At 74.4% G+C, this 55,873-nt stretch carries 54 protein-coding genes and 1 riboswitch (1 of these 55 cut by a window edge); of the genes, 19 read left to right on the top strand and 35 right to left on the bottom strand.

The window, feature by feature from the left end; all coding sequences use genetic code 11:
• Positions 1 to 659 carry the 5' portion of an aryl-sulfate sulfotransferase gene (locus tag OO47_RS24665; protein WP_030222052.1) on the bottom strand. 466 nt of this gene lie to the left of the window's left edge, so 659 of the gene's 1,125 nt are visible here — the first part of the coding sequence; it begins with the start codon at positions 657 to 659; its stop codon lies beyond the left edge, outside the window.
• A 319-nt stretch (positions 660 to 978) separates the two neighbouring features.
• Here OO47_RS24665 and OO47_RS24660 point away from each other — a divergent pair, with 319 nt between their 5' ends.
• On the top strand, positions 979 to 1,575 hold the full coding sequence (locus OO47_RS24660; protein ID WP_051716360.1) for a helix-turn-helix domain-containing protein: 597 nt from the start codon (positions 979 to 981) through the stop codon (positions 1,573 to 1,575).
• A 20-nt stretch (positions 1,576 to 1,595) separates the two neighbouring features.
• Here the strand turns inward: OO47_RS24660 and OO47_RS24655 are convergent, their stop codons facing one another.
• Together OO47_RS24655 and OO47_RS24650 are read right to left on the bottom strand one after the other, a co-directional pair.
• Entirely contained in the window at positions 1,596 to 3,692 is a 2,097-nt protein-coding gene (locus OO47_RS24655; protein WP_063831931.1) for a hypothetical protein, read from the bottom strand.
• Between the two features lie 260 nt (positions 3,693 to 3,952).
• Complete coding sequence (locus OO47_RS24650) at positions 3,953 to 4,609, bottom strand: fasciclin domain-containing protein (protein WP_030222043.1); 657 nt, start codon at positions 4,607 to 4,609, stop codon at positions 3,953 to 3,955.
• Positions 4,610 to 4,835: 226 nt separating this feature from the next.
• Here OO47_RS24650 and OO47_RS24645 point away from each other — a divergent pair, with 226 nt between their 5' ends.
• Together OO47_RS24645 and OO47_RS24640 are read left to right on the top strand one after the other, a co-directional pair.
• Positions 4,836 to 5,549 (top strand): adenosylcobinamide amidohydrolase, encoded by a 714-nt coding sequence (locus OO47_RS24645; protein ID WP_033210174.1) that lies wholly within the window; start codon positions 4,836 to 4,838, stop codon positions 5,547 to 5,549.
• A 38-nt stretch (positions 5,550 to 5,587) separates the two neighbouring features.
• The gene (locus OO47_RS24640) at positions 5,588 to 6,643 is read left to right on the top strand and encodes a MerR family transcriptional regulator (protein WP_051716359.1); all 1,056 of its coding nucleotides are present in this window, start codon (positions 5,588 to 5,590) and stop codon (positions 6,641 to 6,643) included.
• A 135-nt stretch (positions 6,644 to 6,778) separates the two neighbouring features.
• Here the strand turns inward: OO47_RS24640 and OO47_RS24635 are convergent, their stop codons facing one another.
• The 4 genes from OO47_RS24635 to OO47_RS24620 all read right to left on the bottom strand — a co-directional run bounded on the left by OO47_RS24635 (position 6,779) and on the right by OO47_RS24620 (position 12,108).
• Complete coding sequence (locus OO47_RS24635; protein ID WP_033210172.1) at positions 6,779 to 7,435, bottom strand: alpha/beta fold hydrolase; 657 nt, start codon at positions 7,433 to 7,435, stop codon at positions 6,779 to 6,781.
• A 364-nt stretch (positions 7,436 to 7,799) separates the two neighbouring features.
• Positions 7,800 to 8,510, bottom strand: coding sequence for a sigma-70 family RNA polymerase sigma factor (locus tag OO47_RS24630; protein ID WP_078489882.1), 711 nt, complete (start codon positions 8,508 to 8,510; stop codon positions 7,800 to 7,802).
• A gap of 139 nt (positions 8,511 to 8,649) precedes the next feature.
• The gene (locus OO47_RS24625; protein ID WP_030222031.1) at positions 8,650 to 10,023 is read right to left on the bottom strand and encodes a cryptochrome/photolyase family protein; all 1,374 of its coding nucleotides are present in this window, start codon (positions 10,021 to 10,023) and stop codon (positions 8,650 to 8,652) included.
• Between the two features lie 315 nt (positions 10,024 to 10,338).
• Positions 10,339 to 12,108 (bottom strand): SDR family oxidoreductase, encoded by a 1,770-nt coding sequence (locus OO47_RS24620; RefSeq protein WP_234323286.1) that lies wholly within the window; start codon positions 12,106 to 12,108, stop codon positions 10,339 to 10,341.
• A gap of 127 nt (positions 12,109 to 12,235) precedes the next feature.
• On the opposite strand from OO47_RS24620, the gene OO47_RS24615 reads away from it, so the two are divergent.
• The 4 genes from OO47_RS24615 (at position 12,236) to OO47_RS24600 (ending at position 16,506) form a co-directional block, all read left to right on the top strand.
• A complete protein-coding gene (locus tag OO47_RS24615; RefSeq protein ID WP_030222025.1) occupies positions 12,236 to 12,727 on the top strand; it encodes a MarR family winged helix-turn-helix transcriptional regulator in 492 nt (163 codons plus the stop codon).
• 214 nt (positions 12,728 to 12,941) lie between these two features.
• Positions 12,942 to 15,080 carry an MMPL family transporter gene (locus OO47_RS24610; protein WP_030222022.1) on the top strand — a complete coding sequence of 713 codons (2,139 nt, stop codon included), beginning with the start codon at positions 12,942 to 12,944 and terminating at the stop codon, positions 15,078 to 15,080.
• A gap of 77 nt (positions 15,081 to 15,157) precedes the next feature.
• Positions 15,158 to 15,748, top strand: a complete 591-nt coding sequence (locus tag OO47_RS24605; RefSeq protein WP_030222020.1) for a sigma-70 family RNA polymerase sigma factor — start codon at positions 15,158 to 15,160, stop codon at positions 15,746 to 15,748.
• Positions 15,748 to 16,506 (top strand): anti-sigma factor, encoded by a 759-nt coding sequence (locus tag OO47_RS24600; protein WP_030222017.1) that lies wholly within the window; start codon positions 15,748 to 15,750, stop codon positions 16,504 to 16,506. The genes OO47_RS24605 and OO47_RS24600 overlap by 1 nt, the downstream gene beginning before the upstream one ends.
• Positions 16,507 to 16,557: 51 nt before the next feature.
• Here the strand turns inward: OO47_RS24600 and OO47_RS24595 are convergent, their stop codons facing one another.
• The 6 genes from OO47_RS24595 to OO47_RS24570 all read right to left on the bottom strand — a co-directional run bounded on the left by OO47_RS24595 (position 16,558) and on the right by OO47_RS24570 (position 20,556).
• Positions 16,558 to 17,307, bottom strand: a complete 750-nt coding sequence (locus tag OO47_RS24595) for a DUF6230 family protein (protein WP_234323285.1) — start codon at positions 17,305 to 17,307, stop codon at positions 16,558 to 16,560.
• The gene (locus tag OO47_RS24590) at positions 17,304 to 17,885 is read right to left on the bottom strand and encodes a hypothetical protein (RefSeq protein WP_030222010.1); all 582 of its coding nucleotides are present in this window, start codon (positions 17,883 to 17,885) and stop codon (positions 17,304 to 17,306) included. Before OO47_RS24590 ends, OO47_RS24595 begins: the two co-directional genes overlap by 4 nt.
• A 56-nt stretch (positions 17,886 to 17,941) precedes the next feature.
• On the bottom strand, positions 17,942 to 18,328 hold the full coding sequence (locus OO47_RS24585) for a DUF6114 domain-containing protein (RefSeq protein WP_030222005.1): 387 nt from the start codon (positions 18,326 to 18,328) through the stop codon (positions 17,942 to 17,944).
• On the bottom strand, positions 18,322 to 19,107 hold the full coding sequence (locus OO47_RS24580) for a DUF6230 family protein (protein ID WP_030222004.1): 786 nt from the start codon (positions 19,105 to 19,107) through the stop codon (positions 18,322 to 18,324). Before OO47_RS24580 ends, OO47_RS24585 begins: the two co-directional genes overlap by 7 nt.
• Positions 19,104 to 19,730 (bottom strand): DUF6114 domain-containing protein, encoded by a 627-nt coding sequence (locus OO47_RS24575; RefSeq protein WP_063831930.1) that lies wholly within the window; start codon positions 19,728 to 19,730, stop codon positions 19,104 to 19,106. Before OO47_RS24575 ends, OO47_RS24580 begins: the two co-directional genes overlap by 4 nt.
• Before the next feature lie 145 nt (positions 19,731 to 19,875).
• Entirely contained in the window at positions 19,876 to 20,556 is a 681-nt protein-coding gene (locus OO47_RS24570) for a DUF6230 family protein (protein WP_030222003.1), read from the bottom strand.
• A 188-nt stretch (positions 20,557 to 20,744) separates the two neighbouring features.
• On the opposite strand from OO47_RS24570, the gene OO47_RS24565 reads away from it, so the two are divergent.
• Positions 20,745 to 21,359: a TetR/AcrR family transcriptional regulator gene (locus OO47_RS24565; protein ID WP_030222002.1), complete on the top strand. Its 615-nt coding sequence runs from the start codon at positions 20,745 to 20,747 to the stop codon at positions 21,357 to 21,359.
• A 5-nt stretch (positions 21,360 to 21,364) separates the two neighbouring features.
• On the opposite strand, the gene lepB is transcribed toward OO47_RS24565, so the two are convergent.
• From lepB to OO47_RS24550, 3 genes are all read right to left on the bottom strand, one after another.
• Positions 21,365 to 21,973: a signal peptidase I gene (gene lepB / locus OO47_RS24560; RefSeq protein WP_030222001.1), complete on the bottom strand. Its 609-nt coding sequence runs from the start codon at positions 21,971 to 21,973 to the stop codon at positions 21,365 to 21,367.
• Positions 21,974 to 22,274: 301 nt separating this feature from the next.
• Positions 22,275 to 23,318 (bottom strand): AraC family transcriptional regulator, encoded by a 1,044-nt coding sequence (locus tag OO47_RS24555; protein WP_030221998.1) that lies wholly within the window; start codon positions 23,316 to 23,318, stop codon positions 22,275 to 22,277.
• 213 nt (positions 23,319 to 23,531) lie between these two features.
• Complete coding sequence (locus tag OO47_RS24550) at positions 23,532 to 24,434, bottom strand: LysR family transcriptional regulator (protein ID WP_030221996.1); 903 nt, start codon at positions 24,432 to 24,434, stop codon at positions 23,532 to 23,534.
• Between the two features lie 75 nt (positions 24,435 to 24,509).
• Between OO47_RS24550 and OO47_RS24545 the strand changes: the two genes are divergently transcribed.
• Positions 24,510 to 25,574 carry a DMT family transporter gene (locus tag OO47_RS24545; RefSeq protein ID WP_030221993.1) on the top strand — a complete coding sequence of 355 codons (1,065 nt, stop codon included), beginning with the start codon at positions 24,510 to 24,512 and terminating at the stop codon, positions 25,572 to 25,574.
• A 161-nt stretch (positions 25,575 to 25,735) separates the two neighbouring features.
• Here the strand turns inward: OO47_RS24545 and OO47_RS24540 are convergent, their stop codons facing one another.
• Entirely contained in the window at positions 25,736 to 27,070 is a 1,335-nt protein-coding gene (locus OO47_RS24540) for an aminotransferase class I/II-fold pyridoxal phosphate-dependent enzyme (protein WP_078489880.1), read from the bottom strand.
• Between the two features lie 35 nt (positions 27,071 to 27,105).
• Here OO47_RS24540 and OO47_RS24535 point away from each other — a divergent pair, with 35 nt between their 5' ends.
• Positions 27,106 to 27,801, top strand: a complete 696-nt coding sequence (locus tag OO47_RS24535) for a pyridoxamine 5'-phosphate oxidase family protein (RefSeq protein ID WP_030221989.1) — start codon at positions 27,106 to 27,108, stop codon at positions 27,799 to 27,801.
• A gap of 15 nt (positions 27,802 to 27,816) precedes the next feature.
• A complete protein-coding gene (locus OO47_RS36970; protein ID WP_158708692.1) occupies positions 27,817 to 27,963 on the top strand; it encodes a hypothetical protein in 147 nt (48 codons plus the stop codon).
• 23 nt (positions 27,964 to 27,986) lie between these two features.
• Here OO47_RS36970 and OO47_RS24530 read toward each other — a convergent pair whose 3' ends face one another.
• From OO47_RS24530 to OO47_RS24520, 3 genes are all read right to left on the bottom strand, one after another.
• The gene (locus OO47_RS24530; protein WP_030221986.1) at positions 27,987 to 28,949 is read right to left on the bottom strand and encodes a DMT family transporter; all 963 of its coding nucleotides are present in this window, start codon (positions 28,947 to 28,949) and stop codon (positions 27,987 to 27,989) included.
• Positions 28,950 to 29,122: 173 nt separating this feature from the next.
• Entirely contained in the window at positions 29,123 to 30,220 is a 1,098-nt protein-coding gene (locus tag OO47_RS24525) for an EamA family transporter (protein WP_030221984.1), read from the bottom strand.
• Positions 30,221 to 30,261: 41 nt separating this feature from the next.
• Positions 30,262 to 30,903: a Clp protease N-terminal domain-containing protein gene (locus tag OO47_RS24520; protein ID WP_078489878.1), complete on the bottom strand. Its 642-nt coding sequence runs from the start codon at positions 30,901 to 30,903 to the stop codon at positions 30,262 to 30,264.
• A gap of 196 nt (positions 30,904 to 31,099) precedes the next feature.
• Between OO47_RS24520 and OO47_RS24515 the strand changes: the two genes are divergently transcribed.
• Positions 31,100 to 31,324 carry a hypothetical protein gene (locus tag OO47_RS24515; protein ID WP_033210167.1) on the top strand — a complete coding sequence of 75 codons (225 nt, stop codon included), beginning with the start codon at positions 31,100 to 31,102 and terminating at the stop codon, positions 31,322 to 31,324.
• Between the two features lie 63 nt (positions 31,325 to 31,387).
• On the opposite strand, the gene OO47_RS24510 is transcribed toward OO47_RS24515, so the two are convergent.
• Both OO47_RS24510 and OO47_RS24500 read right to left on the bottom strand, forming a co-directional pair.
• Positions 31,388 to 32,011: a PadR family transcriptional regulator gene (locus tag OO47_RS24510; protein ID WP_078489877.1), complete on the bottom strand. Its 624-nt coding sequence runs from the start codon at positions 32,009 to 32,011 to the stop codon at positions 31,388 to 31,390.
• Positions 32,012 to 32,875: 864 nt separating this feature from the next.
• Positions 32,876 to 33,310 (bottom strand): VOC family protein, encoded by a 435-nt coding sequence (locus OO47_RS24500; RefSeq protein WP_030221966.1) that lies wholly within the window; start codon positions 33,308 to 33,310, stop codon positions 32,876 to 32,878.
• Positions 33,311 to 33,404: 94 nt separating this feature from the next.
• On the opposite strand from OO47_RS24500, the gene OO47_RS24495 reads away from it, so the two are divergent.
• The 4 genes from OO47_RS24495 to OO47_RS24480 all read left to right on the top strand — a co-directional run bounded on the left by OO47_RS24495 (position 33,405) and on the right by OO47_RS24480 (position 37,095).
• Positions 33,405 to 34,073 (top strand): HEAT repeat domain-containing protein, encoded by a 669-nt coding sequence (locus OO47_RS24495; protein WP_030221954.1) that lies wholly within the window; start codon positions 33,405 to 33,407, stop codon positions 34,071 to 34,073.
• 5 nt (positions 34,074 to 34,078) lie between these two features.
• Positions 34,079 to 35,125, top strand: a complete 1,047-nt coding sequence (locus OO47_RS24490; RefSeq protein WP_030221952.1) for a HEAT repeat domain-containing protein — start codon at positions 34,079 to 34,081, stop codon at positions 35,123 to 35,125.
• Between the two features lie 26 nt (positions 35,126 to 35,151).
• On the top strand, positions 35,152 to 35,769 hold the full coding sequence (locus tag OO47_RS34100; RefSeq protein ID WP_051716356.1) for a hypothetical protein: 618 nt from the start codon (positions 35,152 to 35,154) through the stop codon (positions 35,767 to 35,769).
• A gap of 516 nt (positions 35,770 to 36,285) precedes the next feature.
• Complete coding sequence (locus OO47_RS24480; protein ID WP_030221946.1) at positions 36,286 to 37,095, top strand: PhzF family phenazine biosynthesis protein; 810 nt, start codon at positions 36,286 to 36,288, stop codon at positions 37,093 to 37,095.
• Positions 37,096 to 37,172: 77 nt separating this feature from the next.
• Here OO47_RS24480 and OO47_RS24475 read toward each other — a convergent pair whose 3' ends face one another.
• Positions 37,173 to 37,955, bottom strand: a complete 783-nt coding sequence (locus OO47_RS24475; protein ID WP_030221943.1) for a CPBP family intramembrane glutamic endopeptidase — start codon at positions 37,953 to 37,955, stop codon at positions 37,173 to 37,175.
• A 108-nt stretch (positions 37,956 to 38,063) separates the two neighbouring features.
• A complete protein-coding gene (locus tag OO47_RS24470) occupies positions 38,064 to 39,563 on the bottom strand; it encodes a glutamate--cysteine ligase (RefSeq protein WP_030221930.1) in 1,500 nt (499 codons plus the stop codon).
• Positions 39,564 to 40,043: 480 nt separating this feature from the next.
• On the opposite strand from OO47_RS24470, the gene OO47_RS24465 reads away from it, so the two are divergent.
• Together OO47_RS24465 and OO47_RS24460 are read left to right on the top strand one after the other, a co-directional pair.
• On the top strand, positions 40,044 to 40,658 hold the full coding sequence (locus OO47_RS24465) for a hypothetical protein (protein ID WP_030221927.1): 615 nt from the start codon (positions 40,044 to 40,046) through the stop codon (positions 40,656 to 40,658).
• Positions 40,659 to 40,990: 332 nt separating this feature from the next.
• Positions 40,991 to 41,197: a DUF5999 family protein gene (locus OO47_RS24460; protein WP_030221925.1), complete on the top strand. Its 207-nt coding sequence runs from the start codon at positions 40,991 to 40,993 to the stop codon at positions 41,195 to 41,197.
• A 97-nt stretch (positions 41,198 to 41,294) separates the two neighbouring features.
• Here the strand turns inward: OO47_RS24460 and gcvP are convergent, their stop codons facing one another.
• Entirely contained in the window at positions 41,295 to 44,180 is a 2,886-nt protein-coding gene (gene gcvP, locus OO47_RS24455) for an aminomethyl-transferring glycine dehydrogenase (protein ID WP_030221922.1), read from the bottom strand.
• 178 nt (positions 44,181 to 44,358) lie between these two features.
• A riboswitch (glycine riboswitch) is annotated at positions 44,359 to 44,458 on the bottom strand.
• Between the two features lie 112 nt (positions 44,459 to 44,570).
• Here gcvP and OO47_RS24450 point away from each other — a divergent pair.
• Positions 44,571 to 44,945, top strand: coding sequence for a PRC-barrel domain-containing protein (locus tag OO47_RS24450; protein WP_030221919.1), 375 nt, complete (start codon positions 44,571 to 44,573; stop codon positions 44,943 to 44,945).
• A gap of 207 nt (positions 44,946 to 45,152) precedes the next feature.
• Here OO47_RS24450 and OO47_RS24445 read toward each other — a convergent pair whose 3' ends face one another.
• The 10 genes from OO47_RS24445 to OO47_RS24400 form a co-directional block, all read right to left on the bottom strand.
• Positions 45,153 to 46,631 (bottom strand): DNA polymerase IV, encoded by a 1,479-nt coding sequence (locus OO47_RS24445; RefSeq protein WP_078489873.1) that lies wholly within the window; start codon positions 46,629 to 46,631, stop codon positions 45,153 to 45,155.
• Between the two features lie 133 nt (positions 46,632 to 46,764).
• On the bottom strand, positions 46,765 to 47,382 hold the full coding sequence (locus OO47_RS24440; protein ID WP_030221915.1) for a MerR family transcriptional regulator: 618 nt from the start codon (positions 47,380 to 47,382) through the stop codon (positions 46,765 to 46,767).
• Positions 47,383 to 47,574: 192 nt separating this feature from the next.
• Complete coding sequence (locus tag OO47_RS24435; RefSeq protein WP_017238433.1) at positions 47,575 to 48,048, bottom strand: bifunctional nuclease family protein; 474 nt, start codon at positions 48,046 to 48,048, stop codon at positions 47,575 to 47,577.
• A 53-nt stretch (positions 48,049 to 48,101) separates the two neighbouring features.
• Positions 48,102 to 48,845, bottom strand: a complete 744-nt coding sequence (ftsR, locus tag OO47_RS24430; protein WP_030221910.1) for a transcriptional regulator FtsR — start codon at positions 48,843 to 48,845, stop codon at positions 48,102 to 48,104.
• A gap of 31 nt (positions 48,846 to 48,876) precedes the next feature.
• The gene (locus tag OO47_RS35390) at positions 48,877 to 49,818 is read right to left on the bottom strand and encodes an FHA domain-containing protein (RefSeq protein WP_078489888.1); all 942 of its coding nucleotides are present in this window, start codon (positions 49,816 to 49,818) and stop codon (positions 48,877 to 48,879) included.
• Positions 49,819 to 49,900: 82 nt separating this feature from the next.
• Positions 49,901 to 50,842 carry a DUF881 domain-containing protein gene (locus tag OO47_RS24420; protein WP_324606528.1) on the bottom strand — a complete coding sequence of 314 codons (942 nt, stop codon included), beginning with the start codon at positions 50,840 to 50,842 and terminating at the stop codon, positions 49,901 to 49,903.
• A gap of 263 nt (positions 50,843 to 51,105) precedes the next feature.
• Complete coding sequence (locus tag OO47_RS24415; RefSeq protein WP_015032176.1) at positions 51,106 to 51,438, bottom strand: small basic family protein; 333 nt, start codon at positions 51,436 to 51,438, stop codon at positions 51,106 to 51,108.
• A complete protein-coding gene (locus OO47_RS24410; RefSeq protein WP_030221901.1) occupies positions 51,435 to 52,361 on the bottom strand; it encodes a DUF881 domain-containing protein in 927 nt (308 codons plus the stop codon). Before OO47_RS24410 ends, OO47_RS24415 begins: the two co-directional genes overlap by 4 nt.
• Positions 52,362 to 52,462: 101 nt before the next feature.
• Positions 52,463 to 54,958, bottom strand: coding sequence for a mannose-1-phosphate guanyltransferase (locus tag OO47_RS24405; RefSeq protein ID WP_030221891.1), 2,496 nt, complete (start codon positions 54,956 to 54,958; stop codon positions 52,463 to 52,465).
• 116 nt (positions 54,959 to 55,074) lie between these two features.
• Positions 55,075 to 55,683, bottom strand: a complete 609-nt coding sequence (locus OO47_RS24400) for a CDP-alcohol phosphatidyltransferase family protein (protein ID WP_030221889.1) — start codon at positions 55,681 to 55,683, stop codon at positions 55,075 to 55,077.
• Between the last annotated feature and the right edge of the window lie 190 nt (positions 55,684 to 55,873).

Below are 55,873 nucleotides of genomic sequence, written 5' to 3'. Positions count from 1 at the left end.
ACGACGGCGGAGACGCTGCGGAGGCTGGCGAGGACGTTGCCGTCGCGGAGCGGGACGACGCTGTTGATCAGGGGCCAGTGCTCGCGGGCGTACGCCTCGTGCAGCGGGTACGCGTCGCGGTCGAGGTGCTCGGAGGCGCGCCAGGACCAGAGGAGTTCGCCGTCGGGTCCGACCTCGCGGATGGTGTCGGCCCAGACCGTGCCGCCGTCGGCCTCGGAGCCGGGCACTCCGCCGCGTACGGCCTCGGCGTCGGCTCCGCGGAGGGGTTCGAGGGCGGTGTAGAGGATCCGGCCGTCGTCCAGGTGGTGGGCGTCGTGGTGCTGGAGGGGGTCGCGGTGCTCGCGCAGCACGGTGCCGTCGGGGGCGGCGTGGAGCATGACGCCGCCGCGGTACTTGTGCCACATCGGGAACAGGGCGTCCTCGCCGGGCAGGACGCCGTTGTAGGCGAGGGTGCCGTCGGTGAGGAGGCGGGCGTGGCGGCCGGGGCGGTACGGCAGGTTCCACTGGTGGACGGTCTCGCCGCGCAGGTCGACGAGGTACACCTCGCCGGTGCCGGTGAGCGGGGCGTAGAGGGTGTGGCCGGGGTGGGCGGCGGTCTCGTCCAGGGCGAGGAGGCCGGTCGGTCGTCGGCGGCGGGAGTTCTGGTCGATCGCGGGCATGGCGGGGCTCCTGCGTTCCGGGTCGGTTGCGGGGCTCCTTCGTCAAACTTTCTTTGACTGGAGCAACTGGCTTTGAACCTAGAGGCGTCGTGTGACGGGCGTGTGTCAGGAGTGCGAAACCGTGCCCGGATCCCGTCACGGCCGCCGCGTAGGGTGCCGGGAACAGCGAAGATCGCGGCGGGCACGGCCGGGCGGGCGGAGAGGGACGGGGACGACGATGGAGGCGAGGGCGTCGCGCGGAAGCGGAAAAGGAGGACGGAGCGGTGACGAGGGGGGTGTGCCGCGCGGAGGGGAGAAGCGGAGCGGTCGCGAGGGGGGCGTGCCGCGCGGAGGGGAGAAGCGGGACGGCGGCGAGGGGGGTGCGCCCCGGGTGGGGGCGGCCGTGCGGCGCCGGCGGCGGTCCCTCGACCTCACCCTGGCCGACGTGGCGGAGCGCAGCGGGCTCTCCTCGCCCTTCCTCAGCCAGATCGAGAACGACCGGGCCCGCCCCAGCATGCGGTCGCTCCAGCGGATCGCCGACGCGCTCGACACGACCGCCGTCCAGCTGCTCGCCGCGTCGGACGAGACCCGCACGGTGGACGTGGTCCGCGCCGGTGACGACGGCGGCCTGCGGGACGGCGGTCCGCGGGAGGGCGCGCGGGTGCGGCCGGTGGTGCGGGGCCGTCACCAGGTGCACGCCCTGGAGTTCACCGGCGAACACGACGCGGACCGCGAGTTCCTGCACCGCAACGACGAGTTGCTGTACGTCGCGGACGGGGCGGTGGAGGTGGAGGCGGAGGGCCGGATCCACCGCCTCGGGCGCGGGGACGCGCTGCTGATGTCCGGCGGGGTGCGCCACCGCTGGCGCACCGTCGGCCCCGGCGCCCGCGTCCTGGTGGTGGCGGTCGCCGATCACGTGGAGGTCCTGGAACCCTGACGCGACCGGCGACCGGGGCCTCAGGGGAGGGCGGTGGCCCCGGTGGCCCCGGTGGGGGCGGTGGGGGCGGGAAAAGTGGTGAGGCCCGGGAGGGCGGAGGCGTCGGCGAGGCGGCCCGTGAGGCGTACCGGACCCGCCGCGGTGGTCCGGGCCGTCAGGAGCGGGCCGCGTGCGGCGGCGGTGACGGCGCCCTCCGCGGTGACGCCGGTCAGCCGGCGGCTGCCCGCCGCGAGCAGGTACCGCGCGCCCGACGGGGCCGTCCAGTACGTCCCCGCGAGGACGTGCTGCCCGAAGCGCCCGCACGCCGCCGTGTCCCGGAGTTCCGCCACGGGCCGGGGCGCGGGGTCACCCGGCGCCTCGAAGGAGACGGCCGCCCGGCCGCTCCCCTCCCAGGTCTCGACGCGGGAGCAGACCCACAGGGCCCGGCCCGCCCGCTCCGGCAGGGGCTGTTCGGCGTACTCCCAGCGGTTGACCGACCGGACCCCGGTGCCGTGCAGCGGCGCCAGGGAACAGGCCGAACGCGCCCAGGCCGCGAGCCCGCGTGCGCCGGTCGCCTCGCGGGGCGCGCGGGCCGGGGCGTCCGTGCCCGGCGGGGGCGTCCACGTGAGGTGCGCCGGGGTGAGTTCCCCGAGGTCCGCGAGGAGGAAGGCGTGGTCCTCCACGATCCGGGTCGAGGAGCGGAGCTGGAGCGCGGTCGCGCCCGCGCACGCGCCGGGCGCACGCCCCGGGGTGTACGGGATGGGGGCGGTCACGCCGTCCGGGGTGACGTCCAGCGGGCGGGCGGCGGTGCCGGGCGCCCGGAGGTCCCGTACCGCCGCGTCGGCGATCCAGGGCGCGAGGAGGTACCGGGCCCGCCCGGCGGTGCGGGTGAGGACCACGGCGGCGCCGGTGGTGACGTCGGCGTCGTCGGTCCGCGCGAGGTCGAGGGCGGCGGGCCCGCGTCCGTCGCGGGGTTCGGCGTACCGGGCGAGCCTGCGCCCGTCGTGCAGGAGCACCACGCCCGCGCCGTCGACCGGGCCGGCGAAGAGGAGCCGGGGCGGTTCGGCGGGCGGGGAGACGGACGTGCCGGGGGTGGCGGTCCGCCGGACGCCGTCCCCGGCTCCCCGGGCCCACGTCTCCAGGGCCCGCCGGAGCAGGGCCGTGTCCCGCGTCCCGGCACCGCGCGCGGGCCAGGCGGTGAGGTCGACGCGCGAGGTGTCGGCCCAGCGGTCGGCGGGCGTGCGGAGGAGCGCGGCGGGGTCCGTCGTCCGGGCCCGGACGGACGGGGAGGCGGCGGACTCCGGTTCCGTCCCGGCGCGGACCCCGGCGGTGACGGCGGCGCCCGCCGTGACGAGCAGCAGCGCACCGGCGAGGGCGGCGAGACGGGCGCGCCGGCGGCGGCGCAGGAGGTCGGTGGGGCGGGTGTGGACGGTGCACGGGTCGAACTCGGCGCTGCGCAGGAGCGCCCCGACGTCGGTTCCGGACGCCGCCTCGATCCGTTCGGCGGCGCGGAGGGCGGCGGCGGGGTCCGCCGCGCCCGCCGAGGCGAGGAGCCGGGCGGTCGCGTCGGCGGGGAGTCCTTCGAGGATCCGCAGGGCGAGCGCGGCCCGCGTTTCGGGGGCGGCCTCGGCCAGGGCCCGGTCGAGCGCGAGTTCGTCGGTTCCCCCGGCCCGGGGGAAGAGCCGCAGGCCGAGCACCAGGGGCAGTGGGGACGCGGGCGGGAAGCGGCGCGGCGGACGGAGCGCGGCGCGGACGACGGTCGCCCGCAGCCACGCGTGCGCGGGGCGCTCGCCGGAGCGCTGCCCGGGCAGGGAGGCCCCGGCGGGCGGTGCCTCGGCCCCGTGCGTCCCGGCCCCGTGCGTCCCGGCCTTGTGCGTCCCGGCCCCGTATGTCTCGGCCCCGGGTGTCCCGGCCTTGTGCGTCCCGGGTTTCGGCCGACGGGCCGCCTCCGTCAGGGAGTTCTGCACGAGGGCGTGGGCGGCGAGGACGCGGCGGTGGCGGCCGAGCGCGGGCGGCAGGACGAGGTGGGCGAGCCGTACGAGCGCGGGGTAGTGCTCGACGAGCGCGGCCTCGGCGGCCTCGCGGGCGGGGCGGTGGGCGGATATCGCGGAGCCGGGAAGGGCGTGACGGGAGGGCATGCCCGGCAAACGAGTCCGGCGGTCCCGGCGTCACTCCGCGTCCGTGGCGGGTCCACGCCTCCGGTGCGGCGCGGTACGGCGCGGCGGTGGACACGTGAGCGGGCACGGGAACGGGACCACCGGCCCCAAGTCCCGGTGGTCCCGCACGTGAGTGCCCTTCGGACGTACCGCGTGGCGCGCGCGTGGGGTCCGATCCCGTTCGGTCCCGCCCGCGGCCGCTCCCGCCGCGGGCCACGCGCGCGTGACGCCCGTGCCGGCGCCTACTTGGGCATGAGGACGGTGTCGACGATGTAGACGGTCGCGTTGGCCGTGGGGACGTTGCCGCAGACGACCTTCGAGGAGTCGTTGACCGTGTACTCCTCGCCGGAGCCCTTCGTGGTGAGCGTGCCCTTCTGGAGGGTCTCGAAGGTGCCGTTCTCCAGCTGCTTCGGGGCCAGCTTCTCCCCCACCACGTGGTACGTGAGGATCTTGGTGAGCATGTCCTTGTCGGCCAGGACCTTGTCCAGGTCGGCCTTCGGGATCTTCGCGAAGGCGTCGTTGGTGGGCGCGAACACCGTGATGTTCTGGGCGTTGTTGAGGGTGTCGACCAGGCCGGCCTGCTTGACGGCGGTCACCAGGGTGGACAGGGCCGGGTTGTTCGAGGCGGCCGTGGCGACGGGGTCCTTCGCCATGCCGTCGAACGAACCTGCGCCCTCCTTGGGCACACCGGCACAGGCCGGGCCGAACGGGCCGTCGGGCGCCATGTCCGCGTCGGCGGGGGCCGAGGAGGCGGTCTCCTGCGCGGGGGCGCTGGAGGCCGGGGCCCCGGCACCGGAGGCCTCGTCCTTTCCGGAGTCCGAGCAGGCGGCCAGGGAGAAGGGCAGCACGGCCGCGGCGGCCACGGCGACGGCGGCGCGGCGGATGCGGGAAGTGGTCATGGGAGGAACCCCTTTGGTCCGGATGCGTAGAGGACTGCGCACGTGTGAAGGAGACGGCACCGCCTCCCCGGCGGGGAGGACGGTGGCGCGCCCGGGCCGTCCGCGGCGAATCGCTCACTTCCGGCCCTGCTGTCACGGGTGATTCGGAGCCGGGCGCCGACCGGATGGGTCCGGACGGGGCTTTCACCCGTTCGAGTGAGAAAAGGGCCGCGCGTTAGGGTGTGGGGTGCTTCCCCGGACCCTCCCCGCCCACCCGTCCCTCGCCGACGCCGTCCTCCTCGGCCACACGGAGCGGGGGCGGGAGTGGCCGCTCCTCGTCTGGGCCCCGGGACCGGGCGTGCGGATGGTGTCGAGCGCGGTGCTCGGCGGGGGCATCGGCGAGCGGGAGTGGGTGGTCAACGCCCAGGTGCCGCCCGGTTACGACCGGCTCGACCCCGTCGCCCACCTCCGCGCACTCGCCTCGGACGCGGGGCTCTCCGGTCCGGGCGTGGGGCTCATGACGGCGGCCTCGGTCGCGGACCGGCGCCACGCGGTGGACGGCGGCGCGCACGCCGTGGTCACGGCCGGGATCGGGGTACGGGGCTGGGCCGCCGCCCCGGGCGCCGGCGGGGTCGCCGTCCCGCACCCCGGGACGATCAACATCATCGTGTCGCTGCCCGTGCCCCTGACGGACGCGGCCCTCGTGAACGCGGTGGCCACCGCCACCGAGGCGAAGACGCAGGCCCTGGTCGAGCTGGGGGCCGACGCCTCCGGCACCCCGACGGACGCCGTCTGCGTGGCCGTGCCCGTTTCCACCGGGTCCTCCTCCGGGCCCTCCGCCGAGCCGTTCGCCGGCCCGCGGTCGCTCTGGGGCGCCCGGCTCGCCCGCGCCGTGCACCGGGCGACCCGGGAGGCCTGCGCGGGGCAGCTGGCCGCCGAGCGCACCGGTCCTGCCGCCTGAGACACACTCGCGTCGATCGTGCGTCGTAATCTGGCCGCATGAACGATTCGACGACGTACGGCCTCACCACCGGCGCGGTGGCGCGGCGCCTCGGGGTGTCGCCCACCACCCTGCGCTCGTGGGACCGGCGGTACGGGATCGGCCCCGCCGCCCGCGAGGACGGCCGGCACCGGCGGTGGGCCCCGGAGGACGTCGCGATGCTGGAGGAGATGTGCCGGCTGACGGCCTCGGGCGCCCCTCCGGCCGAAGCGGCGCGGATCGCGCGGACGGGCAGGACGGGGGGTCCGGGCGCGGCTCTCGACACGCCTCCGAGGACGCGGGCCCGGCCCTCGCAGCCGGCCCCGGGGCCGGTGGGCGAGCGGGAGGGACCGGGCCCCGGAGGGCCGAGACCCGCCCGGCAGCCCGGATCCGGCAACGGGCTTCCGCTCGGTGACGTGCGGCTGGAGTGCCGGGGGCTCGCGCGGGCCGCCGTACGGCTCGACGGCCCCGCCCTGGACGTCCTGCTCCGGGACGCCGTCGCGGACCACGGGCTCGTCACCGCCTGGGAGGAGGTGATGGCCCCGACCCTGCACGCGGTGGGGCGCAAGTGGGAGTCGTCCGGGGACCGCTACGTCGAGGTGGAGCACCTGCTGTCCTGGCACGTGTCGACCGCGCTCCGGCAGGTCGTGCCCGCCGGGCACCGCTCGATGGCCCCGGTGCCGCCGGTGCTCCTGGCGTGCGTGCCCGGAGAGCAGCACACCCTGCCCCTGGAGGCGCTGGCGGCGGGCCTCTCCGAACGCGGCCTGCCGACCCGGATGTTCGGCGCGGCCGTCCCCGCCGAGGCGCTCGACGCCGCCGTGCGGCGCATGGGCCCGGCCGCGGTCGTGCTCTGGTCGCAGGCGCGGTCCACCGCGAACCACGCCCTCGCCCGGCACGTCGCCGGGAGCTCGTTCGGCGTGAAGGGGGCGCGGACGCGCCCGCTGATGCTCCTGGCCGGTCCCGGCTGGGCGGGCCGGACCCCGGAGCCGGGGACGCTGCGTCCGGGCGGTCTGCGGGAGGCGCTCGACGCGCTCTCCCGCCACCAGGCCGGTGGAGGGGCCGCTTCCCCGGGGTGACGGGACGCCTCCCGGCGCGGCGGGACGCGCTTCCCCCGTACGACGGGGCACGTTCCGCCCGTACGACGGGGTGCTCCGCCCGTACGACGGGGCGTTTCGCCCTCGCGACGGGCTGCGGGGCCGGGGCCGGCGGTCTCAGCCGTGCGACAGGAGCGCCGCCGTGAGTTCGGCCGCCCGGCGGTGCCAGAGGTCCGCGCCCCGGAGCATGGCGTGCCCGCCGGTCCGCATCGGGATGCCCACCGCGTCGGCCCCCGCCGCCCTGGCCCTGCGGACGAAGTCCCAGGACTCGCGGGCGGAGGTGACGCGGTCGGTCTCGTCGTGGAGCAGGTAGAGGCGCCGTCCGCCGAGGTGCTCGACGGGTTCGTCGGGCGGGCACCAGGGCGCGAGGGCGACGACCCCGCGTACGGCCGGGTCGCCGGCGGCCCGGAGCGCGGCGCGGCCGCCCATGGAGTGGCCGAGGAGCACGACGGGCACGGGCCCGATCCGTTCCCGGAGGTCGCCCAGGGCGGTCGCGGCGTCCCGGGCGGCGTCGGCGCGCGTCCCGTTCCAGCCGCGGTGGCGGTAGCGGACCTCGGCGACGAGGACGCTCCGGCCCCGGACGGCACGGGTCACGGCGGCGGCGAAGGGGCGCATGCGCAGCGCGGGGAGGTTGAGGGCGGGCGGCGGCTCGGGCCCGTCGGCGCGGCCGCCGTGGAGCAGCAGGACGGCCGCGGTGGGGGCGGCGGGCGCGGCGGGGACGCTGCGGACGAGGAGGGCGCCGGGGGCGGCGCGCCGGACACGGCAGACGTTCACCGCGGGGCCGCCCCGTCCGCGCGCCGGTGCGGCGGCCGGGGTGGGAACCCGCTCGCGCGGGCCTCGGGGGCCGCGTGTCCGGGCCGCTGTGCCATGGGGCCTCCAGGAGTCGCTTGCCGCGCCCCCGGACGAGCGGTCCGCTCGTGACGAACGCTCGCGAGGAGGGAGACGGCCGTGAGGGTCGCAGTCTGCCAGGCCCCGCGGCCCGTCGGGTACGGGCTCCACCGGACGGGAAGGCCCCGGGGCGGTCCGGGTGCCGGACGCGCGGCCGTCCGGGGCGGGGGCGGGGCGGTCCGGGAGCGCGGTCCGCGCGGAAGGCGGGCCTCGCCCGGGGCGTAGAACGTCAGGTCGCCCGGGGCCGGTCTCAGGCGGCGGCCGCCCCGCCGCCGGGCGCCCTGCCGACCGCCTCGCCCGCGGCGGCTTCGGCGACGGCCAGGCTGCGGCGCATCCGCTGGAGGCCCCGGCGCGCGTGGCTCTTGACGGTGCCGAGGGGCAGGCCCGTCCGGTCGGCGATCTGCGTCTGCGTCAGGTCCCCGAAGAACGCCAGGGCCAGGACGTCGCGCTGGACGCGCGGCAGGCGCGCGAGTTCGCGGGTGACCACGATCCGGTCGAGGACGTGCTCGGGACCCTCCCCGGTGCCGTCGGACGGGGGCAGGGCCGCTCCGGCGGCGGCGACGAGGTCGAGCCGGCGGGTACGGGCGGTGAGGGCGTCGGCGATCTTCCGCCGGGTGATGCCGACGAGCCAGGCGGGCACGGAACCGCGCTCGGGGCGGTATCCGGCGCGGCCGCGCCAGGCGGCCAGGAAGACCTGCTGGGTGACGTCCTCGGCCTCGCGCGGGTCGCCCAGGGCACGGGAAGCGAGGGTGTGCACGAGGCGGGCCCAGCGGTGGTGGGCGAGGACCAGGCAGCGCTCGTCGCCCTGGACGAGCCCCCGGCCGATCTCCGCGTCGGAGAGGGCGTCCGGCCCGCCGGAGGGGGCGCCCGGCCCCTCGGAGAGGAGGCTCGGCCCGCCGGAGAGGGCACCCGGTCCCTCGACGGGGGTGGGGCGGCGGACGGCTGTACGGGCTGCGTTCATGGCGAAGCTCCTCCTCGCCGGGGCTCCGTGCCCTCGGTTCCTCCACCCTCCGGCCGAGGAGCGAGACGAAACAACTCGCATCGTTTGTGCGTCGCCTTTCACTTTCGACGCGCCGAATCCCGTTCCGCCCGCTCCTCCCCTACTCCAGACCCCTGCCGTGCCTGAAGCGGGCGGTGCCCTCGGCGAGGGCGACGAGCGGTTCGGGGTAGTCGTACGCGGCCCGGTCCCGGTCCTTCAGCTTCCAGGGCTCGTGGACCGACGCGCCCGGCAGGGCGGCGAGTTCGGGGACCCAGCGGCGGACGTAGGCGCCGTCGGGGTCGTAACGCCTGCCCTGCGCGACGGGGTTGAGGACCTTGTTCGGGCGGCTGTCGGCCCCCGTCCCGGCCACCCACTGCCAGTTGAGCTGGTTGTTGGCGAGGTCGCCGTCCACGAGGAGGCTCAGGAAGTGCCGGGCGCCCTCCCGCCAGTCGAGGTAGAGCGTCTTGGTGAGGAAGGAGGCGGTGAGCAGCCGGCCCCTGTTGTGCATCCAGCCCTCGTGGGCGAGTTGGCGCAGGGCCGCGTCCACCACGGGATAGCCGGTACGGCCCTCCCGCCAGGCCCGCAGGTCCGCCTCGGCCGCCGCGCCGCGCCGCCAGCGGTCGTGCCGGGGCCGGTAGTCCTCGGTGGCGATCGCGGGCCGTACGGCCAGCATCTGGCGGTGGAAGTCCCGCCAGCACAGCTGCCGCACGAAGGCCTCGGCGCCCGGTCCGCCCCGGGCACGGGCCCGGTGGACGGCCTCGGTGGCCGAGAGCGCGCCGAAGTGGAGGTACGGGGAGAGGCGCGAGGTGGTGTCGCCCGCGAGGTCGTCGTGGCCCGTCCCGTAGGCGTCGGCGTGCCGGGACAGCCAGGCGCCGAGCCTGCGGCGGGCCGTGCTCTCGCCGCCCCTGGCCAGGCCCTCGGACACGTCCGCCACGGAGGCGCGCGACGGCGGTTCGTCGGAGCGCAGGCCGTCCGGCACCCGTACCGCCCGGGGGGCCGCCAGGGGCGCCCGGAGCGGTACGCCCGACCAGCGCCGGAAGTACGGGGTGAAGACCGCGAAGTGGTCGGAGCCCTGCGGGACGACGTCGCCGGGCGGCACGACGGTGGTCACGGCGTCGTGGACGTAGAGGCGGCGCCCGTCCGCCTCCAGGGCGTCCCGCAGCCGTTCCTCGCGGCCGCGGGCGAAGGACGAGTGGTCGGCGGCCATGTGGACCTCGTCGGCGTCGGACTGCCGTACCGCGCGGCACACTTCGGCCGCGGTGTCGCCCGCGCGCACGACGAGCCGCCCGCCGCGCCGCCGCAGTCCGGCGTCGAGGTCGGCCAGGCAGTCGGCGAGGAAGGCGAGCCGGTTCGGGGCGGCGAACCCGGCCCGGTCGACGGCGGGGTCCCGGACGAACAGCGGGACGACCTCGTCCGCCGCGTCCACGGCGGCCCGCAGGGGCGGGTGGTCGTGCAGCCGGAGGTCGGAGGTGAAGAGGACGACGGAGACGGTCATGGCGCCTGTTCCTGGGGTTCGGCCACCGGGCGGCGCCCTCGGGACCGGGCGCCCGGCGGGGTGCGACTGCGGGCGGTACGTCTGCGCCGCCCTTTTTCTCCCTGCGTCCGGTTCTCCCGGTGTCCGGCGTACGGATGCGGGGAGGGGAACGGGGACGACGGCCCCCGCACGGACGGGACCACGGTCCCCGCGCGAACGGGCACGACGGCTGCCGGGCGAACGGGGACGGCGGCCGCGGGCAAGCGGGACGACGCCTCCGCACGAACGAGGACGTCGGCCCCGCGCGGGCGGACGCGCACCGCCGGCGCACGGACCTCACGCGCGGGGCGGCGCGTCCCCCGCGCGGGCCGGTACGTCGCCGGAGCGGGCGACCGGCCCGTCCGCGCCCTCCGGCGACACGGGCGCACCGGCCGCCGCCGCCCGCTCCGCCGTGCGGGCGATGTTCCGCGCCATGCCGCCGAAGACGACGGCGTGGAAGGGGGCCACGCTCCACCAGTACACCTGCCCGGCGAGTCCGCGCGGGTGGAACAGGGCGCGCTGGCGGTAGCGGGTCCGGCCCCGCTCGTCGCGTTCGGAGCGCATCTCCAGCCAGGCGAGGCCGGGGAGCCGCATCTCGGCGCGCAGCCGGAGCAGGCTCCCCCGCTCGATCTCCTCGACCCGCCAGAAGTCGAGCGCGTCGCCGACCCGGAGCCGCTGGGCGTCGCGGCGGCCCCGGCGCAGGCCCACGCCGCCGACGAGCCGGTCGAGCCAGCCGCGTACCGCCCAGGCCAGCGGGAAGGAGTACCAGCCGTTCCCGCCGCCGATCCCCTCGACGACCCTCCAGAGGGTCTCCGGCGGGGCGTCGACGGTCCGTTCGCGCTCGTCGGTATAGAGGCTGCCGCCGGCCCAGTCGGGGTCGGTGGGCAGCGGGTCGCTGGGCGCTCCGGGCAGCGAGGCGGAGGACCAGCGGGTGGTGACCTTGGCCTCCTGGACCCGCTGGAGGGCGAGGCGGAGGGCGCGGCCGAAGGGGATCGGGGCGCCGGGCGGGTCGGGGACGTACTCCGTGATGTCGTGCTCGGCGCAGACCACCTCGTACCGCAGCGACTCCGCGAGCGGCCGGGCCAGGCCGGCGGGAACGGGGGTCACCAGCCCGATCCAGTGGCTGGACAGGCCGGGGGTGAGCATCGGGACGGACACGATGAGGCGCTTGGGAAGGCCGGCGACCTCCGCGTACTCGATCATCATGTCGCGGTACGTGAGGACGTCCGGGCCGCCGATGTCGAAGGTCCGGTTGACGTCCTCCGGCATGCGCGCGCTGCCGACGAGGTAGCGCAGCACGTCCCGTACGGCGATGGGCTGGACGTGGGTCCTGACCCAACTGGGCGTCAGCATCACGGGGAGGCGCTCGGTGAGGTAGCGGAGCATCTCGAAGGAGGCGGAGCCGGAGCCGATGACGACGGCGGCGCGCAGCACGGTCGTGGGGACGCCGGAGTCGAGCAGGATGCGGCCGACCTCGGCCCGTGAGCGCAGGTGCGGGGAGAGTTCCCGCTCGGGCACGCCCGCCGGGGTGAGGCCGCCCAGGTAGACGATGCGGCGGACCCCGGCGGCACGGGCCTCCTCGGCGAAGGTCCGGGCCGCGCGCCGGTCCTTCTCCTCGAAGTCACGGCCGGAACCGAGGGAGTGCACCAGGTAGTAGGCCACCTCCACGCCCTCGAACGCGGGTCGCAGGCTCTCCGTGTCGGTGACGTCGCCCCGGACGACCTCGGCCCGGCCCGCCCAGGGGTAGTCGCGGAGGTTGGCGGGGGTACGGGCCAGACAGCGCACGCGGTGGCCCGCGTCGAGCAGCTCGGGGACGAGCCGGCCGCCGATGTATCCGCCGGCCCCGGTCACGAGGCAGAGACCGGAGCCGGGGCCGGAGGCCGGGGCGGAGGCGGTGCCGGGGGCGGGGTCGAGACCGGTGCCGGAGGCGGAGGCGGAGTCGGGGCCAGGGCCGGTGCCGGGACCGGTGTCGGTGCCGGAGTCGGGGCCAGGGCCGGTGCCGGACGGCTCCTCGGAGGCCGGATCGTCCGGCGTCCGGTCGGGCGTGTCCCTGGGGTTCGTCGCCATGGCGGGGGTGCTCCGTTCCGTCCCTGGGGCGGGCTCGCGCGGGGCCCACGTGGGCGGGTCCCACGCCACTTGTTCTCCCACCATGACCCGGACGGATGCGGGAGGGCGATGTCTATAGGCTGAACGCGTGGCCCGCGAAGAAGACCGAGACGCTCCCGCCGCCCCTCCGGGCGCGGCCGGTGACCTGCACAGCTTCGCCGTCGCGCTGCGGCGGACGCAGGGCGAGATCAACCGCCTGGTGCACGGTTTCGCCCAGGCGCAGGGACTGCACCCCACGGACGTGCAGGCGCTCGCCGTCGTCCTGGACAGTCCCGAGCCGCTGACGCCGGGGCGGCTCCGGGAGCACCTCGGGCTGACCTCCGGCGCGGTGACGGCCTGTCTGGACCGGCTGGAGCGGGCCGGGCACGTCCGCAGGTCCCGGGAGAGCGCCGACCGGCGCGTGGTGCACGTGCACTACGAGGACGGGGCGCGGGCTGCGGCCCGCCGGTACTTCCTGCCGCTCGCGGAGGCGACGGCCCGGGCGCGGGACCGGTTCGACGACGACGAACTCGCGGTGGCCCTGCGCTTCCTGAACGTCCTGAACGACGAACTGGGCGCCCTGCGCGTACCGCGCCGCTGAGACGGAGGCGTCGCAGGACGGGCGCACGTCCGCCGAACGGGTGCATCCGCGCGCCCCGTCACCGCCGAAGGTCCCACGAGATCACGCCTGCGTGGTGTTCCGTGGCATCCGATCGCCCGTTCCGGGTACCCGGTCGTCCGGCCCTTCCCAGGATGGTACACACTTATCTCAATCATTGAGATTGTTAATAGCCAAGGCATAGTTCGGAGACCCGATGCCCCGCACCTCCCGCCGGACCCGCTTCCTCGTCCCCCTGGCCCTCCTCCTCGTCTGGCTCGCCGTCGGCGGCGGCCTCGGTCCCTTCGCCGGGCGGCTCGGCGAGGTCTCCACCAACGACCAGGCGGCCTTCCTGCCCCGCAGCGCCGAGTCCACCAAGGTCATCGAGGCGCAGAAGGCCTTCCGGACCTCGGAGTCCGTGCCCGCGATCGTGGTGTGGACGGCGAAGGACGGCGGGACCCTGGACCCCGGCTCGGCCGCCGGAGCCACCCGGGCCCTCGCCGCTCTCTCCGGCCGCCCCGGGGTCGCCGGGCCGCCCTCCCCCGCCCTGGCCTCCGAGGACGGAAAGGCGCTGCGGGCCGTCGTCCCGCTCCGCCCCGACCTCGGCGACGCGTTGCCGGACGCGCTCGACTCCGTACGGAAGGCGGCCGCCCCGGTGCCCGGGACGACCGTGTGGCTCGCGGGCCCCGCCGCCACCCAGGCCGACCTCTCCGGCGCCTTCTCCGGCATCGACGGACTCCTGCTCGGCGTCGCCCTGGTCACGGTGCTGCTGATCCTGCTCGTCGTCTACCGCAGCGTCCTGCTGCCCCTGATGATCATCGTGGGCGCGGTGTTCGCCCTCGGCCTGGCCTGCGCGATCGTGTACGTGCTCGCCGACGCCGACCTGGTCAGGGTGGACGGCCAGGTCCAGGGCATCCTGTCCATCCTGGTGATCGGCGCCGCGACCGACTACGCGCTGCTGCTCGCCGCCCGCTACCGGGAGGAGCTCACCGCCCCGGGCGCCGACCGGTTCGCCGCCATGCGCAAGGCCCTGCGCCGCTCCGTCGAACCGATCGTGGCCAGCGCCGCCACCGTCGCCCTCGCGCTGATCGCCCTGCTCGCCAGTGACCTGTCCAACAACCGGGCGCTCGGCCCGGTCGGCGCCATCGGCATCGTCTGCGCGGTGCTCAGCGCGCTCACCTTCCTCCCGGCGGCCCTGGTCCTCACGGGCCGCGCCGCGTACTGGCCGGCCCGCCCGAAGACCCTCCCGGAGGGCGCGGACCCCGAGGCCCCCAGGGGCGGCCGGGCCCTCTGGACGCGGATCGCCGCCGTGGTCGACCGCGCGCCCCGCAAGGTGTGGGCGATCACCCTCGCCGGTCTCCTGGCCTGCGCCGCCTTCGCGCCGATGCTGAACTCCCGGGGCGTCCCCTTCGACGAGATCTTCGTGAACGACGCGCCGTCCGTCGCCGCGCAGGAGACCCTCGGCCGCCACTTCCCGGGCGGCGCGGGCAACCCCGCCGTGATCATCGCCGACGCCGGGGCGGCGACCCGGGTGGCCGCCGCCGCGCGGGACGTCGAGGGCGTCGACTCGGCGTTCCCGGTGGACGCGACGGGCCGCCCGGCCCCCGGGAAGCCGCTCGTGGTCGACGGCCGGGTCCGGATCGACGCCACCCTCGCCGACGCCGCCGACAGCGACGCGGCACGGGAGACGATCGCCCGGCTCCGTACCGCCGTGCACGCGGTCCCCGGGGCGGACGCCCTGGTGGGCGGCTCGACGGCGCAGCAGTACGACACCCAGCGCACCGCCGCCCGGGACCGCGCGCTCATCGTTCCGGTGGTCCTGGCGATCATCCTGGTGATCCTGGTGGCGCTGCTGCGCTCCCTCGTCCTTCCGCTGCTCCTGGTCGCCACGGTGGCGCTCAACTTCGCCGCCACCCTGGGCGTCTCGGCGCTCGTCTTCGAGCACGTCCTCGGCTTCACCGGCACGGACTCCTCGGTGCCGCTGTACGGCTTCGTCTTCCTGGTGGCGCTCGGGGTCGACTACAACATCTTCCTGATGTCCCGGGTCCGCGAGGAGTCACTGCGCCACGGGGTCCGCGAGGGCGTCCGCATCGGCCTGACCGCGACCGGCGGCGTGATCACCTCGGCGGGCGTGGTGCTCGCGGCGACCTTCGCCGCGCTCGGCGTGATCCCGCTGGCGTTCCTCGTGCAGATCGCGTTCATCGTGGCCTTCGGCGTGCTGCTCGACACCCTGGTGGTCCGCTCGCTCCTCGTCCCGGCCCTGGTCCGCGACCTCGGCCCGAAGGCCTGGTGGCCGGGCGCGCTGAGCCGCCTCCCGAAGGAGGGGACGCCCGTGCCGGACACCTCGCGGACCTGACCAATCCCCCGGGGCCTCCGCTCCGAAGAACCCTTCAGGAGCAGTGCACCCGAGGCCACGCAGGAGGGCACAGGCGGATGAGAGAGCACGCACGCGTCGGAGGCGGTCCGGTCCCGGACCGGGGCGACGGGCTGCCCGAGCTGATGGACCGGGTGGCCCGCGGGGACCAGGAGGCCTTCGCCGGCGTCTTCGACCGGGTCTCGGGCCCCGTCCTGGGCGTGGTCCGCTCGGTGCTGCGCGACCCCGCGCAGTCCGAGGAGGTGGCGCAGGAGGTGATGGTCGACCTCTGGCGCTCCGCCGCCCGCTACCGGCCGGACCGGGGCTCCGTCCTGAACTGGGCGCTGACCCTCGCCCACCGCCGGGCCGTGGACCGGGTGCGCTCCGAACAGGCCGCCTCGGACCGCGCCCGGCGGGTCGCGCTGCTCGACCACAGTCCCGCGTACGACGAGGTGACCGAGGAGGTGGAGAGCCGTCTGGACCGCGAGCGGGTACGGCGCTGCCTGCGCGGCCTCACCGAACGCCAGCGCCAGTCCGTCACCCTCGCCTACTACCGCGGCCTGACCTACCGCGAGGTCGCGGAGCTGCTCTCGCTCCCGCTGGGGACCGTGAAGACCCGGATGCGCGACGGGCTCATCCGGCTCCGCGACTGCCTGGGGGTGACCGCGTGATGACCGCCGACGAACTGCACACGCTGACCGGTGCCTACGTCCTCGACGCCCTGGAGACGGACGAGGAGCGGGAGGCGGTCGAGCGGCACCTCGCCCAGTGCGACACGTGCGCGCACGAGGTTCGCGAGCTCTCCGAGACGACCGCGCGCCTCGGCCTGGCCGTCGCCGCGCCGGTCGACCCGGCCCTGCGCGCCGAAGTGCTGCGCCGGATCACGGACGTCCGCCAACTCCCGCCCGCCACCCGGCCCTTCGGCCGGACGCCGGGCGGTCCGCAGGGGCTGCGGCGGCTGCCCCGCTGGGCGCTCGCCGCCTCGGTCGCCGGTCTGGTGGCGCTCGGCGGGGTCGCGGGCTGGCAGTACGAGCGCGCGGAGGAGGCCGACCGGCGCGCGGCGGTCGCGGAGGAGCGCGCGGAGGCCGTGGCGGCCGTGCTCGCCGCGCCCGACGCCCGGGTCTCCACGGCCCGGCTCGCGGACGGCGCGGTGGGCACCCTCGTCCACTCCCCGTCCCTGGACCGGGCGGTGTTCGCCGCGGCGGGGATGCCGGCGCCGCCGCCCGGGAAGGTCTACCAGCTCTGGTACGACGACTCCGGGACGATGCGGCCCGCCGGTCTGATGACGCCGGGCGCGGCGACCTCGGCGGTCCTCCTGGAGGGGCCGGCGAACCGCTCGGCCGGCATCGGCATCACCGTGGAGCCGGAGGGCGGTTCGCCCCGCCCGACCTCGGACCCGGTGGCGACGATGGCGATGCCGGAGGCGTGAGGGCCGGGGCGCGGCGGCCGCGGACCGGGGGCGGCCGCCGCGCTTCCCGCCTCACGGCGTCCCGGGCGTCCCGGTGGGCGCCGGCGGGGCCGGGCAGGCGACCGAGCCCGGCTTCACGGACAGCTTGAGCCTGGGGGTGGTGAGGAGGCCTGGGAGCTGGAAGTCCTGGGCGGTGCCCACGATCCGGTCGAACTTGGCGTAGCGGGCCTGGATGCCGAAGCGGTGCTGCGGGCTGTTCAGCGGGTTGTCGACGTACGCCCCGGAGGAGTCCTTGACGGTCTTCACGTCGGCGCCGTTGGTGTTGAGGTCCACGATGCCGTCCATGTCGAGGACGCCGGTGGCGTTCTTCAGGTCGAGGACGGTGTTCTTGGTCCTGATCTCCCAGGAGCCGGGGTTGTCGTCGCCGAGGACCAGCATCAGGGTGTACGTGGCTCCGCCGATCTGCTGCTTCTGGCTCAGGCACAGGCCGTTGATCATGCCGTCCGCGAAGCCCATGCGGAGGACCCGCACGGTGCCGGCCGAGCCGTCGGGCCGCACGACGGCCTGGTCGACGACGGCGGCGCCGTACTGCGTCCCGTACAGGCTGCTGGTGGTGAAGTCGACGGGCCGGTCCTGGATCTGGAGGCCGACGGCGAGGGCGCCGGTCGCCATGGCGGTGCCGAGGCCGCCGGCGGCGAGGAGCGCGGGCACGGCGACGGCGAGGGACCGGCGCCAGTGCGTGCGGCCCTCCCGTGCGGAAGCGACCTCCACGGGGACGTCCTCCTCCGGGCTGCGGCTTTCGGGGCTCGTGGCGGGGCTCATGGGGAGGTCACCGTGATGGTTCCGGGAAGGTGGACGGGGTTGTCGGTGGAGTTGAGGGCCGCGTGGTCGTCGACGGTCCGGATCGCGTAGATCTCCCCGGAGAAGTCCTCGGCCCCGGCGGTCAGCGGGATGATGGAGCCGAAGAAGTCGAGGAGGCCCTGCACCCCGCAGATCTTGACGAGGACGCGGAGGCAGACGTTGGTGATGTTCCCCCACATCGTCGTCGTCTCGGGCTTCCCCGCGCTGTCGTAGCCGCCGAGCGAACCCTCGTTCGGCACGTCGATGGTGACGGTGTGTCCGTTCGCCTTCTGGACCACGTTCATGTGCGAGCGGATCTTGAGCTTGGTGAAGGTGTACCGGTTGGTCGTCCGGGTCGTGCCGTCCGAGAGCCGGATGGTGACGTTCTTGTCGACGGTCAGCGAGACGGCGACCATGCTGTCGATGGTGACGCGCAGCGGGTCCGGGGAGGGCAGGAAGGGGACGCCGAGGGGCTGGACCGCGGCGGGCGCCCCCGACGCGCTGCCCGGCTGCCCCGACCAGACGGCGGTGGCGACGGCGAGCACCAGGGCGGTGCCCACGGCGACCGGCTTCCGCCGCGCGGCGCCCCTTCCGCGTGCCCCGCGCGCCCCGGCCGTCACCCTTCCACCGCCCTGCGGCGCGGGCGCTTGACTCCCCAGCCCACCGTCATGGAGCCGCCGAGGACGCCGAGGACCATGCCGAGCAGGAAGCCGCCCAGGTTGGAGACGACCAGCGAGACGACGGCGAGGACCGCGCCGATGAGTCCGAAGGTGTACCGCTGGGCGGGCAGCGCCATCGGGATGAGGCCGCACAGGATCATCCCGCCGCCGACGAGGTAGCCGGCGATCCCCCCGAAGCCCGTGCTCACGATCAGCTGGAGCGAGCTGAGGGAGAACTTGAGGACGGTCCAGCCCCCGGCGACCAGCCACACCCCGCCCCAGAAGGGGCGGGTGCGGCGGAAGGCCCGGAACCACGCCCACGCGGCCTTCAACCGGCTCAGCACGTCGTGGCCGTTCCGGGGACGACCTTGATCTTCAGGTCGGGCAGGACGAGCGCGCCCGCCATCTCGGCGTCGTACGCGGTGGCGTTGAGGCCGTGCAGCTTGATGGAGCTGCCGCCCTCGCCGCCCGCGGAGCCGAGTCCGAACCCGCCGGGCAGCGCGCCCGTGAGGGGCTTGCCGGCGACGGTGACCTGGTCGGCGGACTGGCCGAGCACCGCGTTCTGGAGGGTGGTGGGCCCGTACGCCTGGAGTTCGGTGGCCTGGATGTAGAGGTTCGAGGCGTCGATGTCGGTGGTGAAGGTCCCGGGCGGGGTGGCCGTCACCTTCTGACCGCCGGTCAGGAGCAGCGAGTACGGGACGCCGGCGATCTTCTGGTGGACGATGCCGCACAGTCCGGCGAGCCCGGCACTGGCGAAACCGACGCGCGCCATGGCGGTGTTGGTGGTCGTGGTGCCGTCGGGGCGCCCGACGGCCGGGGTGTTGACGATGGCGCCGAAGCCGCTGCCCTGGACGCCGTTGGAGGTCAGGGTGAAGGGCTCCCCGGTGACGCTGAAGTTGGCGGCGAGCGCCCCCTGTGCGAGCGCCGTGCCGAGGGCGCCGACGGCCAGGGCGGAGGGGACGAGGGCGAGCGCGCCGCGTCCCCAGCGGGTGCCGCGGCGGGTGTCGTCGGCGGCCTCGGCCAGCATCCGGGTGTTCCAGTCGGCGGCGGCGCGGGCGCCGGCCGTGCGCATCCGGGTGAAGGACTTGCCGAGCCCGCGGGCGCCGGAGATGAGGTGGTTCATGCGGTTCCGCTCCCAACGGACACGGGGGGTACGGGGGTTTCGGCGGCCTTGCGGTCGCGGGCCGCCCGGTCGCGGCGGAGGAGGCCGCGGGACCGCTTGGCGGGCTTCTCGGGGAGCCAGGCGAAGGCCATGGAGCCGCCGAGGACCGAGAGGAACATGCCGACGAAGAGGCCGCCGAGGTTCGACAGCGGGAAGGAGGCGACGCCCGCGATCACCGCGAGGACGCCGGCGGTGTGGCGCTGGCTCGGCAGCAGGAGGATGAGCAGCGCCATCGCCATGAGGACGATCCCGCCCGCCATGCCCGCGATCCCGCCGACGCCGACCTGGAGGATCTTGCCGAGGGGGGCCATCGGCAGGAAGAAGATGACGAAGCCGCCGATCCCGGTCCAGACGGCCGCCCAGAAGGGCCGGGTGCGGCGCCAGTGGCGGAACGCCGCGCGGGCACCGCGCGGACGGACGGGCACCGCGGTCCCCTCGGAGAGGGCGGTTACCTCGGCGAAGGCGGTCCCCTCCGGAGAGGCGGAGCCCTCGGGGGAGGCGGTCCCCTCGGTCGGCCGGGTCGGCCGGGTCGGCCGGGTCGACCGGGTCGGCTCGGGCGGGTCGGTCGGCGGATCGGTGCTCATGGAGGCCTCGCAGCGGTGGGTCGGGGAGGTACGGGAGCGGGGGCGGGTTCCGGGGGCGGGGCCCCGCGCCTTCCGGGAGGCTCGTACGGCTCCGGAAGGCGTGGGGCCCGGCCGGTGGGGCGGCGGTGCGCCGGGGCCGTACGGCTCAGCAGCCCTTGTCGCCGTGGGCGATGCCGATCGCCAGGTCGGGCAGGGTGATCGCGCCGGAGATCGTGGCGGCGTTGGCGTCGGCGTTGAGGTTCTTGATGTCCGTCCGGCCGCCGGTGGCGTCCAGACCGAACTGGCCCGGAGTGCCGTCGGTGATGCCGGTGCTCTTGATCCCGTCGCTGTCGGCGGCCGCGCCGATGACGTTCGGGCTGCCGTCGGAGGCGTGCAGGGTGGCCGTCGACGCCTTGAGCGCCTGGGCGTCCAGGACCAGCTTGTTCGCCTGGAGCCCGGCACCGGCGACGAGCTGGTCGCTGGTGAGCGGGGTCGCGGCGGCCGGCGAGGAGATGTTGAGCGACCAGGTGCCGAGGCTGCCGATCACCGGGAGGTTGACCGACTGGACGGCGTGGACGCAGATGCCGTCCAGGCCCGCCTTGGCGAGGCCGACCTCGGCGGCGCCCTTCGGCCCGCCCGCGTCGACGGTGTGCATGACCGCGCCGATGCCCTGGGGCGCGGCCACCGTCTTGGAGCTGAGGGTGAAGGGGACGCTCGTCAGCGAGAGGTTCGCGGCGAGGGCGCCCTGGACCATCGCCGTGGCCATGGCGCCGATCGCCACGGTGGCCGGCAGGGCCAGGAACGCCGATCTGCGCCAGCGGGTGACCCCTCTGATCTCTTCCTGCATGTGCTCTCCAACCGTCGTCCCGCACGTGCCGCGCGGGTGGGGATGTGAACACAGCCGTGCGTCCTCGGCCGGATGGTCGGAGACGGGTGACACTTTGCGGCTGCATGTTCGAGAATTGGACACTCTCTTATGGAGTGTCAACACTTCGGACCATCCTGGGGAGAATTCCTCTGGACTAGGCTTGGCCGATGCCACGGTTCAGGGAGACGGTCCGGACACTGCTGCGCGAGCGCCTGCTCGACGCGGCGTACGAGGCGGTCGCGGACCGCGGCTTCGACAAGCTGCGCATGGCGCACCTGGCCGGCGCGGTCGGTGTCAGCCGGCAGACCCTGTACTCGGAGTTCCCCTCCAAGGAGGCGGTCGGCGAGGCCCTTTTCCAGCGCGAGCTGGAGCGCTGCCTGGTCGGCATCCAGGCGGGCCTGGACGCGCACCGGGACGACCTGCGCGCGGCCGTCGAGGCGGCCGTCGGCTTCACGCTCACGCTGGCCGGCCGGAACCCGCTGATCCGGGCCATGCTGACGAGCACCGGCGAGGACGGACTGCTCCCCTATCTGACGACCCGGTCGGCGGCGGCGTTCGCCACGGCCACGGCCATGGCCGACGCGTACGTCGCCGAGGCCTGGCCCGCCGTCGATCAGGTGGCGCGCGAGCTGGCCGTGGACGCGGCGGTGCGGCTGACCGCGAGTCACATCGTGCAGGCCACGGCCTCCCCCGAGGAGTCGGCCCGGCGCATCGCGGACACGGTGGTCAGGGTCGCCCTGAGCACGGGCCGCGAGGAGCTTCCGCCGGGCCCGGCGGAGTAGCCGCCTCAGGGGCTCGGCCCCCGGTACTCCTCCAGGACGGGCCGGTTGCCGATGTCCGGGGACGTGGAGACGGGGTAGGCGCGCACGCCGACCCTCCCCTCGATCCGGTCGATCTCGCCCCAGCCGTACGCCCGCGAGTCGTCCGACAGGTCGGGGTTGTCGCCCAGATAGAAGAACGAACCCTCGGGGACGGTCCGCAGCTCGGCCCGTGCCGAGCGGGTGCCCTCCGGGGTGCAGCAGGCGCCCGTACGGTGGGCCTGCGCGGCCCATTGGGGCGCCGCCACCCGGCGGAGGGGCCCCTTGCCGCCCTCCTGGAGCAGTACCTGGAAGGGCTCGTCCGGCGTGGAGACGATCGCGACCCGGTCGCCGGGGAGTCCGATCACCCGCTTGACCATGAGGGTGTCCTTGTTCGTGGCCCGCAGCAGCACCACGTCGAACCGGCGGGCCTCCCCGGCGGAGCCCGGGGCGGCGAGGACGCGGTCGCCCCGGTGGAGGGTGGGGGCCATGCTGGTGCCGTCGACCCGGATGCCGAGGGCGGTGACGGCCACGCCCGCGAGGAGGCAGAGCAGGACTCCGGCCCCGAGGACGGCGCCGGCCGCCCGGCGCGCGCTCATCGGCGTCGGGTGGGGTCCGGGGGCCGCACGCCGCCGGACCGGTCGGTTTCGGTCATGGCGGGACGGTAGGCCGGGCGGCGGCCGTCGGCCGTGACCGTACCGCTCAGGGTTGTTGACCGGACGGACCGAACGGACCGGAGGAACCGTACGGACCGAGCGGACCGAGCGGACCGGATCGACCCGAGGGAACCGGAGGGACCGAACGGACCCGGAGGGACCGTACGGACCGAGCGGACCGAGCGGACCGGATCGACCCGAGGGAACCGGAGGGACCGAACGGACCCGGAGGAACCGTGCGGGGCTACCCCCGCCCCCTCCCCTGGTACGCGCGGGGCGTCTCGCCCGTCCAGCGCCGGAACGCCCGGTGGAACGCGCTGGGTTCGGAGAATCCGAGCTGCCGGGAGAGCCGCTCGATGGAGACCCGGCCGCCGGCCAGCTCGGCGAGGGCGTGGTCCCGCCGCACCTGGTCGCGGAGGCGCTGGTACGTCGTCCCCTCGGCGGCGAGCCGGCGGCGCAGGGTCTGCGGGCTGACGGAGAGCCGGGCGGCGAGCTGCTCGGGCGTCGGCACGGGCCCGGCGGGCAGGGCACGCCCGATCAGGTGCCGCACCCGGCCGGTGACCGTACTGCCGTAGTCGGCGGAGACGAGCACGTCGACAGGGGCGCGGCGCAGGAAGACCTTGAGCGCGGCCCCGTCACGGAGGACGGGTTCGCCGAGGTCGGCCCGGTCGAAGACGGCGGCCGTCCGCCCGGCGCCGAAGACGCAGGGGGCGCCGAACAGGAGGTCGTACTCCCGGGCGTGCCGGGGCTCGGGGTGGACGAACTCGACCCGGCGCAGGCCGATCCTGCGCCGGATCAGCCAGCCGGCGAAGCGGTGGGCGACGAGGACGGTGGACTCGGCGCCGAAGTGGAGGGGGTCGTCGTACCCGGAGACGTCGAACTCCAGCCGGGCCTCGTCGGCCCCCTCTTCGCCGGGGGCCTCCTCGCCCGGAACGGGTTCCACGAGCCGGAAGCGCGGCCCGGCCGGGAAGAGGGAGTAGAAGGTCTGGGCGCGCCGGAGGGCCTCGCGCAGGTCCCGGCTGCCGTGGACCACGGCGTGGGCCATCATCGCGAAGGTGCCGACCTTGCTCGGCGCGCCGCCGAAGCCGATCAGCTCGTCGTCCAGGGTGGCCCACAGCGTCCTGACGAGCTGCCCGAACTGCTCGGCGGGGACCCGGGCCCGGGGTTCCTCCAGGAGCGCGGAGGGCAGCCCGGCCCGGGCGAGGAGCGGCCCGGCGGCCACTCCCCGCCGCTCGGCGCCGAGCAGTGCGGCCCGCACGTGGTGGGAACTGACCGATCGTGTCGGCACGCGCGTCGCCTCCGTTCCGGCCGCGTCACGCCCCGGGCCTCCCGAAGCTAGACACTTTCCTCGAAGGATGTCCAGGTTCGGACATTCTACTGAGAACTGTAAGGCGCTGAATCGCAGAGCTGAACCGCAAGGCGCTGAACTGCAAGGCGCCGACCGGCCTGTTGTGGGCGCTGGACCGCGAGGCGCTTCGCTTCGCCCCCGGGAGGCCGCGCCTCAGCACCCCAGCGGCTCGGCCACCGCCCGCAGCGCCCCGACGACCGCCCGCACGGAGGGGCGGCGACCCGCGTCGGCGCGCCAGGTGGCGTAGATGTGCCGCCGCATCTTCTGGCGTACGGGCACGAAGGCGACGCCCTCCGGCACCGGGCGGCCGAGCCTGGGGGTCACGCAGACGCCGAGGCCGGCCGCGACGAGCGCGAGCTGGGTGTGGTGCTCGCCCGCGAGGTGGCCGATGCGTGGCTCGATGCCCTGCGAGCGCAGGGTGAACATCAGCCAGTCGTGGCAGAACTCGCCCTCCGGCCAGGACACCCACTCCTCGTCGGCGAAGTCGACCAGGTCCACCGCCTCGCGTCCGGCCAGCGGGTGCGCGGCGGGCAGGGCCACGTCGGCGGTGTCGTCGAAGAGGTGGGCGCGCTCCAGGCCGCCGGGGACGGGCGCCCGCTTGTTGCTCCAGTCCAGGACGATCGCGAGGTCGGCGTCGCCGCGCAGCACCGCGCGCACCCCCGGCTCCGGCTCCAGCTCCGTCGTGCGGACCCGGAGTTCGGGGTGGCCGGCGCGCAGGGCGGCGAGCGCGCCGGGGAAGAGGCCCCGGGCCGCCGTGGGGAAGCCGGCGAGCCGCACCTCGCCCACGACCCGGCCCCGCTGGGCCTCGATGTCGGCCTGGGCCATCTGGACCTGGGAGAGGATCCGGGCGGCGTGCTCGGCGAGCAGCATTCCGGCGTCGGTGAGGCGCACGCCCCGCCCGTTCCTGGCGAGCAGCCGCTGCCCGACCTCGCGCTCCAGCTTGGAGAGCTGCTGGGAGACGGCGGAGGTCGTGACGTGCAGTCCGTCGGCCGCGCCGCTGACGGAGCCGTGGCGGGCGACGGCGTCGAGGGTGCGGAGGCGCTCCAGGTTCAATATGTAAGGAATGCTAAGGGAAGGGGTCGAGGAAGTCTCACTTGTCCTAAGCGGTTGGTTCCGGTCACCCTGAGTGCCATGAGCCCCGCAGCCCCGCCCCCCGTCCCTCCCGCTCCCACTCCCTCTGCCATTCCCTCTGCCATTCCCTCTGCCACGGCGTCCGCCATGACATCCGCCGGACCGCCCCGGCCCGCCTCCCGCCTGCTCGACTGGCGCGTCCGGTTCGGCGCGCTGGCCCTGATCTGGGGCTTCAGCTTCCTCCTCATCAAGGTCGGCACGGAGGGCTTCGCCCCCTTCCAGGTCACCTTCGGACGGCTCCTGTTCGGTACGGCGGTGCTCGCCGTCGCCCTGGTCGTGAAGCGGGACCGGCTGCCGCGCGGTGCCCGCGTCTGGGGCCATCTGACGGTCGCCGCCTTCCTCCTCAACGCGCTTCCGTTCTCCCTCTTCGCGTACGCGGAGCTGACGATCCCGTCGACCCTGGCGGGCATCTGCAACGCGACGACCCCGCTGTGGGGCATGCTGCTCTCCCTCGTCGCGCTCTCCGAGGACCGTCCGACCCGGGTCCGCGCGGCCGGCCTGGGCATCGGCTTCGTCGGCGTGCTGACCGTGCTCGGGGCCTGGCAGGGCTTCTCCGGCCTGGACGTGACCGGCACGGCGCTCGCCCTCCTCGCCTCCTTCAGCTACGCGGTGGGCTGGATCTACGTCCGCCGGACGCTGGCCGGCACCGGCGCGTCGAACCTCTCGCTCGCCGGTTCCCAGGTGGGCCTGGCGACGCTGCAACTGGCCGTGGTCACCCCCCTGTTCACCTCGATGCCGGAGTCGGTGGAGCTCCTGCCGCTGCTCGCCGTGGTCGCGCTCGGCGCGCTCGGCACGGGGTACGCGATGCTCCTCCAGTACGGCATCGTCGCGGAGGTCGGTCCGACGACGGCCTCCATGGTCACGTACTTCATCCCGGTCATCGCCACGGCGGCGGGCGTCACGCTCCTGGGCGAGCGGCTCGGCTGGAACACCCCGGTGGGCGCCTTCGTGGTCCTGGCGGGCGCGGCCCTCACCCAGACCCGCGCCTCCCGCCGCCGTACGGCTCCGCTCCCCGAGGCGCGGGAACCGGCCCCGGCGCCACGGGAGTCCGCGACCTGCGCCTGAACTTCCGTACCCCCGGGGTGACGACCCGGGGGTACGGACGGCCGGGCACGCGGAGGGCCGGCCCCGCACGGGCAGTGCGGACGGCCGGCCCTCCGCACGGGCACCCGCCCACACCTCCGCGAACCCCTACCCGTCACCCGTAACCCATCACCCGTGACCCATCACCCGTAACTCCGCGCCGGCGCGGGCCCCGCCGCCCCGGCGACGGCGTCGGCCAGGGGCTCGACGTCCGCGACGGCCAGGCCGGAGACGGTGAGCCGGACGGCAGGCCCGGCGTCCATCCGGAACCGGGCGCCCGGGGCCGCCGCCCAGCCCGCCGCGAGGAGCCGCGCGACCGCGCCCGTCTCGTCGGCGACCGGCACCCACACGTTCATGCCGGAGCGCCCGTACGCCTCGACTCCGCGCCGGGCGAGGGCGCGGACGAGCCCGTCGCGCCGCTCGCCGTACGAGCGCGCGACGACGGCCGGGTCCACCGCCCCCGAGGCCCAGAGGTGGGCGACGGTCCGCTGGAGCAGCCGGCTGACCCAGCCCGGGCCGAGCCGCTGCCGCCCGAGGACCCGGTCGACGGTCTCGGCGTCCCCGGTGAAGGCGGCGATCCGCAGGTCGGGGCCGTACGCCTTGGCGACCGAGCGGACGAAGACCCAGCGGTCGGTGACCCCGGCCAGGGGGTGGAGCGGCTGCCCGACGATGCCGTGCCCGTGGTCGTCCTCCACGAGCAGGACGCCGGGGTGCGCCGCGAGGACCCGCCGCAGCTCCCGGGCCCGGTCCGCCGTGACGCAGGCGCCGGTCGGGTTCTGCGCCCGGTCGGTGACGATCACCGCCCGCGCCCCGTCCCGCAGGATCGCCCGCTCGACCTCCTCGGGGAGCGGCCCCTCGTCGTCCACGGCGACCGGCACCGGCCGCAGCCCGAGCGCGGGCACCAGGTCGAGGAGGCTGCCCCAGCCCGGGTCCTCGACGGCGACGGCGTCGCCGGGTCTGAGGTGGACGGCGAGGACCCGCTCGATGGCGTCGAGGGAGCCCGAGGCCGCGCCGACGGGCCCGGCCGGCACGCCGTCCGCGTCGAAGGCGGCGCGGGCGAGCCGCCCGAACTCCTCGTCGACCGGGGCCTCCCCGTACATGCCGGGCCGCTCGGCGTAACGCCGGGCGACCTCCGCGAGGGCGGCGCCGAGGGACGGGAGCAGGGCGGGGTCGGGACTGCCGTTGCTCACGTCCCGCACTCCGGCGGGCGCCTCGACCCGGATCGAGCCGCGCGCGGTCGTGGCGGGGCGGGGCCGCACCCGGCTGCCGCGCCGCCCGTCCGTCTCGATGACCCCGCGCTCGCGCAGGGTGCGGTAGGCGGCGGCGACGGTGTTGGGGTTCACGCCCAGGGTGGCCGCCAACTCCCTCATGGGAGGCAGCGGTCGACCGGGCGCGAGGGCACCCGTGCCGACCCCCCGTTCGACGCTGGCGGCGATCTCCGATGCGCGGCGGCCTTCGATCCGATACTCTCCTAGCACAAACACAAGTATGCACTAGTGCAATGGAGGAAGCAATGGGCGCCACCACCGCCACCACCGAAGAGGTCCCGCCGGCCGCCTACACGCCGACCGCCCGTACCGTGCCCACCCGCTCCCGGGAGCGCGCCTCGTACGACAGGGAACTGGTCCACTCGATCCTCGACGAGGCCTACGTCTGCCACCTCGGCTTCGTCCGCGACGGCGTGCCGGTCGTGCTCCCCACCCTCTTCGGCCGGGTCGGCGAGCGCCTCTACGTCCACGGTTCCACCGGCTCGCGGCCGCTGCGCGCGACCGGCGACGGCACGAAGGCCCCCGGCCTGCCGGTCTGTCTGACCGTGACCCACGTCGACGGCCTCGTGCTGGCCCGCTCCGCGTTCCACCACTCCCTCAACTACCGCTCGGTCGTCGTCCACGGCACCGCCCACCGGGTCACCGACCCCGAGGAGCTGCGGACCGCCCTCGACGCCCTCGTGGACCACGTCGTCCCCGGCCGCTCCGCCGACTCGCGCCCCGCGAACGCCAAGGAGCTCGCCGCCACCGCCGTGATCCGCCTCGACCTCGACGAGGTCTCCGCGAAGGTCCGCGCCGGCGGCCCCAACGACGACCCCGAGGACGCCGCCCTCCCCCACTGGACCGGCGTGGTCCCCCTGCGGGGCGGCTACGGCACCCCGGTCCCGGCGGACGACCTCGACCCGTCCGTCCCCCTGCCCGACTACCTCGCCGCGCTCTGACGCCGGGCGATCGGAGTGACGGATGTACGGGCCACGCCCCCGTACGCGGGCGGCAAGCCCCGAAAGGCCCGCGAGCGCGCCCCCACCCCCCTCTCCGACCACGCCGGGCCCGACGCCCGGGAGGCCCGGACCCACCGGCCGCGCCGCCTCGCGACCGGCTGACGTCCAGGCCCCCGGGGACCGGCCTACGCCGTCACGGCCTCCCGCCCGCGTTCGGCCGCCGTCCGCGTCTCCGCGAAGGCGAGGCCCGCGACGGCGGCGAGGAGCAGCAGCGTGCCGAGCACGATCGCGGCGGTGAGCCGCTCGCCGAGGAGCGAGACCGCGATCAGGGCGGCGCTCACCGGCTCCAGGAGCATGATCACGGAGACGGTGGCGGCCCGGACGACCGCCGCTCCCGCGAAGTACAGGGCGTACGCGAGCGCGGTCGGCACCGCCGCCACGTACACGAGGAGGAGCAGCACGCCCACCGGCGTGCCGGTGCGCGGGACGAGACCCTCCGCGAGCGCCGCGGGCAGCAGCCCGACCGCCCCGATCGCGAAGGCCCAGGCGGTCGTCGCCAGGGCGTCCGCACCGCCGCCGTCGCGGCCGAGCCGGCGGGTGAGCAGGGTGATCGCCGCGTATCCGGCCGCCGAGACGACCGCGAGGACGACGCCGACCGGCCGCACCTCGGCGTCGCCGCCGCCCAGGACGAGGACGACGAGCCCGGCGAGCGCGCCGACGACGGCGAAGGTCCCGCCCCGGCCCAGGCGCTCCCCCATGGTGAGGCGGGCGCCGAGGGCGATGAGGACGGGCCCCGCGCCCAGGGTGACGACGGTGCCGACGGCCAGGCCCGTGGCCTCGACGGCGGCGAAGTACGCGCTCTGGAAGACGGTGAGCCCGACGCCCGTGGCGAGGATGCGGACCGCCCTGCGGCGGCGCGGTTCCCCCGTGGCGGGGACGACCGCGCGGCGGGGGCGCAGGGCGAGGGCGCCGAGCAGCAGGACCAGGCCGCCGAGACAGCGCCAGAAGGAGAGGGCGAGGGGGCCCATGTCGCTGACGCGGAAGATCAGCGAGGCGGCGGCGCCGGCCGTGCCCCAGGCGATCCCGGCGACGATCAGATAGAAGAGGCTCCGCCCGACGGACAGGGCGGATCCCGAGGAGTTCGACACGTGACTTCTCCGTGGAAGACGGGAGGGAAAGGTGGTCGCTCGACTCCGCGCGCGGGCAGCGACGAACCGCCCGGCGGCGAGGGATCGCCCGCCCGGGCCCGGTCTTCGTCGGAAAGGTCTCCGCGCGCTAGGCGGCGGGAGGCGGAAGCACGGTCGCATGCATGATCGGCACCCTACGGGGCGGTCCGTCCGGCGGACGACCCGGCCTCGCGACCGGCCGCGCCACCGCTGCCGCTCCCGTCCCCCGGCCCGGCCCCGCCACCGTCCCCGGGCCCGCCACCGGCACCGTCCCCGGTCTCGGCCCCGATCGCTCCCGCCTCCCCCGTTCCACCGGCCACGGGCCGGGCCGGCGCCGCCTTCGGCGTCGAGGACTGGGCGATGAAGGCGCCGACGAGGACCACCGCGCCGCCGGCGATCTGCGGCGCGCCCAGGTGCTCGCCGAGCAGGACCCAGGCCAGGACGGTCGCGATGACGGCCTCCAGGCAGGCCACGACGCCCGCGACCTGCGGGGAGAGCCGGCGCACCGAGACGACGCCGGTGACGTAGGCGAAGACGGTGGCGATCAGCACGATCCAGCCGAGCAGCAGCCAGGCGGGCACACCGGTGCCGTCCATGGTGGCGCGGCCGCCGAGGACCGCCCAGTCCATGCCCCAGGGCCGGGCCACGACGGTGAGGACGAGCGCGCCGATGAGCAGTCCGTACGCGATGACGCCGACCGGGTCGGGCCGCCCGGCCCCGCCGTCCCCGTCGGCGCCCCGGTCGGAGAGGACGAAGTAGCCGACCTGGCAGCAGGCGGCGGCGAGCGCCAGGAGGAGCCCGAGGAGGTCGAAGCCCAGCCCGGACCAGACCTGGACGACGCACGCGAGGCCGCCGACGGCGAGGACGACGCCGAAGGCGGCGGCGCGGGTGACGGGCCGGCGCTGGACGAAGCGGACCCAGCCGAGGACGAGGGCCGGGGCGAGGTACTCGATGAGCAGGGCGACGCCGACGGGGATGCGGGAGATCGAGGCGAAGTAGAAGGCCTGGACGCCGGCGACGGCGAGCAGGCCGAAGCCCACGAGGAGGGCGGGTTCGCGGCGCAGGAGGTCCCGGTGGCGCCAGGCCACCGGGAGCATGAGGAGCGCGGCGCCGGCGACCCGGAGCCAGACGACGTGGAGCGGGTCGAGTCCCGCTTCGATGAGCGGCTTGGCCGCCACTCCCGAACCACCGAATGCGAAGGCCGAGGCCAGGGCGAGTCCCAGGCCGGCGCTTCTCCCCTGAGACGCGTGCATGGGGTCATCATGACAGGACGCCGTCAGGGGTGTAACCCCCGTTACACCTGTTGAGACGGCCCCTCGCAGCGGGTGCTCCCGGAGACACCGCCGGGAGCGGGGTCACCGGCCGGGTCGAGGGCTTCGCAAGGGGCGGCGGCGAGGTCGGCGCGGGCGGCCAGGGCGGCCGGGTCGATCCCGGCGCGGCGCAGCACCTCGACGGCCCGGCTCCCGGGGTCGGCAGCGACGACGGCGAGCAGGTCGACGCCCCGGGCCTGCGGCTCGCCGCGCCCGGCGGCCCGCCGGAGGGCGCCCTCCAGGGCGGCGGCCGCGGCCGGCGACCAGCCGGGGGTCCGGACCTCGCGGGGCCCGGTCCCGCGCGTCGCGGGCAGCATGCGCCGGGCCGCGGACTCCTCGACGGAGCGCTGCCAGCGCAGGCCGTAGCCGATGGACCGCTGGACGAGGTAGCCGAGGACGCGGGCGAGCCGGTCGCGGTCCTCGAACACGTCGGCGGCCTCGGGGTCGGACTCGACGAGCGAGTGCAGCAGGTGCGCGGTGTCGATCTGGCGGTCCCCGTCCCGGAGGGCCCTGCGGCGCGCGCCCGAGACGGCCGCCGCGAGCGGGGGCGTCAGGAAGGGGGCGAGCTCCGCGCGCGGGGCGGCGGGCTGCCGGAGCGACGGGGGGCGCGGGACGGGACTGTGCACGCTCCCACCTCATCAGGCTCCGGCGGCCGGAACATCACCGGAGAGAAGCATGTCCGCATCCCACCGGAGTCGGGCACGGACGCGCGTTTCCTCCTCCTTGCGAATGAGATCGCGCGCGTTGCCCCCGAGAGGCGCGCGCCGCCTTGCTTCGCGCCCCTCGTGCAACCACGACCCCCTCTCCGCTCGTCTTCCGAACGTGTTCTGGATGGTGGGTCTGCTCGCGCTCGACGGGCGGCAGTACGTGTACCGGGTGTACGCGCCCCGGGAGGCGCTGCCGGCCGATCTGTTCTGGGCCGCGTTCCACTGCCACGAGGAGGACGGGGCGCCGCGCGCCTCCGACAGCTTCGACTCGGCGGAGATCCGGTGGATCGGCGACGGGGCGGGCCCGACCACGGCGGAGCTGACGGTCCACCACCACTGAGCGCCCGGGGACGGGAAAGGGGCCCGCGGCGGTCGCCGCGGGCCCCTCGCGCACTTCCGGGCCTCAGTGCTCGTCGGCCAGGATCAGGTACAGCTTCTTGCGCGCCTCGTTGATCACGGCGACCGCCTTCTCCCGCTGCTCGGGGCTGCCGGTCTTCCAGACCTGCCCGAACGCCTCCATCAGGCCGAACCCGGCCTGCCGGATCTCGTTCACGGCGTCCCAGTCGACTCCGCGCCCGGCCTCCTCCCAGGGGGCGTCGGGCCCTTCCTCGGCCTCGGCGCGCCCGGATTCGGTGAGCGTGAACAGCTTCTTGCCGCCCTCGCTCGCGCTGGTGATCAGCCCCTCGTCCTCCAGGAGCTGGAGGGTGGGGTAGACGGAGCCGGGACTGGGCTTCCAGGCCCCGTCGCTGCGCTCGCCGATCTCGCGGATCATCTCGTAGCCGTGCATCGGGCGGTCCTTCAGGAGCGCCAGGATCGAGGCCCGCACGTCACCGCGCCGCGCCCGTCCCCGGCCGCCGCCGCGCCCCCGGCCCCCGAAGGGGCCCCCGCCGAACGGTCCGCCGCCGAACCCGGGCCCGAAGGGCCCGAACGCGGCACGCCGCCCCTCGAAGTCTCCCCGGCCTCCGGGGCCGCGGCCTCCACGACCGGCTCCGTGTCCGTTTCCGCACTCGTGTCCATGTGAACGCATCGCAACGCTCCTTCCATCGGGATTCCTTCTATGAACCATCGCGATACCTCAACGATATATCGGAACTGTTCGACGGGCAACAGAACCGAAGGATGACGACGTGCAGGTCCGCACCGGCCATGGACGTGCCGATGGGGAACGGGATGATCGCCGTCCCGCCGGGTCGGGCGACACTGTCGGACCGGCGGACACGACGCGGTCGGGCGGTCGAACTCGCGCTCTGCCGGCCCGCGGCGTTCCCGGTCGCCCGGGCATTGCGCGCACGGGCCACGGGTCGGCGGCCGGGTACCGGCCCCGGGGACCGGCTGCCCGTCGCGTGCGTCTCCCGGTGGGACGCCGTGCGGTTCCGCGACGCCCTGTCCCCGTGCGCCGGCCGCACGCCCGCGTACCGCTTCCGCGCCGGGCCGACCGGGCCGCGCTACGGGAATCCCGGCGAAATCGGCCGGTACCGCGGCGACTCGCACGAGCACGTCCACGAGGCGGGCGGCAGGTCCCCCGACCCGTGGGGGCTCCACGACGTGCCCGGCAACGTCCGGGACCGGTGCCGGGACGTCTACGACGCCGAGGTCTGCGGCGCCCGCCGGGCGCTCCGCGGCGGTGGTTGGTTCGGCGAGCACCGGAGCCGCCGGGCTTCCGCGCGGCGCCGGTCCCTGTCGGTCTCACCGCGGACGGTCGCGAGCAGCCCGCCTCCGTCCCCGGCGACGTGGCTCTGCCGCCGTTCCCGGACCGGGCGATGACGAGTTCCGCCCTCGCATCGGTGGGGAGCCCGCTGCCGGGCCGGCGCGGCCGTCGCGGTCGGCCCCCGTGCCGAGTGGCCCCGGGCCGCCCGACCCGCTCGCCCCCGGCCGGGCGCCCTCACGGACCTCAGTCCAGACAGAACTCGTTTCCCTCGATGTCCTGCATCACGACGCAGGACTCGTTCTCCTCGTCGGCGAACAGCGTGTACAGATGGACCGCTCCGAGCTCGACCAGCCGCGCGCACTCCGCCTGGAGCGTGGTCAGCCGCTCCTCGCCCACGAGCCCGGTGCCGGCCCGTACGTCGAGGTGCACCCGGTTCTTGACGACCTTGCCCTCGGGGACGCGCTGGAAGAGCAGTCGTGGGCCCTCGCCCGAGGGATCGACGCAGGAGAACCACTTCACCTCGCGCCCGGGCGGCAGCGAGCGGTGGTAGTCGTCCCACGTGTCGAAGCCCTCCGGCACCGGCGACACGACGTAGCCCAGCACCTCACACCAGAAACGGGCGAGGCGTTCGGGATCGGCACAGTCGAAGGTGACCTGAAACTTCCTGATCGTCGGCATCGGCACACCCTAGGGCGTGGGCCACCCCGCCGAAACCCGTATTTGACCTTGCCACGGTGTCAAGGTCTTCACTGGCGCCGAGGAGGTGGTCCCGATGACCATGCCGAAGGAAGAGGACGGGGCGGTACGGGCCCTGCGGGCGCTGGGGAGCGACGACCCGTCGGTCCGGCTGCGGGCGGCCCTGGCGGTCGGCACGGCCCCGGGCCGGGGATGCGTGGACGAGCTGGTCGAGCGGTGCGCGGTCGAACCCGACTTCTCCGTACGGGAGATGCTGACGTGGGCGCTCACCCGTCACCCGGCGTCGGCGACGGTCCCGAGGCTCCTCCCAGAGGTCCGCTCGGAGAACGCGCGGGCGCGGAGCCAGGCCCTGCACACCCTGTCCAAGATCGGGGACCGGCGGGCGTGGCCGGTGATCACCCCGGCGCTGCTGGCCGACGCCGACGACGAGGTGGCCCGGAGCGCGTGGCGGGCGGCGGTCGTGCTCGTGCCCGAGGGTGAGGAGCACGAGCTGGCCGTAGGGTTGGCGACACAGCTCGGACGCGGCGGACGCGAGACGCGGCTGAGCCTCAGCCGGGCGCTGATCGCGCTCGGGGAGGCGGCGCCGCCGGTCCTCGCCGCGGCGGCGACGGACCCCGACCCCGAGGTGCGGGCGCACGCGATCGCCACGGAGCGGCTGCGGCGCGACCCGGACGCCGGATTCGAGTCCGCGGTCGAGGAGGCGAAGCGCGTCGTGGCCCTCGGCGGGGCCGCCCGGGAGGAGTGACAGGCGTGTTGATCGGTGACGTGGCCCGGCGGTCCGGGGTCAGCGCCCGCATGCTCCGGCACTACGAGTCGCTCGGCCTGGTGCGCCCGACGGGACGCACCGGCTCGGGCTACCGGGAGTACTCCGACGAGGACATCCGGCGGATCTTCCACATCGAGAGCCTGCGGTCGCTGGGCCTCTCGCTGCGCGAGGTCGGGCGCGCCCTCGACGACCCCGGCTTCGCGCCCGCCGAGCTCGTCGCCGGCCTCGCCCGCCGGACCCGGGAGCGCATCGCGGCGGAGACGGAACTGCTCACGCGGCTCCACCGGATCGGCGCGGCGGAACCCGCCGGCTGGGAGGACGTCCTCCGGACCGTCGCGCTCCTCCAGGCACTCGGGTCGAAGAACGCGGACGCGCGCCAGCGCGCGGCCCTGGCCACGTCCGAAGAGGCCGCCCTGCCGGTGGAGGCGCTGGTCGAGGCGGTGCTGGACGAGTCGGACCCGAACGTCGCCGGGGCCCTGCGCTGGGCCCTGGCCCGGGCGGGCGAGAACGGTCCGGCACTCCTGGCGGAGGGCCTCGACTCCCCGGCCCCCGAGGTACGGGAACGGGCCGTGCGGTCCCTCGCCGAGCTGCCGGGCGAGGAGGCGACCGCACTCCTGCGGGACGCCCTCGCGCACCCCGATGCCACGGTCCGCGGGCACGCGGCCCTGGCACTCGGGGCGCGGGGCTCGGCCGACGCGATCCCGACGCTCGTCGACCTGGTCGTCGGGGAGACGGGGAGGCGGGGAGGGACGGAGGGAGCGAACGCCAAGGGAGCGAACGACGTCGACGCGGCCGACGCGCTGAGCGCGCTCGCGGACGACCCCGCCCTGGCAGACCGGATCGCCGGCGCCCTCGTCGACCGCCTCGCGTTCGCCCCCACCGGAACGCCCGCACGCCGCCGCCTGACCCAGGCCCTCGCGGACGTTCCGGGCCCCACGGCGTCCCGGGCCCTCGGATCCCTGTCCCACGACGAGGACCCCGCCGTCGCCCTCACCGCGAGGTACGTCCTCGCACTGCGCGACGGCCGCTGACGCGCCCCGGCACCGATACTGGGTCCGTGACAGCCGAGTACCCGTACGCACCGCTCAACGGCCCGGCGGACTTCGCGTCCCGCCTGGCCGCGGCCGAGGACTGGACGTACGCCGCCCTGGAAGCCCGGCAGGAGGGACCGTGGGCCCCGACGGAGGCGGAGGGCCCGATCCTGGCCGACCTGGTGGCGGCCACCAACCCCCTCCACGGCGGCCGCCTGCCCCCGCACACCGGCGATGCGGTGTACGTACGCCTGGGACGGATCAGGAACTGGGCCGGCGCGCTGCGGCTCGCCGCCCGCGCCGGGGGCTGGAAGCTCCGCCCCGTCGTGGGTACGGACCCCTCCACCCTCATCCGGCCCTTCGACGCGGCCGACCTGCTCTCCGGCGTCTACGCGCTCGCCGAGCAGGGCGAACAGTGGCAGCGGCTGATGCTGGCGACCGTGGACGACCTCAATGCCGCGGCCCGCGAACGGCCTTCGCGACGGCCCCGGCCCCTGGAAGAGGCGATCGAGGAACGCGCGCCGGGGTTCGCGAGGGAGCTGGCCGCCGCGGAGGGGTTCTTCACCGGCCCCGGCACGCTGGACGACCTCCCCTCCTACCTGGCCCGCACCACACCCCCGCCGATCGGCGACCCGCCCGCGTGACGTCCGGGGAGGACCCCCGGCTCCCTCCCGCGCTCACCCCGCGGAAGCGCCCCCGCCCCGGCGCGCCCGCACGGCCCGCACCGGACGGGTGGTCCCGTACCCGGGGAGCCAGGGCAGCGGCGTGATGCCGCCGATGTGGACGGCGACATGGCCGACGAGGTCCTCGGTGCGCTTCTCCTGGTCCGGGGGGAAGGACCGTCACGGCCGCGGAGACCCCCACCGGCACCAGCGGGAGCAGCACCGACCACGGGCGCGGCCGCCACCCGGGCCGGGCCGCGCACCACGCCCCCACGGCCCCCGTCAGGAAGGGCCCGAACGGCACCCACAGCAGCACCGGACAGAGGACCAGGACCCACCGGCCGCCCGCCTACCCGAACATCGTCGGAGCCCCCCGAGTCCGCGCACGGCGGCACCTTCCGCGTCCGGTTCCACGTCCGACGACGCGCGAAGCGGTCGGTCCAGTTCTCCGCGATTGGCCTTGGCCGCCGGAAAACCGCCCCCGGTACCGTCGGCGCCATGCGCATCCGAATCGTCGACGCCTTCACCGACCGGCCCTTCTCCGGCAACCCCGCGGGGGTCCTCCTCCTCGACTCCTTCCCCGAGGACGCCTGGCTCCGGAGCGTCGCCGCCGAGGTCAACCTCTCCGAGACCGCCTTCGCCCACCCGCTGCCCGCCGACGGCGAGGCGGACTGGGCCCTGCGCTGGTTCACGCCGACCACCGAGGTCGACATGTGCGGCCACGCCACCCTGGCCACCGCGCACGTCCTGCACACCACCGGCGCCGCGACCGGCACCGTCCGCTTCGCGGCCCGCTGCGGCGTCCTCGGCGCCACCGCCGAGGCCGACGGCACGATCACCATGGACTTCCCGACCTCCCCCCTCACCCCCGTCGCGGCCCCGGACGGCCTGGAGGAGGCGCTCGGCGCCGAGATCGTCGCCGTCCACGACACCGGGGTCCACATCGGGGACCTCCTCGTCGAACTGCGCGACGAGGCCGCCGTCCGCTCCCTCGCCCCGGACTTCGCCGCCCTGAAGACCATGTCCTCGCGCGGGACCGTCGTGACCGCCGCCGCCGAACGCCCGGACTCCGGTTACGACTTCGTCTCGCGCGGCTTCTTCCCGGCGGTCGGCATCGACGAGGACCCGGTGACCGGCAGCGCCCACACCGCGCTCGCCCCCTACTGGTCGGCCCGGTTCGGCCGCGACGAGCTCACCGGCCTCCAGGGCGGCGCCCGCACCGGCCTCGTCCGCACCCGGCTGCGCGGCGACCGCACCCTCCTCGGCGGCCGCGCCGTCACGGTCGTCGACGGCGAGCTGCACGCCTGAGCGGCCGACCGGCCGGAGAACGGCGGAAGGGGCGCACGGAGGATCCCGTACGCCCCTTCGCCACGAACGGCCGTCCGTCACACGGTCGGCAGCCACCCCACCTTCCCCGCGAGCAGCCCGTACCCGACGAAGGCCACGATGTCGAGCAGCGCGTGCGCCACGACCAGCGGCCCGACCCGGCCCCAGCGGCGGTACAGCAGGACGAAGACCACGCCCATCACCACGTTGCCGATGAAGCCGCCGACGCCCTGGTAGAGGTGGTACGAGCCGCGCAGCACCGAGCTGGCCACCAGCGCGGCCATCGGCGTCCATCCCAACTGCCCCAGCCTGCGCAGCAGGTAGCCGACGACGACGACCTCCTCCACGACGGAGTTCTGGATCGCCGACAGGATGAGGACCGGATACTTCCACCACACGTCCGGCAGCGACTCGGGAACCACCGTCAGGTTGAACCCGGTCGCCCGCGCCGCCAGGTAGAAGGCGAGCCCGGCGCTGCCGATCCCCGCCGCGACCAGCGCCCCGCGCCCGAGGTCGGGCCACGGGCGGGTGCGGTCGAAGCCGATGGCCCGCATCCCGGAGCCCTCGCGCAGCAGCAGGTGGGCGACGAGGACGACCGGCACCAGGGCCGTGGCGATGCCGAAGAGCTGCCAGGACAGGTCGAGCCAGGGCCTCCCGGGGGCGTACGAGCCGTTGAGCGTCGCCGCCTGCTCCTTCAGCGCCCCGGGTCTGGTCAGCGAGCCGATGAAGCTGATGAGGGCCGACACCGCGCTCGCCCCGAGCGAGAGGGCGAGCACGATGAGCGTCTCGGAGCGCAGCACCGTGCGCGGCAGGCCCCCGGGGGGCGGGGAAGCGTCTCTCACGCGTTGCTCCGACACCACGCCTGTCCCCACTTTCCGAACGACCCGAACCGTCCGGACATGATCGCCCATGAACCGCCCGGGAGAGGCACGGGGACCGGGAAGCGGGTGTCAGTGGATCCCCACCGGCCAGGTGTGGACCGGCTCCCCCTCCCGCATCAGCGTCCGGTACCGGCGCGTCATCGCCGCGAGCGCCGTCTTGCGGTCCAGGCCCCCCTCCAGGGCCCGGTGGAAGGTGTCGACCTGCCAGGAGGCGCCGTTCACCCGCCGTCGGCAGCGCTGCTCGATCACCCCGAGGTAGCGGTCCCGGTCGGCGGGCTCGACGTGCCAGGCGTCGAGCCCGGCCGCGGCGAGCGGCAGCAGTTCCTCCAGGACGAGCCGTACGGCCGGCAGGGTGGCGACGCCGCCCGCGCGCCCCGGCCGGGGCCAGCGCAGCTCCGCCTCGATGCCGTGGCGGCAGGCCGTGTCGAAGTTGGCCTCGGCGTCCTCGAAGGACATCCGCTTCCACACCGGCCGGGTCTCGTCGGCGAGCGCGCGCACCAGGCCGTAGTAGAAGGCGGCGTTCGCGATCACGTCCGTCACGGTCGGCCCCGCCGGCAGGACCCGGTTCTCGACGCGCAGGTGCGGGACGCCGTCGACCAGGCCGTACACCGGCCGGTTCCAGCGGTAGACCGTGCCGTTGTGCAGGACGAGCTCCTGGAGGCGCGGCACCCCGCCCCGGTCGAGGACGAGCAGCGGGTCCTCCTCGTCGTGGAGGGGGAGGAGGGCGGGGAAGTAGCGCAGGTTCTCCTCGAAGAGGTCGTACGCCGAGTCGATCCAGCGCTCCCCGAACCAGGTGCGCGGCCGCACCCCCTGGGACTGGAGCTCGGGCGGCCGGGTGTCGGTGGCCTGCTGGAAGAGCGGCGGGCGGGACTCCCGCCACAGCTCCCGGCCGAAGACGAAGGGGGCGTTGGCGCCGAGCGCGATCTGCACCCCGGAGACGGCCTGCGCCGCGTTCCAGACGGCGGCGAACCGGGCCGGGGTGACCTGGAGGTGGAGTTGGACCGAGGTGCAGGCGGCCTCGGGGACGATCGACTCCGAGGTGCACTGGAGGCGTTCGACGCCGTGGATGTCGAGGATGAGGTCCTCGCCCCGCGCGGCCAGTATCTGGTCGTTGAGGAGGGCGTAGCGGTCGTTGTCCGACAGGTTCTCGGGGACCAGGTCGTGCTGTTCGAGGGTGGGCAGCACGCCGATCATGACGACGCCCGCGTCGAGCTCCGCCGCCTTGCGGTCGGCGTATCCGATTCCGGCTCCGATCTCCTCCGCGAGCCGGTCGAACACGTGCCCCTCCAGCTGGTGGGGGGCGATGTTCACTTCGAGGTTGAACATTCCGAGTTCCGTCTGGAAATCGGGGCTCGCGATCTTTTCGAGAACCGGACCGTTCAGCATGCGGGGCAGACCGTCCGCACCGGCGAGATTGAGCTCGATCTCCACGCCCATGAGATTGCGCGGGCGGTCGAACCTCTTCTCCGCCAGGAGCCTCGCGAGCCCCGCCAGACATTGCTGGAGTTTCCTCCGGTACTGCTGCCGGTCGGACGGGCCGAACCCGTCGGCCACGACCTTCTCGCCCATCGAAGCGTCCTTCCCCGGGTGGGCGGCCGTCAGGGCGGCCGCGCGTCACGGACCATGATGCCCACCTCTTTGATCCACAACGCCTGCGGAACGGGCCTGTCGGAGGATAGGCTGGATGCAGCACTCCAACGGCACATTCCACGGGCACGCGACGAACGACATATACCAATGTCATATTGTCCCGAAAATCGGGGTCGCAATTCAGCCGACCGGCTCCTCGCGGTGTGCGCAGGCGAGAGCGGTATCGTCCTCCTGATTCCGCTTCGACGCCCCTCGAAGACGACCTGATGAGGTCTTGTCAGGAATATCGGCGACGTCTAGCGGAAACACTGTGTGAACACATGTCGTATAAACTCCGCGGACGAGGCAGAGTGTTGGCGCCCGGCCATGGCCCCATGGCCCCTCTCTGGCCCCGCCGCCGACAGCGCCGTCGTACCTGCCCACGCGTCACCGTGTCTCCTGAGCGAGAGGCGACCCACCATGCTCCGACCCTCTCCGGCCCCCGCGCCGGCCCTCCGCAGCGTCCTCGCGGCGCTCGGCTCACCGACCGCCGTCCGTGAGGCGCGCACCCCCGCCCTGCGGGCCGCGCAGGGACCACTGAGCCCCGAACTCCCGCTGCCCGTCCACGTGTTGGGCGTCACCGGAGCCCCGGGACACCCTCCCCGCACCCGGCTCGCCGGGTGGCGCTTCCTGATCCGGAACGGGGACCGGACGATCGCCGCCGCGGACACCATGCTCACTCCGGACGGCTGGTCCTTCTCGCACTTCTTCGAGGGACCGTACGTCTCCGCCACGGAACGGGCCCTGCACCAGGCCGAGGGCCTGCCGGTCGCCTACCGGCCCCGGCTGCTCTCCGTGCCGGAGCTCTACATGCTGACCCTCTGGCTGCACGCCGTCCCGGAACCGGACGGCGCCACCGCCCCGGAGGCCGACGACACCACCGTCGCCCCGGGCGCCGCCGACCTGATGGTGCCCCTGGCCCCCGCACCCCCGGGGATCGCGTCCCACCGCCCGTACCCGGTCGCCGACCTCCTGCCCGTCCTCAGCACGCGCCTCGCGCCGCCGCCCCTCCTGGGCTCGGCGGCGCCCGCCTGATCCACCGCACGCGCACCCGCGCCCCGTGCCCCGACCGGGCCACGGGGCGCACTGCTGTCCGGACCACCCGCCCGAACGCCCCGTCCGAACACCCCTCCCGTACGGACTAGCCCGCTCGGACCACCCCGAACCACCCGAAGGGACGGGGTGGTCGAGCCGAACCGCCCCTGCGGGTGACGCGTCCTCCCAGGAGAGGACGAGCTGCCGCGAAATACCTGCGGAAGTCCGTCCCGGGGGCAAGACTTGGACCGGAACCGAACCGACCGACGGGGGCGGCCATGAGCGCGCAGAGCCGCAGGACATCCACCACGACGCAGCGAAAGAACCCATCCATGTGCCAGCACCAGCCCGCCTGTCCCACCGCCGACTCCGCCGACCGCGAGGCGGCCCGACTGACGGCACACCACCCGGAGCAGGGCTGGAGCCTGCTGTGCAACGGCGTCCTGCTCTTCGAGGACACCGGTGAGCTCCTGCCGGACGGGCAGATCATCGCCCCGCACCGGCCGCTCGCGGCGGGCCGGGTGACGACCGCCGCCTGAGCGGGCCGTACGAGGGACGAAGCCCGAGGGCCGGCCCGGAGAAGAACTCTCCGGACCGGCCCTCGGTCGTGAGACCCGGCCGTGAAGGCCCGCGGCCTCAGTGGTCGTACTCGTCCAGCGGCGGGCAGGAGCAGACCAGGTTCCGGTCGCCGAAGGCGCCGTCGATGCGGCGCACCGGCGGCCAGTACTTGTCGGCGGCCGAGACGCCGGCCGGGAAGACCGCCTCCTCCCGCGTGTACGGGTGGTTCCACGCGCCGCCGAGCGCTGCCGCGGTGTGCGGGGCGTTGTGCAGCGGGTTGTCGTCCGCCGGCCACTCGCCCCCGGCGACCTTCTCGATCTCGGCCCGGATCGCGATCATCGTGTCGCAGAAGCGGTCCAGCTCGGTCAGGTCCTCGGACTCGGTCGGCTCGATCATCAGCGTGCCGGCCACCGGGAAGGACATCGTCGGCGCGTGGAAGCCGTAGTCGATCAGACGCTTGGCGATGTCGTCGACGGTGACGCCGGTCGCCTTGGACAGCGGGCGCAGGTCCACGATGCACTCGTGGGCGACCAGGCCGGCCGGACCGGTGTAGAGCACCGGGAAGTGCGGCTCCAGGCGCTTGGCGACGTAGTTCGCCGCGAGCACCGCGACCTGGGTGGCGCGCTTGAGGCCCTCGCCGCCCATCAGGCGCACGTACGACCAGGAGATCGGCAGGATGCCGGCGGAGCCCCACGGGGCGGCCGAGATCGGGCCGACGCCGGTCTCCGGGCCCGCGGTGGGCTGGAGCGGGTGGTTCGGCAGGTACGGGGCGAGGTGGGCGCGGACGCCGACCGGGCCGACGCCGGGGCCGCCGCCGCCGTGCGGGATGCAGAAGGTCTTGTGCAGGTTCAGGTGCGAGACGTCGCCGCCGAAGTGGCCGGGCTTGGCCAGGCCGACCAGGGCGTTGAGGTTGGCGCCGTCGACGTACACCTGGCCGCCGGCCTCGTGGACCTCGGCGCAGATGTCCGCGACGTGCTCCTCGAACACGCCGTGCGTGGACGGGTAGGTGATCATCAGGACGGACAGCTCGTCGCGGTACTGGGCGATCTTGGCCCGCAGGTCCTCGACGTCGACCTCGCCGTCGTCGGCGGTCTTGACCACGACGACCTTCATGCCGGCCATCACGGCGGAGGCGGCGTTGGTGCCGTGCGCGGAGGACGGGATGAGGCAGACCGTGCGCTGCTCGTCGCCGTTGGCCCGGTGGTACGCGCGGACGGCGAGGAGACCGGCCAGCTCGCCCTGCGAACCGGCGTTGGGCTGGATCGACACCTTGTCGTAGCCGGTGACCTCGGCGAGGCGCTCCTCCAGCTCGGTGATGAGCGTCAGGTAGCCCTGGGCCTGCTCGACCGGGGCGAAGGGGTGGATCTGGCCGAACTCGGGCCAGGTCACCGGCTCCATCTCGGTGGTCGCGTTCAGCTTCATCGTGCAGGAGCCGAGCGGGATCATGCCGCGGTCGAGCGCGTAGTCGCGGTCCGCGAGACGGCGCAGGTAGCGCAGCATCGAGGTCTCGGAGCGGTGCGCGTGGAAGACCGGGTGGGTCAGGTACGCGTCGGAGCGCAGCAGACCGGCGGGCAGCGCGTCCTCGGTGGCGGCGTCCAGGGCCTCGACGTCGGCGGTGACGCCGAAGGCGGCCCAGACGGCGGCGAGCTGCTCGCGCGTGGTGGTCTCGTCGCAGGAGACCGAGACGTGATCGGCGTCGGCGCGGTACAGGTTCACGCCGGCCTTGCGGGCGGCGGCCACGACCTCGTCGGCCTTGCCGGGGACGCGGGCGGTGAGGGTGTCGAAGAAGACGTCCCCGGTCAGCTCGACGCCTCCGGCGCGCAGGCCGGCGGCGAGGATCGCGGCGTACCGGTGGGTGCGGAGCGCGATGCCCTTGAGGCCGTCGGGGCCGTGGTAGACGGCGTACATGCCGGCCATGACGGCGAGCAGCACCTGGGCGGTACAGATGTTGCTGGTGGCCTTCTCGCGGCGGATGTGCTGCTCGCGGGTCTGGAGGGCCAGGCGGTACGCGCGGTTGCCGTCGGCGTCGACGGACACGCCCACGAGACGGCCGGGCAGGGAGCGGGCGTGCTTGTCCTGGACGGCCATGTAACCGGCGTGCGGTCCGCCGAAGCCCATGGGGACGCCGAAGCGCTGCGTGGTGCCGACGGCGATGTCGGCGCCCAGCTCGCCGGGCGAGGTGAGCAGGGTGAGGGCGAGCAGGTCGGCGGCGACGGTGACGATCGCGCCCAGCTCGTGGGCCGCGTCGATCAGCGGCTTGATGTCGCGGACGGCGCCGGAGGCGCCGGGGTACTGGATCAGCACGCCGAAGACGCCGCGCTCGGCGATCTCGGCGGGGATGCCCTCGCTCAGGTCGGCGACGACGACCTCGACGCCGGTCGGCTCGGCACGGGTCTCGATGACGGCGATCGTCTGCGGCAGGGCGTCGGCGTCGATCAGGAAGACGCCCTTCTTGACCTTGCCGACGCGGCGGGACAGCGCCATGGCCTCGGCGGCGGCGGTGCCCTCGTCGAGCAGGGAGGCGCCGGAGGTGGGCAGGCCGGTCAGGTCGGCGACCATGGTCTGGAAGTTCAGCAGGGCCTCCAGGCGGCCCTGGGAGATCTCCGGCTGGTACGGCGTGTAGGCCGTGTACCAGGCGGGGTTCTCCATCACGTTCCGGAGGATCACCGGCGGGGTGAAGGTGCCGTAGTAGCCGAGGCCGATCATCGGGGCGAGGACCTGGTTGCGGTCGGCGAGCGCGCGCAGCTCGGCGAGCACCTCGGCCTCGGTGCGCGCGGCCGGCAGGCCCAGCGCCTCGGCGTTCTTGATCACGTCCGGCACCGCGGCGGCCGTGAGCTCGTCGAGCGAGCCGTAACCGACCTGGGCGAGCATCTTGGCCCGGGCCTCGGCGTCGGGCCCGATGTGCCGCTGCTCGAACGGGATGCCCTGTTCGAGCTCGGAGAGCGGAATGCGGTTGGCGGTCATGTACGGAGGCCTCCTGGTCGTCACGACCTGCGAGGGGCACCACGGCGCGGGTGCCCGGACGGCCTCCCCCTCTGTCATCTCAACCTGAGAGCTTCACCGGCGCGCCTCGCGGCACGCTGGCTTTCACCGTCGGTGAGAGCGCATGCCGTCGGACATCCGCTCTGCTTTCCAGAGTGACCTCGTCCGTGCGGTACGGGGGCCTGAGAGATTCCGGGGAGGATTTGCTCCTTCGGCGCCCACCGGAAGGTTTCTCCGGGGGACTCTCCCGCACGGGGTCGACAGCCACACCCAGCCTACCAGCGCGGTTGCGGCTCCCTTCGCTCAAGTGGCCGACATCCCGGATGTGCCCTTTGGTAGGGGGTAGAGGAGTTGCGACCAGTTGGAGGGACCGTGCAGACCGACATCGATCCGCGCAGCCTGATCGGCCGCAAGGCGTACGACCGGAACGGACACAAGATCGGCACCGTCGACGAGGTGTACCTGGACGACGCGACGGGCGTACCGGAGTGGGCCGCGGTCCGCACCGGCCTGTTCAGCAGGGACGCGTTCGTCCCCCTGGAGCCGAGCGACCTGCTCGACGACGGCCTCCACGTTCCGTTCGAACGCGCCCTCATCAAGGACGCCCCGGACTTCGGCGTGGGCCGGCACCTCTCCCCGGAGCAGGAACTCCAGCTCTACCGCCACTACAGCCTCGCCCTCCCCCCGCCCCCCACGGACGCCCCGGACAAGGACTTCGGCCGCCTGGCGGGCCAGGAGGGCGGCTGACCCGAAGCCGCTCCCTCCACACCGGAAAGCCCGGCTCAACCGGGTCGGCCGCCGCCACCGGCCCGCAGCGGGTCCCGCACGCCGGAAGGCCCGCCGACCTCGACGGGCGACGGTCGATCCCCGGCCCGGCCGGAAACACCCCACGGTCCGCAGCCGCCGACGGCGCGGCACCCCCAAGAGAAGGCCCACACCTCCGCCCGCCCACCGTCACCGGTGGTGCGGGCGGGAATCCGGCCCGGCCGCCAGGCCGGGCGCACCCCCACGGCCCGCGGCCGCCGACGGCGCGGCACCGCTCCCGGGCAGACCCGCGGCCGCCGACGGAACCGGCACCGGCACCGGCTCCCGTACCAGCGGCAACGGCTCCCCCGTCTCCAGTTCCGGATCGTCCACGGCGAACGTCCGCACCCGCCCCGGCGCCGACCCCGGTTCCTCGAACCGCACCGTGACCCGCCCGAGCCCGCTCCCCTGCACCCACCCGGCCCCGTGCACCGCGTGCCGCACGTCGTGCCCGGGCGCCCAGTACCGCTCGGCGGCCTCGACGGGCCCGGCCGGCTCGGCCACCGCGACCTCGGGCGCCACCGGAGCGGCACCCTCCGCGTGCCGCTCCCCCACCAGCTCCGCCTGGGCGAACAGGTCCTCCTGCGTGTAGTCCGCGAGCCCGCTCACCCCCACCCCGAGCAGCCGCACGCCCCCCGTGGTGTCCACGGAGTCCAGGAGCCGCCCCGCCGCCTCCCGCACGACCCCGAGCGCGTCCGTCGGCCCCCGCAGCGTCTCGGACCGGGTCAGCGTCGAGAAGTCGAACCTCCGCACCTTCAGGACGATCGTCCGCCCCGAGTGCCCCGACGCCCGCAGCCGCTCCACACACCGCTCCGCGAGCCGCTCGACCTCGCCCCGGATCCGTACCCGGTCGTGCAGGTCCACGGCGAAGGTGTCCTCGACGGAGACGGACTTGGCGTCCCGCTCGGCCACCACGGGCCGGTCGTCGTGCCCCTGGGCCATGCGGTATAGCGAGGCCCCGTGCGCCCGCCCCAGGAGCCGTACGAGCTCGTCCTCGCCCGCTTCCGCGAGGTCGGACACGGTCGTCATCCCGGCCCGCCGCAGGTGTTCCCCGGTCGCCGGCCCGACCCCGGGCAGGATCCGCACGGACTTCGGTCCGAGGAGCTCCCGCTCGGTGCCCGGCGGTATGAGGGCGAGCCCGTCCGGCTTCGCCTGCTCGGAGGCGATCTTCGCGAGCATCTTGGACCCCGCGAGCCCCACCGACCCGGTGAGCCCGGTCGTCGCGAGGATGTCGGCCCGCAGCCGCTCCCCCACCGCCCGCGCGCTCGCGGTGTCGTCGGCGACGCCCCCCGCCTCCAGGTCCACGAAGGCCTCGTCGAGGCTGAGGGGCTCCACGAGCGGGGACAGGAGTCCGAGCAGCCGCATGACCTGCTCGCTGATCGACCGGTAGAAGGCGAAGCGCGGCACGAGGTAGGCCGCGTTCGGCGCGAGCCGCCGCGCCTGGCCCATCGGCATCGCCGAGTGGACCCCGAAGCGGCGCGCCTCGTACGAGGCGGTGGCGACCACGCCCCGTGGCCCGAGCCCGCCCACGACCACGGGTTTTCCGCGCAGGCTGGGCTTCGCCGCCTGCTCTGCGGCGGCGAAGAACGCATCCATGTCGAGATGCAGGATCGTCGGCGCGGTTCTCACGCCCCCGATGTTCCCCCACGGCACTGACAACGCCCGACCGCCCCGCGACGGGGCCGCCCCCGGGACCACCCCCGGCCCGCCCCGCGACGGGGCCGGCCCGGGAACCGCTCCGGGAGCCGTCCCGTAAACCGGCTCAGACCGCGCGGTCCCGCCGTCTCCGGGCCAGCTCGTCGCCGGGGTTGTGCCCCACAAGCGTCTCGCCGGTGTCCACCCGCTCCCCGTGCAGCTGCGAGAGCGCCGCCTCCACGTCCCGCCAGACCACCCCGACGGCGATCCCGAAGACGCCCTGCCCGCCCTGGAGCAGGTCGACGACCTCGTCGGGCGAGGAGCACTCGTAGACCGTGGCCCCGTCGCTCATGAGCGTCATCCGCTCCAGGTCCCGGAAGCCCCGGGCCCGCAGGTGCTGCACGGCGGCCCGGATGTTCTGCAGGGCCACCCCGGTGTCGAGGAAACGCTTGACGATCTTCAGGACGACGACGTCACGGAAGCTGTAGAGCCGCTGCGTCCCCGACCCGTACGCGGGCCGCACGCTCGGCTCCACGAGCCCGGTGCGCGCCCAGTAGTCCAATTGGCGGTAGGTGATGCCGGCGGCCGCGCACGCCGTGGGGCCGCGGTAGCCGATCACCTCGTCCGCCGCGCCCGCACCGGCCTCCGTACCGAAGTCGCCCACCCTGCCGTGAAGCGGATACGGACCGTTCTCCCCGGACACCCGTCCGAGGGAGCTGCCCGCCGTACCGTCCGCGCTGCTCATCACGCCGACCCTCCGTCCTTGACCTGCCCACACGAAGGTAGGCAGTCACTCGGGGTGCGTCAACGATCGCCACACTCGGCACGCCGAGTGATAATCACCCTGAGAGTGGTTTCCCGTGTCTCTCTTCGGGGAAAGGCTACTCGAATGCCCTGACAACGCCCCGCGAACGGCCTCCGGCCGTACCGCCCGGTTTCACTGACTGTTGGTCCCGAAGTCCTCCGGTGAGATCTGGTCGAGGAATTCGCGGAACTTCTCCACCTCGTCCTCCTGCTCGTCCGGAATCGCGATGCCGGCGTCGTCCAGGACGCCGTCGCTGCCGAAGATCGGTGTCCCGGTCCGGAGGGCCAGCGCTATCGCGTCGGACGGCCGGGCGCTCACCTCGACGCCGCTGGCGAAGACCAGTTCGGCATAGAAGACCCCGTCACGCAGATCAGTGATGCGGACTTCGGTGAGCTCCTGCCCCACGGCCTCCAGCACGTCCTTGAACAGGTCGTGCGTCAGCGGCCGCGGAGGGGCCATCCCCTGCTGCGCGAAGGCGATCGCGGTCGCCTCCCCCGGTCCGATCCAGATGGGGAGGTAACGATCGCCTCCCACTTCACGCAGGAGCACGATCGGCTGATTGGAGGGCATTTCCACTCGGACACCCACAACGTCGAGCTCGTTCACACAGCAACCCTAGGACGTGCCCGACCGGTTTGGATAGTCGGGCCCCTCCGGGGTCACTTGGATCGGGCGCCCAGGGCGATCTGCACCAGGGCCGCGTGCAGCCGTACGGACTGCGCGGCCAGCTCCTGGGCGGTGGCCTCCGCATGGGCCCTGGTCTGCGGATTGCGGTGCCGGCGCAGCGGTGCGACCACCTGTTCGATCAGTCCGGCCTCCCGGTCGGCGGCCGCCTTCACGGACCGCAGGTGGCGGGGCTCCAGACCGAATCTCCCCAGATCCGCCACGAGCCGGGCGACGGTGACGGCCTCGGCCTCGTAGCCCCCGCCCTCCGTCTCGGCGATCAGACCGTACGACTCCCACTCGGCGAGCTCGGCCTCGGTGACCTCGGCGGCGGCGAGCAGCTCGGCCCGTCCGAGCCGCGCGGCGGCCGGCGGCTCCGCCTCCTGCTCCCAGGGCCCCTCCAGGAGGTCCCGTCGGCGCCCGGGCGCCGGGAGCTCGATCCGCTCCCCCCTGGCGAGGGCGTCGAGGTGCTCGCGGATGACCTTCAGCGGAAGGTAGTGGTCCCGCTGCATCCGCAGGATCCGGGCGAGCCGTTCCACGTCCTGCGGGCTGAACTTCCGGTACCCGGAAGCCGTCCGCCGGGGCTCGACGAGCCCCTCGGCCTCCAGGAACCGGATCTTGGAGATGGTCACTTCCGGAAACTCGTCGCGCAGCTGGTTCAGCACCGTGCCGATGCTGACCAGCCTGTCGCCCGCGGTGGCGGTGCCGGATCCGGCACCGCCCGTCGGTGTTCGCAGCATGGACCTTCCCTGAAGGGGGTTCCCCGGGGCGTCACACGCCCCGCTGGCTCGAATAGAAGACCAGCCGGTACTTGCCGATCTGCACCTCGTCACCGTTGGACAGAACGACCGAGTCGATCGGCTCGCGGTTGACGTACGTGCCGTTGAGGCTGCCGACGTCGGAGACGGTGAAACTGCCGTCCTGCCCCCGCCGGAACTCGACGTGCCGCCGGGAGACCGTGACGTCGTCCAGGAAGATGTCGCTCTGCGGGTGACGGCCGGCCGTCGTCAGCTCCCCGTCGAGGAGGAACCGGCTGCCGGAGTTCGGCCCCCGGCGCACCACGAGGAGCGCGGAGCCCGGCGGCAGCGCCTCCACGGCCGCCAGCGCCTCCGGGGAGAGCGAGGGCAGCGCGGTCTGGCCGGTGACCTCCGCGTCGTAGGCCTCCAGACCCGAGATGGAGATCGTGGACGTCGTCTCCGACGCGCGCTCGGGAGCGACCCCGCCCCGCAGCGGCGTGCCGCAGTGGGAGCAGAAGCGGCTGTCGGCCGCGTTGCGGTGACCGCACCTCGTACACACCGGCATGGACGCATCCTCCTGCCGCGGCTGCCCCGCCGAGGTCTGTGTCGCGTACGGGTCGGGGGCAAACCCTCCACCCGTACTCGAGGTCGATGGTTCTCCGAAACCTATGCGGGCGGCCCCGGCGGGGTCAACAGAAGACGCGCCCGGTGCGCCCGGAATGTCACCGCCCCGACCCTCGACCTCGTCACGGAAGAGCGGGCGCTCGCCGCCCTGCTCCTCGCTCTGGGCGTGGCGCGGCGCGCGGTGCCGGGCGTTGCCGCCGTCCTCGCGTGCGCTCTTGCCGAACAACTTCGCAAACAACTTCACGGGCGATTCCCCTTGACCGAAACAGACCCGCCCGTGGGGCAGGACGAACCGAGATCCATCACACCTGCCGACCCGGACACCTTCACAACGTCCGTATCCTCCGGACAGTTTCCACCACGCACCACCGTTGTGATGCGCCGACCCCCCGCAAGGCCCTGCCCTTGTCGCGGGACCCCCCTCGTACGCCTCCTCACTGCGAGGACGACTGAGCGTAGTCAGGCCGCTTCGCCGGTCGCAAGGCGTCGACGACGATCTTCGCCGACCGCTCCACCGTGGCCGTGGCCTGCTCCTTCTCGAGGGTCTGCACGACACCGCCGGGGATGTTGAGCGCGGGCTCGAGATCCTCCGGCTTGCCGATGACCTTGAAGACGTACGGAGCGGCCACCTTCGTTCCATCGATCCGCATGTCGTCACCGCTACCGGTGAAATAGCTGTCCGCCACCACCCGTACGCCGTTGACCTGGATCGCCTCGGCGCCCGCCGCGCGCAGCTCCTGGATGGCGTCGAGCAGCATGTCCGACTCGACGGACCCGGTGGGGTCTCCGACGGACAGGGTGATGCCGGGCCCCTCGGCGGCGACCGTACCGGCCAGGATGCCGAGCTGCCGCTCCTTCTCCCGGGTCTGCTTGCGCGCCTCCTCGGCCTGGTCCGAGCTGGACTCCAGCTCGGAACGCTGCTTCTCCAGGCGGGCCTTCTCGTCCTCCAGGCGCTGCGTGCGGTCGTCGAGCTCGTCGAGGATGCGCACCAGGTCCTCCTGGCGTGCGCCCCGGAGCGCGCTGTTGTCACTGGTCGAGGAGACCTGGATGGCCAGGCCGAGCCCGAGGCCGAACAGCAGCAGGGCGACGACGAGTTGGGCCCGGGTCACTCTGGGCGGCCACAGCGCGGAGACCAGCCTGCGGCGCCCGCCCTGCTCGTCCCGTGCGGGCGTGCCCGCGGCCGGCGGTTCGGCGGCCGGGGACGGACCGGACGCGGGGGACACTCCGGGCTCCCGTACGCCCCGGTCCGCGCCGCCCGGGGCCGGGGGCGTACCGGGCACGGCCTCGCCGGAGGGCTTCCGGTGCTGGTGGGGGTGCGGGGAGGGCGGGCGCGGCTCCACCTTCCGGAGGGCCCGGGTGCTCTCGTCCTCGGGCACGGCGGGCCTTTCCGGAGTCCCGGCCGCCCCGGGCCCTGTCGGAGCCCCGGGCTCCCCGGAGGGCCGCCGCACCTCCGGGCCACGGGGTTCCCTCGGATCCGGTCCCTGGGGGCCCTGGGGGTTCCGGGGGGCTTGGGGAGCCCGGGGGTCCGGCGGCCCTTGAGGGCTCTGCGGGCTCTGCGCGTTCCGGGGGACCCGGGGGCTCTCCGGCTCCTCGGGATTCTGCGGGTTCTGTGAGTTCTGCGGGTTCTCGTTCATCGGTCTCACGCCCGGAAGACATGGCGCCGGATGGCGGCCGCGTTGGAGAAGATCCGGATGCCGAGGACGACGACCACGCCGGTCGACAGCTGCGCGCCCACGCCCAGCTTGTCGCCGAGGAAGACGATCAGCGCGGCCACGACCACGTTGGACAGGAAGGAGACCACGAAGACCTTGTCCACGAAGATCCCGTCGAGCATGGCCCGCAGCCCGCCGAAGACCGCATCGAGGGCGGCGACCACGGCGATCGGAAGATAGGGCTCGACCACCGCCGGAACCTCGGGGCGGACCAACAGTCCGACCACCACTCCGACGATCAGGCCCAGTACGGCGATCACGATGTGCCCTTCCCTGTGTCGGCCGTGGCCCGACCGGAGGGCGTCGCCCCGGCCCCCCTCGGCTCTGCGGTACGTACGGTCAGGCTCGGCGCGGCCGGCAGGCGCACGTCGCCCTCGGCGGAGATGCTGCTCCTGATCCCGAAGTTCTCCACCAGCGCGTGCAGGTACTGCCCGTCGGCGCTGTCCTGGAACGCGGTGCTCAGCTTCTGCCCGTTCCCGATCGCGAGGACGGTGTACGGCGGCACCAGCGGCTTGTTGTCGACCAGTATCGCGTCGCCGGCGGCCCGGATCGCGGACAGCGATGTCAGCCGCTGCCCGTTGATCGCGACGGCTTCGGCGCCCGACTCCCACAGCCCGTTGACCACGCGCTGCATGTCCCGGTCGCGGACCCGGCCCGTGTCGGAGAAACCGCTGCTCTCCCGCGGTCCGCCGCCACCGGTGTCGGTGCCCTTGGCGTCGTCCACGACGAGCCGCACCCCGGGGCCGTGCACCGGCGTCGCGCCCGAGAGCAGCCCCACCAGCTCGGCCTGGTCCCCGCCGTACTCCTGGAGCGCCTGCCGCTGCCGCTCCCCGACCTCGGCCCGGATCCGCTCGATGTCCTGCTCCAGACCGTCGGCCCCCGACGACTCCGCCTCGATCCGGTCGATCAGCTCCTGCCGCTCCTTGGCGACGATCGGCGCGGAGACCCGCGCCTCGGCCCCGCCGACGGTCACCACGGCGGCCGCGAGGAGCAGGCCGGCGGCGACGCCGAGCTTCGCCCGCACGCTGCGGGGCGTCCCACCGCCCTCGGCGGCGCGCCGCGCGGTCGCCTCGGCGTACCCGTCGTCCAGGGCGTGGTCGATCACGTTGTTCAGCAGCGACATGGACGCGTCCGGCCGCGGCGGCGGTGATCCGGTGCTCCGAACGGGGGGCTGCTGCGACATGCCGCACATCGTCGCACGTCGTGCGGCATACCGCCGAATGGCCCCTCCGTCCGGCGGGGAGGCACCCCTCGGGCACCTACCCGCCGGACGGGTCGACCGCGTCAGCTGCCTGCGCTGTCGACCACCGCGGCCCACTCGTCGAGCAGGGCCTGCGCGGAGGTGTCGTCGGGACCTTCCGCCCACAGATGGGTGACGGCTTCGGCCGGGTCGGGCAGCACCATCACCCAGCGCCCGTCGGCCTCGACCACCCGGACGCCGTCGGTGGTGTCGACGGAGCGGTTGCCCGCCGCCTCGACCACCTTGCGCATCACGAGCCCCTTCACGGCCCACGGGGTCGCGATGTCCCGCTTGAGGACGTGGGCCCGCGGGATCCGGGCGTCGATCTGGCTCAGCGTGAGCTGCGTCCGCGCCACGAGACCGATCAGCCGCACGAAGGCGGCGGTCCCGTCGAAGACGCTGCTGAACTCGGGCACGATGAACCCGCCGCGCCCGTCGCCGCCGAAGATCGTGGACTCCTCCCGGCCGACCCGGGTGAGGTCGTCGGGCGAGGTGGTCGTCCACTCGACCTGGGTGCCGTGGTACGCGGCGACCTGCTCGGCGATCCGCGTGGTGGTCACCGGCAGCGCGACCCGCCCGGAGCGCCGTTCGGCCGCCACCAGGTCCAGCATCACCAGGAGCGCCCGGTCGTCCTCGATGATCCGGCCCCGCTCGTCCACGAGCGAAAGACGCTCGCCGACGGGGTCGAACCGCACGCCGAACGCGGCGCGCGCCGAGGCCACGATCTCCCCGAGCCGTACGAGTCCGGCCCGTCGGCTCTCGACCGACTCCGTGGGCCTGGACTCGTCGAGACCGGGGTTGATCGTCAGCGAGTCGACCCCGAGCCGTCCGAGCAGGCTGGGCAGGACGAGCCCGGCGCTGCCATTGGAGGCGTCCACGACGACCTTGAGGCCGGCCTCCGCGATCCCGGAGGTGTCGACGTTCCGCAGCAGCGACCCGGTGTACGAGTCGAAGACGCTCGCCGGGAAGGAGAGGTCTCCGATCTCGCCGGGGAAGGCCCTCCGGTACTCCTGGCGCGCGAACACCCGGTCGAGCTTGCGCTGCCCGCCCTGCGAGAGGTCGGCGCCGCGCTCGTCGAAGAACATGATGTCGACGGAGTCGGGCACACCGGGCGAGGTCCGGATCATGATGCCGCCGGCGCTTCCGCGCGCGGTCTGCTGTCTCGCCACCGGCAGCGGTACGTTCTCCAGGTCGCGTACGTCGATGGCGCTGGCCTGCAGCGCCGAGATCACCGCCCGTTTCAGCGCGCGGGCGCCTCGGGAGTGGTCACGGGCCGTGGTGACGGTCGAGCCCTTCTTCAGGGTCGTGGCGTACGCGCCCGCGAGGCGGACGGCCAGCTCGGGGGTGATCTCCACGTTGAGGATGCCGGAGACCCCGCGCGCGCCGAAGAGGTGGGCCTGGCCCCGGGACTCCCAGATGACCGAGGTGTTGACGAACGCGCCGGCCTCGATCGTCTTGAACGGGTAGACCCGGACGTTGCCCTGCACGATCGATTCCTCACCGACCAGGCACTCGTCCCCGATGACGGCTCCGTCCTCGATCCGGGCGGCCCGCATGACGTCGGTGTTCTTGCCGATCACACAGCCGCGCAGATTGCTCTGCTGGCCGATGTAGACGTTGTCGTGGACGACGGCCTTGTGCAGGAAGGCCCCGCTCTTGACGACCACGTTCGACCCGACGACGGTGTGCTCGCGGATCTCGGCACCGGCCTCGACCTTGGCGTAGTCACCGATGTAGAGCGGTCCCCGCAGCACGGCGTCGGGGTGCACCTCGGCGCCTTCCGAGACCCACACCCCGGGCGAGATCTCGAAGCCGTCGATGTCGACCTGGACCTTGCCCTCCAGGACGTCCGCCTGGGCCTTCACATAGCTCTCGTGCGTACCGACGTCCTCCCAGTAGCCCTCGGCGACATAGCCGTAGATCGGCTTGCCCTCCTTCATGAGCTGCGGGAAGACGTCCCCCGACCAGTCGACCGACGTGTCGGCCTCGACGTAGTCGAACACCTCGGGTTCCATCACGTAGATGCCCGTGTTCACGGTGTCCGAGAAGACCTGGCCCCAGGTCGGCTTCTCCAGGAAGCGTTCGACCTTGCCCTCCTCGTCGACGATCGTGATCCCGAACTCCAGGGGGTTCGGCACCCGGGTGAGGCAGACCGTGACGAGTGCGCCCTTCTCCTTGTGGAAGGCGATGAGATCGGTGAGATCGAAATCGGTGAGCGCGTCCCCCGAGATGACGAGGAAGGCGTCGTCCTTCAGCGCTTCCTCGGCGTTCTTCACGCTTCCCGCTGTACCGAGCGGCTTCTCCTCATTGGCATAGGTGAGCTCCATCCCGAGCTCTTCGCCGTCACCGAAGTAATTTCGGACCAGAGAGGCGAGAAACTGAACGGTGACGACGGTCTCGTTGAGACCGTGCCTCTTGAGCAGTCGTAGGACGTGCTCCATGATCGGCCGGTTCACCACCGGCAGAAGAGGCTTGGGCATGCTCGAGGTCATGGGGCGAAGACGGGTTCCCTCGCCACCGGCCATCACGACGGCCTTCATGTCGGAAGCGTCCTCCTTCAAGAGATGACGGTCCTGCCGACTTCGCCTGTCCGCTCAGTAGCCCACGGACGTCCTCGTTGTTGCCGGCGACGCTGCTCGACACAGAAGGAACGGGCTCAATCGGCCTCGGTATCCGTCTTCACGAGTCGACGGACCTGGACCACGTAGAGGATCCCTGCCCACCAATACAGAGTTGTACCCCATCCGGCGAAGGCCCACCCGAAAACTTCAGCGAGTGACGAAAGCCAGCCCGTTCCGTCACTGAGAAGCAGCAACGGGAACGCGTACATGAGGTTGAAAGTCGCAGCTTTTCCGAGGAAGTTGACCTGCGGCGGCGGGTAGCCGTGTCGGCGGAGGATTCCCACCATGACCAGGAGCATGGCCTCACGCGCCAGGAGGGCGACGGTCAGCCAGAGCGGCAGGATCTCCCGCCAGGTGAGGCCCACGAGGGTGGACAGGATGTACAGGCGGTCGGCGGCGGGATCGAGCAGCCGGCCGAGGCTGCTGATCTGGTTCCAGCGTCGGGCGAGTTTCCCGTCGAGGTAGTCGCTGACACCACTGAGCGCCAGGACGAGAAGCGCCCACCCGTCGCTCTTGGGGCCGCCGAACTCGGGGCGGAGAATCAACCACAGAAACAGCGGCACGCCGACGAGGCGCGCCATGCTGAGAATGTTGGGGATGGTGAGGACCCGGTCGGTCTGAACGCGAGTCTCCTGGACCTCCACCCGGGGGCCTCCTGCTGGGGATGGTGCCGACGTTGCCCCCTGACCCTACCTTCAGCTCACCGGACCACCGCGCACGGGGTCACGCCGGTGGCCCCGAACGCAGAAAAGCCCCGCACCAGGAGGTGCGGGGCTTTCCCACAATGATTGTTCGGCGGTGTCCTACTCTCCCACAGGGTCCCCCCTGCAGTAC

The sequence above is a fragment of the Streptomyces bikiniensis genome (assembly GCF_000716625.1).
In the GTDB taxonomy this organism is placed as follows: Bacteria; Actinomycetota; Actinomycetes; order Streptomycetales; family Streptomycetaceae; genus Streptomyces; species Streptomyces bikiniensis.
This window is presented reverse-complemented; position numbering and strand designations above follow the sequence as displayed.

Excerpts from the sequence above, each read along its gene's own strand:
- OO47_RS24655 (WP_063831931.1), bottom strand. The coding sequence starts at position 3,692 with ATGCCCTCCCGTCACGCCCTTCCCGGCTCCGCGATATCCGCCCACCGC.
- OO47_RS24650 (WP_030222043.1), bottom strand. The coding sequence starts at position 4,609 with ATGACCACTTCCCGCATCCGCCGCGCCGCCGTCGCCGTGGCCGCCGCG.
- OO47_RS24640 (WP_051716359.1), top strand. The coding sequence starts at position 5,588 with ATGAACGATTCGACGACGTACGGCCTCACCACCGGCGCGGTGGCGCGG.
- OO47_RS24630 (WP_078489882.1), bottom strand. The coding sequence starts at position 8,510 with ATGAACGCAGCCCGTACAGCCGTCCGCCGCCCCACCCCCGTCGAGGGA.
- OO47_RS24625 (WP_030222031.1), bottom strand. The coding sequence starts at position 10,023 with ATGACCGTCTCCGTCGTCCTCTTCACCTCCGACCTCCGGCTGCACGAC.
- OO47_RS24620 (WP_234323286.1), bottom strand. The coding sequence starts at position 12,108 with ATGGCGACGAACCCCAGGGACACGCCCGACCGGACGCCGGACGATCCG.
- OO47_RS24610 (WP_030222022.1), top strand. The coding sequence starts at position 12,942 with ATGCCCCGCACCTCCCGCCGGACCCGCTTCCTCGTCCCCCTGGCCCTC.
- OO47_RS24605 (WP_030222020.1), top strand. The coding sequence starts at position 15,158 with ATGAGAGAGCACGCACGCGTCGGAGGCGGTCCGGTCCCGGACCGGGGC.
- OO47_RS24600 (WP_030222017.1), top strand. The coding sequence starts at position 15,748 with ATGACCGCCGACGAACTGCACACGCTGACCGGTGCCTACGTCCTCGAC.
- OO47_RS24595 (WP_234323285.1), bottom strand. The coding sequence starts at position 17,307 with ATGAGCCCCGCCACGAGCCCCGAAAGCCGCAGCCCGGAGGAGGACGTC.
- OO47_RS24580 (WP_030222004.1), bottom strand. The coding sequence starts at position 19,107 with ATGAACCACCTCATCTCCGGCGCCCGCGGGCTCGGCAAGTCCTTCACC.
- OO47_RS24575 (WP_063831930.1), bottom strand. The coding sequence starts at position 19,730 with ATGAGCACCGATCCGCCGACCGACCCGCCCGAGCCGACCCGGTCGACC.
- OO47_RS24570 (WP_030222003.1), bottom strand. The coding sequence starts at position 20,556 with ATGCAGGAAGAGATCAGAGGGGTCACCCGCTGGCGCAGATCGGCGTTC.
- OO47_RS24565 (WP_030222002.1), top strand. The coding sequence starts at position 20,745 with ATGCCACGGTTCAGGGAGACGGTCCGGACACTGCTGCGCGAGCGCCTG.
- lepB (WP_030222001.1), bottom strand. The coding sequence starts at position 21,973 with ATGAGCGCGCGCCGGGCGGCCGGCGCCGTCCTCGGGGCCGGAGTCCTG.
- OO47_RS24545 (WP_030221993.1), top strand. The coding sequence starts at position 24,510 with ATGAGCCCCGCAGCCCCGCCCCCCGTCCCTCCCGCTCCCACTCCCTCT.
- OO47_RS24535 (WP_030221989.1), top strand. The coding sequence starts at position 27,106 with ATGGGCGCCACCACCGCCACCACCGAAGAGGTCCCGCCGGCCGCCTAC.
- OO47_RS24525 (WP_030221984.1), bottom strand. The coding sequence starts at position 30,220 with ATGCACGCGTCTCAGGGGAGAAGCGCCGGCCTGGGACTCGCCCTGGCC.
- OO47_RS24510 (WP_078489877.1), bottom strand. The coding sequence starts at position 32,011 with ATGCGTTCACATGGACACGAGTGCGGAAACGGACACGGAGCCGGTCGT.
- OO47_RS24500 (WP_030221966.1), bottom strand. The coding sequence starts at position 33,310 with ATGCCGACGATCAGGAAGTTTCAGGTCACCTTCGACTGTGCCGATCCC.
- OO47_RS24495 (WP_030221954.1), top strand. The coding sequence starts at position 33,405 with ATGACCATGCCGAAGGAAGAGGACGGGGCGGTACGGGCCCTGCGGGCG.
- OO47_RS24480 (WP_030221946.1), top strand. The coding sequence starts at position 36,286 with ATGCGCATCCGAATCGTCGACGCCTTCACCGACCGGCCCTTCTCCGGC.
- OO47_RS24470 (WP_030221930.1), bottom strand. The coding sequence starts at position 39,563 with ATGGGCGAGAAGGTCGTGGCCGACGGGTTCGGCCCGTCCGACCGGCAG.
- OO47_RS24465 (WP_030221927.1), top strand. The coding sequence starts at position 40,044 with ATGCTCCGACCCTCTCCGGCCCCCGCGCCGGCCCTCCGCAGCGTCCTC.
- OO47_RS24460 (WP_030221925.1), top strand. The coding sequence starts at position 40,991 with ATGTGCCAGCACCAGCCCGCCTGTCCCACCGCCGACTCCGCCGACCGC.
- gcvP (WP_030221922.1), bottom strand. The coding sequence starts at position 44,180 with ATGACCGCCAACCGCATTCCGCTCTCCGAGCTCGAACAGGGCATCCCG.
- OO47_RS24440 (WP_030221915.1), bottom strand. The coding sequence starts at position 47,382 with ATGAGCAGCGCGGACGGTACGGCGGGCAGCTCCCTCGGACGGGTGTCC.
- ftsR (WP_030221910.1), bottom strand. The coding sequence starts at position 48,845 with ATGCTGCGAACACCGACGGGCGGTGCCGGATCCGGCACCGCCACCGCG.
- OO47_RS24410 (WP_030221901.1), bottom strand. The coding sequence starts at position 52,361 with ATGTCGCAGCAGCCCCCCGTTCGGAGCACCGGATCACCGCCGCCGCGG.
- OO47_RS24405 (WP_030221891.1), bottom strand. The coding sequence starts at position 54,958 with ATGAAGGCCGTCGTGATGGCCGGTGGCGAGGGAACCCGTCTTCGCCCC.